Annotated in this window: 59 protein-coding genes, 5 tRNA genes, 2 rRNA genes and 1 pseudogene (1 of these 67 cut by a window edge); 59 read left to right on the forward strand and 8 right to left on the reverse strand. The window is 52.5% G+C overall.

All coding sequences use genetic code 11. The annotated features are described in order from the left end of the window. Window positions 1-1,533: ribosomal RNA gene (locus QT397_05785) — 23S ribosomal RNA — on the forward strand; it begins 1,349 nt to the left of the window's first position. Between the two features lie 203 nt (window positions 1,534-1,736). Further along, window positions 1,737-1,852, forward strand: a 5S ribosomal RNA gene (gene rrf, locus QT397_05790). Window positions 1,853-2,624: 772 nt separating this feature from the next. On the opposite strand, the gene QT397_05795 is transcribed toward rrf, so the two are convergent. Further along, window positions 2,625-3,584, reverse strand: a complete 960-nt coding sequence (locus tag QT397_05795) for a hypothetical protein (protein ID WNZ56864.1) — start codon at window positions 3,582-3,584, stop codon at window positions 2,625-2,627. A gap of 154 nt (window positions 3,585-3,738) precedes the next feature. Between QT397_05795 and QT397_05800 the strand changes: the two genes are divergently transcribed. The 25 genes from QT397_05800 to tuf (QT397_05920) all read left to right on the forward strand — a co-directional run bounded on the left by QT397_05800 (window position 3,739) and on the right by tuf (QT397_05920) (window position 29,857). Next, window positions 3,739-5,187, forward strand: a complete 1,449-nt coding sequence (locus QT397_05800) for an alpha/beta hydrolase (protein ID WNZ56865.1) — start codon at window positions 3,739-3,741, stop codon at window positions 5,185-5,187. Further along, window positions 5,184-5,921 (forward strand): ATP-binding cassette domain-containing protein, encoded by a 738-nt coding sequence (locus QT397_05805; GenBank protein ID WNZ56866.1) that lies wholly within the window; start codon window positions 5,184-5,186, stop codon window positions 5,919-5,921. Before QT397_05800 ends, QT397_05805 begins: the two co-directional genes overlap by 4 nt. Then, window positions 5,918-7,108: an ABC transporter permease gene (locus tag QT397_05810; GenBank protein WNZ56867.1), complete on the forward strand. Its 1,191-nt coding sequence runs from the start codon at window positions 5,918-5,920 to the stop codon at window positions 7,106-7,108. Before QT397_05805 ends, QT397_05810 begins: the two co-directional genes overlap by 4 nt. A 27-nt stretch (window positions 7,109-7,135) precedes the next feature. After that, on the forward strand, window positions 7,136-8,248 hold the full coding sequence (gene alr, locus QT397_05815; GenBank protein WNZ56868.1) for an alanine racemase: 1,113 nt from the start codon (window positions 7,136-7,138) through the stop codon (window positions 8,246-8,248). 5 nt (window positions 8,249-8,253) lie between these two features. Next, entirely contained in the window at window positions 8,254-9,288 is a 1,035-nt protein-coding gene (gene birA, locus QT397_05820) for a bifunctional biotin--[acetyl-CoA-carboxylase] ligase/biotin operon repressor BirA (GenBank protein ID WNZ56869.1), read from the forward strand. Next, window positions 9,251-9,988, forward strand: coding sequence for a type III pantothenate kinase (locus QT397_05825; protein ID WNZ56870.1), 738 nt, complete (start codon window positions 9,251-9,253; stop codon window positions 9,986-9,988). Before birA ends, QT397_05825 begins: the two co-directional genes overlap by 38 nt. Window positions 9,989-10,002: 14 nt before the next feature. Next, window positions 10,003-10,578, forward strand: coding sequence for an SPOR domain-containing protein (locus QT397_05830; GenBank protein ID WNZ56871.1), 576 nt, complete (start codon window positions 10,003-10,005; stop codon window positions 10,576-10,578). Window positions 10,579-10,883: 305 nt separating this feature from the next. Beyond that, window positions 10,884-10,959 (forward strand) — tRNA-Thr (locus QT397_05835). Window positions 10,960-11,067: 108 nt separating this feature from the next. Then, window positions 11,068-11,150 (forward strand) — tRNA-Tyr (locus tag QT397_05840). 56 nt (window positions 11,151-11,206) lie between these two features. Then, window positions 11,207-11,280, forward strand: a tRNA-Gly gene (locus QT397_05845). A 69-nt stretch (window positions 11,281-11,349) separates the two neighbouring features. Further along, window positions 11,350-11,424 (forward strand) — tRNA-Thr (locus QT397_05850). Window positions 11,425-11,553: 129 nt separating this feature from the next. Then, window positions 11,554-12,747, forward strand: coding sequence for an elongation factor Tu (gene tuf, locus QT397_05855; protein WNZ56872.1), 1,194 nt, complete (start codon window positions 11,554-11,556; stop codon window positions 12,745-12,747). Window positions 12,748-12,844: 97 nt separating this feature from the next. Further along, window positions 12,845-12,920: transfer RNA gene (locus tag QT397_05860), tRNA-Trp, on the forward strand. A 116-nt stretch (window positions 12,921-13,036) separates the two neighbouring features. Further along, window positions 13,037-13,405: a preprotein translocase subunit SecE gene (gene secE, locus QT397_05865; protein WNZ56873.1), complete on the forward strand. Its 369-nt coding sequence runs from the start codon at window positions 13,037-13,039 to the stop codon at window positions 13,403-13,405. A gap of 10 nt (window positions 13,406-13,415) precedes the next feature. After that, entirely contained in the window at window positions 13,416-13,949 is a 534-nt protein-coding gene (gene nusG / locus QT397_05870; GenBank protein WNZ56874.1) for a transcription termination/antitermination protein NusG, read from the forward strand. A gap of 154 nt (window positions 13,950-14,103) precedes the next feature. Further along, a complete protein-coding gene (gene rplK / locus QT397_05875; GenBank protein ID WNZ56875.1) occupies window positions 14,104-14,535 on the forward strand; it encodes a 50S ribosomal protein L11 in 432 nt (143 codons plus the stop codon). Then, window positions 14,536-15,231: a 50S ribosomal protein L1 gene (gene rplA / locus QT397_05880; protein ID WNZ56876.1), complete on the forward strand. Its 696-nt coding sequence runs from the start codon at window positions 14,536-14,538 to the stop codon at window positions 15,229-15,231. A 277-nt stretch (window positions 15,232-15,508) separates the two neighbouring features. Continuing rightward, window positions 15,509-16,003, forward strand: coding sequence for a 50S ribosomal protein L10 (rplJ, locus tag QT397_05885; protein ID WNZ56877.1), 495 nt, complete (start codon window positions 15,509-15,511; stop codon window positions 16,001-16,003). Between the two features lie 77 nt (window positions 16,004-16,080). Then, window positions 16,081-16,449: a 50S ribosomal protein L7/L12 gene (gene rplL / locus QT397_05890; GenBank protein ID WNZ56878.1), complete on the forward strand. Its 369-nt coding sequence runs from the start codon at window positions 16,081-16,083 to the stop codon at window positions 16,447-16,449. A gap of 298 nt (window positions 16,450-16,747) precedes the next feature. Further along, window positions 16,748-20,821: a DNA-directed RNA polymerase subunit beta gene (rpoB, locus tag QT397_05895; GenBank protein ID WNZ56879.1), complete on the forward strand. Its 4,074-nt coding sequence runs from the start codon at window positions 16,748-16,750 to the stop codon at window positions 20,819-20,821. A gap of 134 nt (window positions 20,822-20,955) precedes the next feature. Next, window positions 20,956-25,185, forward strand: coding sequence for a DNA-directed RNA polymerase subunit beta' (rpoC, locus tag QT397_05900; GenBank protein ID WNZ58508.1), 4,230 nt, complete (start codon window positions 20,956-20,958; stop codon window positions 25,183-25,185). A 250-nt stretch (window positions 25,186-25,435) separates the two neighbouring features. Further along, window positions 25,436-25,810 carry a 30S ribosomal protein S12 gene (gene rpsL, locus QT397_05905; GenBank protein WNZ56880.1) on the forward strand — a complete coding sequence of 125 codons (375 nt, stop codon included), beginning with the start codon at window positions 25,436-25,438 and terminating at the stop codon, window positions 25,808-25,810. 110 nt (window positions 25,811-25,920) lie between these two features. Further along, window positions 25,921-26,391 (forward strand): 30S ribosomal protein S7, encoded by a 471-nt coding sequence (gene rpsG / locus QT397_05910; protein WNZ56881.1) that lies wholly within the window; start codon window positions 25,921-25,923, stop codon window positions 26,389-26,391. Window positions 26,392-26,481: 90 nt separating this feature from the next. Then, window positions 26,482-28,587 (forward strand): elongation factor G, encoded by a 2,106-nt coding sequence (gene fusA / locus QT397_05915; GenBank protein ID WNZ56882.1) that lies wholly within the window; start codon window positions 26,482-26,484, stop codon window positions 28,585-28,587. Window positions 28,588-28,663: 76 nt separating this feature from the next. Beyond that, window positions 28,664-29,857, forward strand: coding sequence for an elongation factor Tu (gene tuf, locus QT397_05920; GenBank protein ID WNZ56883.1), 1,194 nt, complete (start codon window positions 28,664-28,666; stop codon window positions 29,855-29,857). A gap of 189 nt (window positions 29,858-30,046) precedes the next feature. Here the strand turns inward: tuf (QT397_05920) and QT397_05925 are convergent, their stop codons facing one another. Then, window positions 30,047-30,523: a YbaK/EbsC family protein gene (locus QT397_05925; GenBank protein ID WNZ56884.1), complete on the reverse strand. Its 477-nt coding sequence runs from the start codon at window positions 30,521-30,523 to the stop codon at window positions 30,047-30,049. A gap of 174 nt (window positions 30,524-30,697) precedes the next feature. On the opposite strand from QT397_05925, the gene rpsJ reads away from it, so the two are divergent. The 30 genes and pseudogenes from rpsJ (at window position 30,698) to QT397_06075 (ending at window position 45,905) form a co-directional block, all read left to right on the forward strand. Then, a complete protein-coding gene (gene rpsJ / locus QT397_05930) occupies window positions 30,698-31,009 on the forward strand; it encodes a 30S ribosomal protein S10 (GenBank protein WNZ56885.1) in 312 nt (103 codons plus the stop codon). 110 nt (window positions 31,010-31,119) lie between these two features. Further along, window positions 31,120-31,755 carry a 50S ribosomal protein L3 gene (gene rplC / locus QT397_05935; protein WNZ56886.1) on the forward strand — a complete coding sequence of 212 codons (636 nt, stop codon included), beginning with the start codon at window positions 31,120-31,122 and terminating at the stop codon, window positions 31,753-31,755. A gap of 18 nt (window positions 31,756-31,773) precedes the next feature. Continuing rightward, window positions 31,774-32,388: a 50S ribosomal protein L4 gene (gene rplD / locus QT397_05940; GenBank protein WNZ56887.1), complete on the forward strand. Its 615-nt coding sequence runs from the start codon at window positions 31,774-31,776 to the stop codon at window positions 32,386-32,388. Beyond that, a pseudogene (rplW, locus tag QT397_05945) lies at window positions 32,385-32,680 on the forward strand (50S ribosomal protein L23). Before rplD ends, rplW begins: the two are co-directional and overlap by 4 nt. Before the next feature lie 14 nt (window positions 32,681-32,694). Continuing rightward, a complete protein-coding gene (gene rplB, locus QT397_05950) occupies window positions 32,695-33,519 on the forward strand; it encodes a 50S ribosomal protein L2 (protein ID WNZ56888.1) in 825 nt (274 codons plus the stop codon). A 37-nt stretch (window positions 33,520-33,556) separates the two neighbouring features. Further along, window positions 33,557-33,835 (forward strand): 30S ribosomal protein S19, encoded by a 279-nt coding sequence (gene rpsS, locus QT397_05955; GenBank protein ID WNZ56889.1) that lies wholly within the window; start codon window positions 33,557-33,559, stop codon window positions 33,833-33,835. Between the two features lie 15 nt (window positions 33,836-33,850). After that, entirely contained in the window at window positions 33,851-34,183 is a 333-nt protein-coding gene (rplV, locus tag QT397_05960; GenBank protein ID WNZ56890.1) for a 50S ribosomal protein L22, read from the forward strand. Between the two features lie 19 nt (window positions 34,184-34,202). Then, complete coding sequence (rpsC, locus tag QT397_05965; GenBank protein ID WNZ56891.1) at window positions 34,203-34,883, forward strand: 30S ribosomal protein S3; 681 nt, start codon at window positions 34,203-34,205, stop codon at window positions 34,881-34,883. A gap of 11 nt (window positions 34,884-34,894) precedes the next feature. Further along, window positions 34,895-35,308: a 50S ribosomal protein L16 gene (gene rplP / locus QT397_05970; protein ID WNZ56892.1), complete on the forward strand. Its 414-nt coding sequence runs from the start codon at window positions 34,895-34,897 to the stop codon at window positions 35,306-35,308. Further along, a complete protein-coding gene (gene rpmC, locus QT397_05975; protein WNZ56893.1) occupies window positions 35,308-35,499 on the forward strand; it encodes a 50S ribosomal protein L29 in 192 nt (63 codons plus the stop codon). Before rplP ends, rpmC begins: the two co-directional genes overlap by 1 nt. A gap of 2 nt (window positions 35,500-35,501) precedes the next feature. Continuing rightward, window positions 35,502-35,765 (forward strand): 30S ribosomal protein S17, encoded by a 264-nt coding sequence (rpsQ, locus tag QT397_05980; GenBank protein WNZ56894.1) that lies wholly within the window; start codon window positions 35,502-35,504, stop codon window positions 35,763-35,765. Window positions 35,766-35,811: 46 nt separating this feature from the next. After that, a complete protein-coding gene (gene rplN / locus QT397_05985) occupies window positions 35,812-36,180 on the forward strand; it encodes a 50S ribosomal protein L14 (GenBank protein WNZ56895.1) in 369 nt (122 codons plus the stop codon). A gap of 20 nt (window positions 36,181-36,200) precedes the next feature. Continuing rightward, window positions 36,201-36,512, forward strand: coding sequence for a 50S ribosomal protein L24 (gene rplX, locus QT397_05990; protein WNZ56896.1), 312 nt, complete (start codon window positions 36,201-36,203; stop codon window positions 36,510-36,512). A 31-nt stretch (window positions 36,513-36,543) separates the two neighbouring features. Continuing rightward, entirely contained in the window at window positions 36,544-37,083 is a 540-nt protein-coding gene (gene rplE, locus QT397_05995; GenBank protein ID WNZ56897.1) for a 50S ribosomal protein L5, read from the forward strand. A 9-nt stretch (window positions 37,084-37,092) separates the two neighbouring features. Continuing rightward, window positions 37,093-37,398, forward strand: a complete 306-nt coding sequence (gene rpsN, locus QT397_06000) for a 30S ribosomal protein S14 (protein WNZ56898.1) — start codon at window positions 37,093-37,095, stop codon at window positions 37,396-37,398. A gap of 40 nt (window positions 37,399-37,438) precedes the next feature. Beyond that, window positions 37,439-37,831: a 30S ribosomal protein S8 gene (gene rpsH / locus QT397_06005; protein ID WNZ56899.1), complete on the forward strand. Its 393-nt coding sequence runs from the start codon at window positions 37,439-37,441 to the stop codon at window positions 37,829-37,831. Window positions 37,832-37,843: 12 nt separating this feature from the next. Then, entirely contained in the window at window positions 37,844-38,377 is a 534-nt protein-coding gene (gene rplF / locus QT397_06010) for a 50S ribosomal protein L6 (GenBank protein WNZ56900.1), read from the forward strand. A gap of 13 nt (window positions 38,378-38,390) precedes the next feature. Then, entirely contained in the window at window positions 38,391-38,741 is a 351-nt protein-coding gene (rplR, locus tag QT397_06015; GenBank protein WNZ56901.1) for a 50S ribosomal protein L18, read from the forward strand. 10 nt (window positions 38,742-38,751) lie between these two features. Then, window positions 38,752-39,258, forward strand: coding sequence for a 30S ribosomal protein S5 (gene rpsE, locus QT397_06020; GenBank protein WNZ56902.1), 507 nt, complete (start codon window positions 38,752-38,754; stop codon window positions 39,256-39,258). A gap of 38 nt (window positions 39,259-39,296) precedes the next feature. Further along, complete coding sequence (rpmD, locus tag QT397_06025) at window positions 39,297-39,482, forward strand: 50S ribosomal protein L30 (GenBank protein WNZ56903.1); 186 nt, start codon at window positions 39,297-39,299, stop codon at window positions 39,480-39,482. Between the two features lies 1 nt (window position 39,483). Next, window positions 39,484-39,918 (forward strand): 50S ribosomal protein L15, encoded by a 435-nt coding sequence (rplO, locus tag QT397_06030; GenBank protein WNZ56904.1) that lies wholly within the window; start codon window positions 39,484-39,486, stop codon window positions 39,916-39,918. Between the two features lie 58 nt (window positions 39,919-39,976). Next, window positions 39,977-41,275 (forward strand): preprotein translocase subunit SecY, encoded by a 1,299-nt coding sequence (gene secY / locus QT397_06035; protein ID WNZ56905.1) that lies wholly within the window; start codon window positions 39,977-39,979, stop codon window positions 41,273-41,275. 41 nt (window positions 41,276-41,316) lie between these two features. Beyond that, window positions 41,317-41,433 (forward strand): 50S ribosomal protein L36, encoded by a 117-nt coding sequence (gene rpmJ / locus QT397_06040; protein WNZ56906.1) that lies wholly within the window; start codon window positions 41,317-41,319, stop codon window positions 41,431-41,433. A 344-nt stretch (window positions 41,434-41,777) separates the two neighbouring features. Continuing rightward, a complete protein-coding gene (rpsM, locus tag QT397_06045; GenBank protein WNZ56907.1) occupies window positions 41,778-42,134 on the forward strand; it encodes a 30S ribosomal protein S13 in 357 nt (118 codons plus the stop codon). Between the two features lie 89 nt (window positions 42,135-42,223). Next, window positions 42,224-42,613, forward strand: a complete 390-nt coding sequence (gene rpsK, locus QT397_06050) for a 30S ribosomal protein S11 (protein WNZ56908.1) — start codon at window positions 42,224-42,226, stop codon at window positions 42,611-42,613. Between the two features lie 15 nt (window positions 42,614-42,628). Then, window positions 42,629-43,249 (forward strand): 30S ribosomal protein S4, encoded by a 621-nt coding sequence (gene rpsD / locus QT397_06055; protein ID WNZ56909.1) that lies wholly within the window; start codon window positions 42,629-42,631, stop codon window positions 43,247-43,249. A 44-nt stretch (window positions 43,250-43,293) separates the two neighbouring features. After that, entirely contained in the window at window positions 43,294-44,325 is a 1,032-nt protein-coding gene (rpoA, locus tag QT397_06060) for a DNA-directed RNA polymerase subunit alpha (protein WNZ56910.1), read from the forward strand. A 95-nt stretch (window positions 44,326-44,420) separates the two neighbouring features. Further along, window positions 44,421-44,807, forward strand: coding sequence for a 50S ribosomal protein L17 (gene rplQ / locus QT397_06065; protein WNZ56911.1), 387 nt, complete (start codon window positions 44,421-44,423; stop codon window positions 44,805-44,807). A 71-nt stretch (window positions 44,808-44,878) separates the two neighbouring features. Next, window positions 44,879-45,136, forward strand: coding sequence for a DUF1315 family protein (locus tag QT397_06070; protein ID WNZ56912.1), 258 nt, complete (start codon window positions 44,879-44,881; stop codon window positions 45,134-45,136). Window positions 45,137-45,269: 133 nt separating this feature from the next. Further along, window positions 45,270-45,905 carry a hypothetical protein gene (locus QT397_06075; protein ID WNZ56913.1) on the forward strand — a complete coding sequence of 212 codons (636 nt, stop codon included), beginning with the start codon at window positions 45,270-45,272 and terminating at the stop codon, window positions 45,903-45,905. A gap of 56 nt (window positions 45,906-45,961) precedes the next feature. On the opposite strand, the gene QT397_06080 is transcribed toward QT397_06075, so the two are convergent. The 6 genes from QT397_06080 to uvrA all read right to left on the reverse strand — a co-directional run bounded on the left by QT397_06080 (window position 45,962) and on the right by uvrA (window position 53,821). Next, the gene (locus QT397_06080; protein ID WNZ56914.1) at window positions 45,962-47,416 is read right to left on the reverse strand and encodes a pectin acetylesterase-family hydrolase; all 1,455 of its coding nucleotides are present in this window, start codon (window positions 47,414-47,416) and stop codon (window positions 45,962-45,964) included. 360 nt (window positions 47,417-47,776) lie between these two features. Continuing rightward, a complete protein-coding gene (locus tag QT397_06085) occupies window positions 47,777-48,754 on the reverse strand; it encodes a biotin-dependent carboxyltransferase family protein (GenBank protein ID WNZ56915.1) in 978 nt (325 codons plus the stop codon). A gap of 12 nt (window positions 48,755-48,766) precedes the next feature. Continuing rightward, entirely contained in the window at window positions 48,767-49,495 is a 729-nt protein-coding gene (gene pxpB, locus QT397_06090; protein WNZ56916.1) for a 5-oxoprolinase subunit PxpB, read from the reverse strand. Continuing rightward, window positions 49,492-50,241, reverse strand: coding sequence for a 5-oxoprolinase subunit PxpA (pxpA, locus tag QT397_06095; GenBank protein ID WNZ56917.1), 750 nt, complete (start codon window positions 50,239-50,241; stop codon window positions 49,492-49,494). Before pxpA ends, pxpB begins: the two co-directional genes overlap by 4 nt. Before the next feature lie 66 nt (window positions 50,242-50,307). After that, window positions 50,308-50,907 carry a hypothetical protein gene (locus tag QT397_06100; GenBank protein ID WNZ56918.1) on the reverse strand — a complete coding sequence of 200 codons (600 nt, stop codon included), beginning with the start codon at window positions 50,905-50,907 and terminating at the stop codon, window positions 50,308-50,310. Window positions 50,908-50,995: 88 nt separating this feature from the next. Further along, window positions 50,996-53,821, reverse strand: coding sequence for an excinuclease ABC subunit UvrA (uvrA, locus tag QT397_06105; protein WNZ56919.1), 2,826 nt, complete (start codon window positions 53,819-53,821; stop codon window positions 50,996-50,998). Between the two features lie 159 nt (window positions 53,822-53,980). On the opposite strand from uvrA, the gene QT397_06110 reads away from it, so the two are divergent. Beyond that, window positions 53,981-55,387: a mannose-1-phosphate guanylyltransferase/mannose-6-phosphate isomerase gene (locus QT397_06110; protein ID WNZ56920.1), complete on the forward strand. Its 1,407-nt coding sequence runs from the start codon at window positions 53,981-53,983 to the stop codon at window positions 55,385-55,387. A gap of 90 nt (window positions 55,388-55,477) precedes the next feature. Further along, window positions 55,478-56,629 (forward strand): MFS transporter, encoded by a 1,152-nt coding sequence (locus QT397_06115; GenBank protein WNZ56921.1) that lies wholly within the window; start codon window positions 55,478-55,480, stop codon window positions 56,627-56,629. Window positions 56,630-56,785 lie beyond the last annotated feature (156 nt).

The following is a 56,785-nucleotide window of genomic DNA, read 5'->3' on the forward strand; positions in this document are numbered from 1 at the left end:
AGTCGATGGGAAACAGGTTAATATTCCTGTACTCGCTATTACTGCGACGGAGTGACGGAGAAGGCTAGGCCGGCATGGCGATTGGTTGTCCATGTTTAAGGTTGTAGGCTGGGGACTTAGGCAAATCCGGGTCCCTAAGGCTGAGAACTGATGACGAAGCCCACTTAGTGGGTGAAGTGGTTGATGCCCTGCTTCCAGGAAAAACTTCTAAGCTTCAGGTAATAGTGAATCGTACTCTAAACCGACACAGGTGGTCAGGTAGAGAATACCAAGGCGCTTGAGAGAACTCTGGTGAAGGAACTAGGCAAAATGGTACCGTAACTTCGGGAGAAGGTACGCCGGTTTTGGTGATGGGACTTGCTCCCTAAGCTGAGGCCGGTCGAAGTGACCAGGTGGCTGCGACTGTTTATTAAAAACATAGCACTCTGCAAACTCGTAAGAGGACGTATAGGGTGTGACGCCTGCCCGGTGCCGGAAGGTTAATTGATGGGGTTAGCTTCGGCGAAGCTCTTGATCGAAGCCCCGGTAAACGGCGGCCGTAACTATAACGGTCCTAAGGTAGCGAAATTCCTTGTCGGGTAAGTTCCGACCTGCACGAATGGCGTAACGATGGCCACGCTGTCTCCACCAGAGACTCAGTGAAATTGAAATCGCTGTTAAGATGCAGTGTACCCGCGGCTAGACGGAAAGACCCCGTGAACCTTTACTACAGCTTTGCACTGAACTTTGAGCCTATTTGTGTAGGATAGGTGGGAGGCTTTGAAGCAGCGACGCTAGTTGTTGTGGAGCCGTCCTTGAAATACCACCCTGGTATGTTTGAGGTTCTAACTCTGGTCCGTTATCCGGATCGAGGACAGTGTATGGTGGGTAGTTTGACTGGGGCGGTCTCCTCCCAAAGAGTAACGGAGGAGTACGAAGGTGCACTCAGCATGGTCGGAAATCATGCAATGAGCATAATGGTATAAGTGCGCTTGACTGCGAGACAGACATGTCGAGCAGGTACGAAAGTAGGTCATAGTGATCCGGTGGTTCTGTATGGAAGGGCCATCGCTCAACGGATAAAAGGTACTCCGGGGATAACAGGCTGATACCGCCCAAGAGTTCACATCGACGGCGGTGTTTGGCACCTCGATGTCGGCTCATCACATCCTGGGGCTGAAGCCGGTCCCAAGGGTATGGCTGTTCGCCATTTAAAGTGGTACGCGAGCTGGGTTTAGAACGTCGTGAGACAGTTCGGTCCCTATCTGCCGTGGGCGTTGGAGATTTGAGAAGAGTTGCTCCTAGTACGAGAGGACCGGAGTGAACGAACCTCTGGTGTTCCGGTTGTCACGCCAGTGGCATTGCCGGGTAGCTATGTTCGGACGGGATAACCGCTGAAAGCATCTAAGCGGGAAGCCTCCTTCAAGATAAGATCTCCCTGAGGCCTTGAGCCTCCTGAAGGGCCGTGGAAGACTACCACGTTGATAGGCTGGGTGTGGAAGCGTTGTGAGGCGTTGAGCTAACCAGTACTAATTGCCCGTGCGGCTTGACCATACAACAGAGATGGTTACTAACGACTAGCTAAGCTAGCGGATTGTGAGTTAGAGACATACGATCGCTTGCGGTGTATTACTACAGATTGTTTTACCGACTTATTTGGGGTTATCGCCGGTCAATAACATGACCGAGGCAAACAGCGATAACGCGGCAGGCCAAGCACATTGCTTATAAGACCAACGCCAACCCAAGCCAGTTTGCCTGACGACAATAGAGTTGTGGAACCACCTGATCCCTTGCCGAACTCAGAAGTGAAACGCAACATCGCCGATGGTAGTGTGGGGCTTCCCCATGTGAGAGTAGGTCATCGTCAGGCTTCTAATCCGAAAGGGCCACCCAACAGGGTGGCCCTTTTTTTATGGCTAAAAATATTTTAAAGAAGCAAAAAACAAAAATAAAAAAACTAAGAAAGGGAAAGCAGGAATTACTAAGTCGAAATTAAATAGAAAAAATAAAATAGTTCTGAAGAACTTTAATACTCAACTTTCTATTTAAAAAATCAGTCAGTAATTAAAAAAAGAAAAACCTAAAACTACCTGAGCACCTTAAACAGACGCTCTCCTAAAAAGCCTATAAAAATAGGTCTTTACCGATCTTCTCTCCAAATGCCTTTACACTCACTCAAAAAATAATCAAACAAAAATAACTCGCGTAAAACTCAGAAAAGTACCCATACCACTCCCGCCAAAAATTAAATTTAGCCGGTAAAAATATCGGTGATTTTTTAGTCTCTGCAGTAATCCCTTGTAACACGGGGCCTGCAGCCTGTTTATTAAAGTTATACACAACTCTATCCAGACTTTCTGTTAGTAACACCTGGCTGTGGAAATCCGCGCAAAAAGTGCTGCTTTTTTACCCGCCTTCAATAGAGCCAAGCAACCACGGGGCTGGCCGGGGATATCCCGGAGTTATACACAACTCTATCCATGGTTTCTGTTGGTAACAAAGGCGCCATAAAACGGACATCAGTTATTAACAGTGTTATGAGCGATAAATCTGTGGATTACTGCGGCTGATTGGTACGCCAGTATTCGAGAGAAGAAAAATTTGGGGATAAAAAAAGCCCCACCAGGTGGGGCTTGGGTGGGCTAGTAAGCAAAGGCGTTATCTGGAACGAGGTCAAAGTTCATATCATTCAAACTGAGGTCTTCCAGTGGAACCAGCTCGGCAGGGAGAGCAAAGCGTCGTGCGGCATTGTTCTGGTGCCAATCCAATACTTCAATGTCTGCTGACTCTTCTTGCTGTAGGTCTTGTAAAAAGGTCTTCAGCTCAGTGGTGCTCGCAGTAATTAGCGACTGGTAGTCGTAGGTTCCCAGTAGTTTAACGAAGCGGTATTCATCTGTGGCATCTTCAATACGCAGCCAGGCCTGCCCATTGGAATTACCATCCTCGCCGAGAATAACCGGGCCGTGATCATCGTCGAACACTGGAACGAGCTGATAATCGGGAACAGGTAGTATTGTCCCAACCCAAACCCAACCAGAGAGGCTGGTGCGGCTTAATTGCCATTCACAGAGCCATACCGTCTGATCATCGTCTATGCGAAATTCCCGGTACTCCCTTTGGCTTAAATAGTTGTCAAAGCTCACTTCGGCATTGGGGTTATCTTTACGAAAACTATGAAGCTGTTGTGTCATTTCATAGTTTACTTCCCAATGCTTTTTCAAGCGCCACTGCATTGGGTATTGGCCCCACTCAACGATATATTCTTCGTGCTCGCGAACAGTTTCGACTACGCGCCAAAAGGCGCCGTCAATAAGAATGCAGGTATCCCCGAGCTTACAGCCCGGTGCAATGATGCTGCATTCAGGTGAGGCTTCGGATGCACTCACTAAGTGTTCGCTACGCCCTTCAATAACGTCATACCAGGGAAATCCGTGACGCAATGGTGGCGGGAATGCCAATGGCGGCCGACCGCCAAGTAATCGTCGGAAGAGAACCGATTTTTCAATTTCAAGATCAGAAAGTGTATAGCCTTCCTGTTGTGTGATTTGGCCCCAGGCAAAGGCGGCTCGGATTAGGTGTTTTTCTCGGTCTGAAAAGCTCATGGGTGCAATCATGGGCAAGTAAATAAGAAACCATACCACTGTGCAGGGGTGGGCGCTAATGCAAATGCAATTATCTGCCTTTTGTTGGATGACGACACCTTAGGAGCAGTTCGATACACTGGTTGGGATAAATTCGTTGGATAGGGGGTTTGCAGTGGTTTGGATACAGAGGTTTGCGATCTTCGCGATCAGCTTGTTTATAGGGCTATCTCCAGCAGTTGCAGAAGAGAGAGAAGAGAATAACTTCGAGTCCTGCTACCTGGACGGCTGGAGCCATGCTCTGCACTGTACAAAGATACCGGTTGGTGGGGGAGAAGCTGCAGTAGATCTAGCGGTAATGATAGCCCCAGCAGTTAATGACATTGGACTGGAGCCACTTTATTTACTGGCCGGTGGCCCCGGTCAGGCAGCCAGTTATCTGACCCCGATTCTAAATGCCTTATATAAAGTCAATCAGAGTAGGGCGATCGTTCTTGTCGATAGGCGCGGCTCGGGTTACTCGGCTGCATTTGACTGTGGGATCGACGGAGAAGTCCATATGGATCTGGAGGCGGTCACCGATCAATTCTCAACTTGCTACCTTGAAAACTCCTCCTTTGCGAAAGCGCTGCATAGCCGTCAAGCGGTTGATGATCTGGAGGAAGTGCGCCTCCAGTTGAGACATAAAAAAATTGCTTTGTGGGGAGGTTCTTGGGGAACTCGTACCGCGCTTCTTTACCAGCAATGGTATCCCGAAAGTTTAAGTGTCCTGATCCTGGATGCCGTAGCCCCGATTGATTCAAAAGTTTTTCTTACTGCGCAAGCTGCTGAAAAGGCGCTGCTAAAATTGGAGAAAGACTGCAGTCAGGATCCGGTGTGCTCCGAATTTGGCGATTGGAGATCTGACCTGGATAGCTTGCTTAGGGACTGGGATGGAAGAGCATCGAACTTCCCGGACCCCCACTCTGGTCGCACAATGGAAACAAGTGTTCCCCGTAGCTTCATACAAAACCTGATAAGGACCGCGCTCTACGCACCTGAAACGGCAGCGCAGTTACCATACGCTATTAACCAGGCTGAGGAGGGTAATTATTTACCGCTATCGGGGTTGGTTGGACTTTTATCTGATGATGGAAGTATGTCTATGGGGCTCACCTTATCAGTTGCTTGCGCTGAAGAATTAAATCGCACTACAGAGGAAGAGCTGGCTGCAGATATTCGCGATAGCTTTTTAGGTGATGCTTTTTTTGAGATTTTTGCTGAGGGTTGCAAGGTGTGGCCCGTATCTCCTATCACTTACGAAGTCCCGGAAGAAAGAAATCATCCTGTGTTAATTATTTCCGGGGAGGCTGACCCTATTACCCCACATTATTATGCGGAACAAAGCTTGGGGTACCTTTCAGAATTAAAACAGGTAGTGGTTCCAGGTGGTGGACATATCAATAGTATGCGCGGTTGTATACCAAAGTTAATAGATGATTTTCTAAAATCTCCACTTGCTTCTTTAGATAGTGACTGTATTGCGGATATTCAAAGACCACCTTTTATGGCGGGTGCTTTTGGACCTGAAATTGATAAAGCGGTATCCAGTGAGTTGCTATCGAGCCAAGGGGATAACAAATGATTGCTGTTAAATCTATTCACAAGCAATTCTCTGGAAAGAAAGTACTCAAAGACCTGAGTTTCAATATACCTGATGGCCAAATAACTGCTTTGCTGGGGGCCAATGGAGCCGGTAAAACTACTTGCCTGAGAATTATAACGGGGTTGGTAAAACCGGATGAAGGTACAGTATTTGTTAGTGGGCTTAATGTGGCCGAAAATCCATTAGAAATAAAGCGGCAATTGGGCGTTGTCGGCGATCGTGAAGGCTTGTATGAACGACTTACTGTAGCGGAGTACTTATCATTTTTTGCCAGTGCGCAGGGATTATTTGGGGCAGAGCTTAAGCGCGCATTGAATTCTGTTCGAGAAGAGCTGGAATTAGAAGATTTGTGGCAACGTCGGACAAAAGGCTTTTCCCAGGGGGAGAGAATGAAAGTGTCGCTGGCGCGGGCACTAGTCCACCGGCCTACGCATTTGATACTTGATGAACCGACGCGCGGGCTTGATGTCCTTGCAGCGAGACTGCTGCGGAAAACACTTCTGCGGTTGCGCTCTGAGGGCGTAGCCATTTTATTTTCCAGCCATATTATGGCTGAAGTTACTGAGTTGTCAGATAGAGTATTGGTGATGGCTAACGGTGCTATTGTCGATAGTGGTACCCCCGATGAGCTTGTAGAACGCACAGGCTGTAAAAACCTGGAAGATAGTTTCGTCACTCTGGCTTACGGGGTTAAAGGGGAGGTGATGGCATGAAATTTTTAAACCTATTATTTACTCCCGCCATGTCTGCTCTTCTGAAGAAGGAGTCTTTAGAGGTTTGGCGTGACCGGCGAGCACTGTATTTATCTTTGCTGTTTGCCATTTCATTTCCCGGAATGATCGCATCGATGACTCTGTTTATGTTTAAGTCCCAAGGGGAGAGGACATTTCAGCTAGCGTTGTTAGGCGGGCAGGATTTACCAGTATTAGAGCAGCAGCTGAGTAAAGGGCGGGTGGAACTGGATAGCCTGTCAGAAGGGGACCCGATAGCTTTACTTGATGAAGGTTACGATGCAGTTGTGAAAATTGATGAAGGTTTTTCTACCGATTATCGCAATTTCCGCAGCCCCAAGGTTTATTTGTATGTTGATAGCTCCGATCGTTTCAGCGGGCAAGGCGCGAGTCATGTTCAACAAAAGCTGGGTGAGCTACAACAGCTCATTGTTCAACAAAGAATGGTCGCTAGGGGAGTCCCACTAAAAACAATAGCACCCTGGCAAGTCCAGGTTAGGGATGTCAGTACCCCGTCTACCCGCAGTGCCTGGATTGTTGGTTCAATACCGACACTCTTGATAATGACGCTGTTTATAGGTTGCCTGTCCTCGTCCATTGATGCCTCTGCCGGTGAGCGGGAGAGAATGAGTTTTGAGGTATTACTGCAACAACCTCTGGCCGCCTGGCAGGTGGTCCTGGCCAAGGTTCTCGCTGTAGCCAGTATCAGTTGGTTATCTTCAATTCTCGCGTTAGTTTCGCTAATGGCTGTTTTTCCATTTTTGCCCTTGGCTGAAATGGGGATACAACATGCAACTACGCTGAGTGGCATGGTTGCTATGGCGCTAGCCCTGCTCCCACTGGCTCTATTGGTTGCCGTACTGCAAATATTGTTAGCGTTGCGTTCCCAGTCATTTAAAGATGCCCAAACTCAATTGAGTATATTGCAGATTTTACCTGTCACTATGTTGTTAATATTGGATATGTCATCCATAGAGCTAGAGGAGCCTGCCTGGCAGTTGGTCCCGCTGGTCGCGCAACAGCAGTGGTTTAAGGCTCTACTGGTTGGGGAAACGGTCTCCATATCTCTGATGATCGCTGGCTCACTAGTCAGCCTTTTGTTGGTTGTTGGGTGTATATTAGGCGGTGCCCGAGCGCTGCAGCGAGAGAGTCTGCTCGGAGCTACCTAGCTTACTGATTTAGAGAGTTGTACTGGTATGAGTGACTTTCGTGAAGGGTTATTAAGTATCAACCTGAGGTCTGTAGCAGATAACTATCAGGATCTGGCTAATCGCTTGAAAGCCGGCACCCGGTGCGGTGCGGTGGTTAAAGCGGATGCTTACGGCTTGGGAATGGCTCATGTTGCACCGGCGCTATACGCTCAGGGATGCCGCGATTTCTTTGTGGCCACCCAAGTCGAGGGGGAGCGCTTGCGCAGTGACCTCGGCAACGATGTGAATATAGTCATTTTTACCGGTGTCAGGCCTGGTGCTGAACTAGAGTGCGCTCGCGCGGGTTTGATCCCCACATTGTTTACTCTGGATCAATTGAAGAGCTGGGTTGAAATCTGCGAGAAAGCTCAGTTGGAGGCCCCTTGCGCCGTAAAAATTGATACCGGCATGACTCGGCTGGGATTGACCCCAGATGAGTTCGAATTGCTGCTCAAGGACCGCCCTCTCTTGGAGTCCGCCGATGTTCGGATGTTCTTCAGTCATCTTGCCTGTGCAGACCAGCCCCAGCATCCGCATAATAAGCTTCAGTTGAACGAGTTTAAGACCGCGGGCGATCGCTTGCGGGAACTGTGCCCGGATATTCAGCTCAGCCTTGCGAACTCATCCGGCATCTTTTTGGGTGAGGACTATCACTTTGATATTGCCCGACCGGGCTCCGCACTATACGGCCTTAACCCTGTCCCTGAGGCTGAAAACCCGATGCGTCCAACGGTGACTTTGGGCTTGCCAATTGTCCAAAAGCGCTATGTCAGTCAGTCCCGGTCTGTGGGGTATGGTGCGACCCAGGAAGTTCCCGGAGATAGTTGGCTTGCGGTAGCTCGGGGTGGATATGCCGATGGCATTATACGAGCTCAAGGGGGGCGGGGGCGCGGATGGGGGCACGGCCGCCCGCTGCCAATTGTCGGGCGTATATCAATGGACTCCACCACTTTCGATATTTCGGGTCTCAGCGAAGAGGAGCGGGACTCCCTTCAGTCGATCGAGATTCTCAATGACCAGCTTACGGTGGATGAGGTCGCTGGGTATGCCGGGACTATCGGTTATGAAGTCCTGACGAGCCTCGGGCATCGCTATGGCCGCCATTATGTAAAAGGTTGAACAAATTGCAGGACGTCGCCGCAAAAACACCATTAGAACAGCTTCGCCCGGTGCTGGAGCTTCTGGCGGATGGGGAAATACACTCGGGAGAATCCCTCGGGAATGCGCTTGGTGTCAGCCGAGCCGCTGTTTGGAAACAACTACAAAAGCTCGAGAGCTACGGCCTGACGCTTGAGTCTGCTAAGGGGCGAGGTTATCGCTTGCCGGGAGGTCTCGACCTGCTATCTGAGCAGACTGTTACCGCTCAGCTGGATGGTTCAGCCCGAGCGCTACTGCGCGAGTTGAAGGTTTTTGATGAGTTGAGTTCAACGAACTCGCTGTTATTGGAGCGTTTTGAAGAAGGTAAGGGACACGCTGTAGCGATTCTCGCCGAGCGGCAAAGTGCCGGTCGGGGCCGCCGTGGTCGCAACTGGGTCAGCCCCTATGCCACAAGTATCAGCCTCTCAGTGGGCTGGGAGTTTAATGGCGGTGTACAAAGCCTGGAGGGGTTGAGTCTTGCCGTCGGTGTTGCTGTGGCAAAAGCGCTCGAGCGTTTTTCTGTACCGGGCGTGCGCCTGAAGTGGCCAAATGATGTGTGGTGCCAGGGCCGTAAATTGGCCGGTGTATTACTTGAGCTAAAAGGGGATTTAACCGACCGCTGTTCAGTGGTTATCGGTATCGGGTTGAATAATGGTCTCAACGCAAAGACAGCAGAGGAGATTGATCAACCATGGGCAGATCTCCAGCAAGTCCGTCCTGGTATTGGCCGCAGTGAATTAACTGCGGCGATACTCAGCGAGCTGTTACCGATGCTGGAAACTTACCCGGAAGGGGGGTTCGCCACTTACCGGGAATCGTGGTCAACCCTAGACCAGTTTGCCGGGCAGCCAGTTCAGTTGCGGTCAGGTAATTTGAGCTGGGAAGGTGTTGCGGCCGGTGTCGATGAAAAAGGAGCCTTGTTACTCGACACTGATAAAGGGCAAAAGTCATTTCATGGGGGGAAATCTCGTTGCGGGGGCAGGTGTGATTCTAGAGCTGGATGTCGGCAATACACGGGGTAAGTGGCGCTACCTGGTCGAAGGCGAGGTGATAGCCCGTGGTGATATCGAAACTGGGCAGTTGCGCCAGCAGGTTTTGCCTGAGGGTTGGGCAGACTTAACCCCCTACCGTTTTCGGGTAGTGAATGTCGCCGGTCCCGTTGTTGCTGAATTCTTGAGTCAGGTGGCCCGAGACCTGTTCACACTGGAGGCTGAATTCTCTGCAGTGGCACCTCAATGTGCCGGCGTTATCTGTGGGTATGAAGACCACTCCGCCCTGGGGGTGGATCGGTGGCTGGCAATGTTGGCGGCCTACCAGCAATCTCCCCGAGCATCATTAATTGTGGATTGCGGCAGTGCGGTCACCTTAGATTTACTGGACAATAGCGGGCGCCACATTGGGGGATATATCGTTCCCGGTTTCGGATTGATGAATCGCGTTCTCAGTGTCGATACCCATGCAGCAAAGAGTCGTGAGGCACTGGCCCTGACAAAAACATTGGGCGCGGGACGCAATACCAATGAGGCGATAAACCGTGGCCTCTTGCTGATGGTGTTGGGTGCGGTTGATCGAGCAATGGAAGAATTGCAGGTCCACTCCGGTTCCCTCCCTTTATTGTGGTTAACCGGTGGGGATGCGCAGTTGCTCTCCGCAGTTTACCAGCACGAACATCGCCTGGTTCCTGATTTGGTGATGGATGGGTTGGCCCTTAGTAATCCATAAAAATTTACTCTGTTATGCGCTGGATAGCCCTTTCTTTAGTTGCCCTGAACGCTGTGCTTTTTGCCTGGTATATGTTGGTAGCGCCATCTCCGCAGTTAAGTAGCGGCAAGAGCCCGATCCCTCACGAGTCGGAGGGAAAGAAAATTACCCTCGTTAGCGAAATATCCCCTGAAGAGCTGCCTGCTCCAGAGAAGGCTGGGGCACTGAGTAAGGAGTCCTTTGAGGTTGAGCAGCTTTGTACGCTGTTGGGGCCTTTCGCGGAGGAGTACCAGGGCGAGGATCTCTTGCAGCGAATCCGGTCCCTTCAGGTTAAAGCCGAACTGCGTGATATAGAAATGCAGGGGCAGATGCGCTACTGGGTATATCTGCCGCCACTGAGTTCGAGGCGGGAGGCCTATAACCGCTTGCGTGAACTACAGTCTCAGGGGATCGACAGCTATGTCATTCCCAAAGGCGCATTGGAAAATGGCATTTCATTTGGGATTTTCAGTGAGCGAGCCCGAGCTGAGTCCCATACCGCCGTTTTGAAGGAGAGGGGGTTGCCGCGCAGTTCAAGGAGGAGCCGCAAACCTATATGGAGCGGTGGATAGTTATGCCCCCTGGCAGCACAGAAAGTCTTGCAGAAGAATTTTGGCGACAACTGCAAAGTGAATACCCGGATCTGGATCGGCGCCCAAATCTTTGTTCTGAAGTACTTGGCTAACAAAAAAGCAGATTTATCAGAAAATCATCAGGTGGCGTCTCGAATCGCTGTTTTTTTCAACAAGTTGGAATAGGCGACATAAAAAATATGATTTATCTGCAAAAAGGGTGTTGCGTGTCGAGATAAGTTCCCATAGAATCCCGCCTCCATTGACGAGGGTGACTTAACAACTTCGGCAATGAACGGGATAGGGCTGGCGTAGCTCAGTTGGTAGAGCAGCTGACTTGTAATCAGCCGGTCGGGGGTTCGACTCCTCTCGCCAGCTCCATTTTCATCCCGTTGCTGTCAAAATTAGGTTTCGCTGCTAAGTATGTGAAATTTAAAGAAAAATTGTTGACAGTGCAGCGAGATGTGTAGACAATGCACACCGCTTTGAGCAGGGGTTCCCGAGTGGCCAAAGGGATCAGACTGTAAATCTGACGCGAAAGCTTCGGTGGTTCGAATCCACCCCCTGCACCATATTACACCTTAGGGTGTTGCGCGAAATCGAATGGTTTCGCATGGAGGTCCCGAAAGCGGGCATAGTTCAATGGTAGAACCTCAGCCTTCCAAGCTGATGATGCGGGTTCGATCCCCGCTGCCCGCTCCAAGTTTTGGGGTTGGTTGGAATGCTCTCCAGGGTGCAACATTTTAAGATGCCGTTATCGGCAAGGTTTTAGCTCATGTAGCTCAGGGGTAGAGCACACCCTTGGTAAGGGTGAGGTCGGCGGTTCAAATCCGCCCATGAGCTCCATTTTATATGACCGCAAGGGTGAAAGCTCTTGCGGTTGTTTGTGTCCGGGGTCGGATTTTCCGGGTCGGATGTGCATGTTCTGGACGTGGGTGGTGCCGTTATCGGCTCGCCTATATATAGGAGGCTGCAATGGCAAAAGAAAAGTTTGAACGTTCCAAGCCCCACGTGAACGTGGGCACCATCGGTCACGTTGACCACGGTAAAACCACCCTGACTGCTGCTCTGACCCGCGTATGTGCGGAAGTTTGGGGTGGTGACGCTGTTGCTTTCGACGGTATCGACAATGCACCGGAAGAGCGTGAGCGCGGTATTACCATCGCTACTTCTCACGTTGAGTACGAGTCCCCGACTCGCCACTATGCTCACGTAGATTGCCCGGGACACGCCGACTACGTTAAGAATATGATCACCGGTGCTGCTCAGATGGACGGCGCTATCCTGGTATGTTCCGCAGCTGACGGCCCCATGCCGCAGACTCGTGAGCACATCCTGCTTTCCCGTCAGGTAGGTGTACCTTACATCGTTGTATTCCTGAACAAAGCGGACATGGTAGACGACGAAGAGCTGCTCGAGCTGGTAGAAATGGAAGTTCGCGAACTTCTGGACCAGTACGAGTTCCCAGGTGACGACACTCCGATCATCGTTGGTTCCGCTCTGATGGCCCTGAACGGCGAAGACGACAGCGAAATGGGTACTACCGCTGTTAAGAAGCTGGTAGAGACTCTGGACGAGTACATCCCTGAGCCAGAGCGTGCTGTAGATCAGCCGTTCCTGATGCCGATCGAAGACGTATTCTCTATCTCTGGCCGTGGTACTGTTGTGACTGGTCGTGTAGAGCGCGGTGTGATCAACACTGGCGACGAGATCGAAATCGTTGGTATCAAAGAAACCACCACTACTACCTGTACTGGTGTTGAAATGTTCCGCAAGCTGCTCGACGAAGGTCGTGCTGGTGAGAACATCGGCGCACTGCTGCGCGGCACCAAGCGTGACGAAGTAGAGCGTGGTCAGGTACTGGCTAAGCCGGGCTCCATCACTCCGCACACCAAGTTCGAAGCGGAAGTGTATGTGCTTTCCAAGGACGAAGGTGGTCGTCACACCCCGTTCTTTAAAGGCTACCGTCCTCAGTTCTACTTCCGTACTACCGATGTAACTGGTGCGGTAGAGCTGCCGGAAGGTACTGAAATGGTAATGCCGGGCGACAACATTCAAATGGTTGTTACCCTGATCGCTCCGATCGCCATGGAAGACGGCCTGCGCTTCGCTATCCGCGAAGGTGGTCGTACCGTAGGTGCGGGCGTTGTTGCTAAGATCATTGAGTAATCTTTGATTTCTGCATCACAATATCCTATGTGGTGCACCAGGTGGGAGAGTTCCTGTAGCTCTCTCATCTTTGAGTGCGAAAGTGCTCACACTGTACAGGCCAGTAGTTCAATTGGTAGAGCACCGGTCTCCAAAACCGGGTGTTGGGGGTTCGAGTCCCTCCTGGCCTGCCATTTTTAATCACTCCGCTTAGATAAGCTTAGGGGTGTCGCAAAACCCTACTTGTCAGTGGGGCTTTTGTGTTTATGAGCGCTAAAAGATTATCTATAGTGCGCTAAGGGCTTCTTATATGAATGCTAAAACAGAAGCGAAAACCTTTCGTCTTGACGGTCTGAAGTGGTTGTTAATAGTGCTGCTGGTGGGCGGTGCTGTTGCAGGCAATTCATATTACGCCGAATTCCCTTTGTTTTACCGAGTGTTGGCAGTAACTGCCATCTGTCTGGTAGCTCTGGTTGTGGCTGTAAATACCGCCAAAGGCAATGCGTTGTGGCAACTGTTGCGCGAAGCGCAAACTGAAGTCAGGCGTGTGGTTTGGCCGACCCGCCAAGAAGCAACCCAGACCACAGCGATTGTGGTTGTTTTCGTGTTGATTATGGCGCTTATCTTGTGGGCGCTTGATTCGGCTCTGGGTTGGGCGGCTTCCAAATTTATCGGCTAAAGGTTGATACATGTCAAAGAATTGGTATGTGGTCCAGGCTTACTCGGGCTATGAGAAGCGTGTCGCCAGCTCCCTGAAAGAGCGCATTGAGCTGAACGAAATGGACCACCTGTTTGGTGAAGTCCTGGTTCCCACGGAAGAAGTGGTTGAGATGCGCGCAGGGCAAAAGCGCAAGAGTGAACGCAAGTTTTTCCCGGGCTATGTCCTGGTAGAAATGGAATTGAATGACGATACCTGGCACTTGGTGAAAGAAACTCCCCGAGTACTGGGTTTTATCGGCGGTAAGGCGGATAAGCCAGCCCCGATTACTGACCGCGAAGCGCAGGCTATCCTGAATCGCATTGACGATTCCGCCGATAAGCCCAAGCCCAAGACTCTGTTTGAGCCCGGTGAAATGGTTCGAGTTATCGACGGTCCGTTTAATGATTTCAACGGTGTGGTTGAAGAGGTTAACTACGAGAAGAGTCGCTTGCGAGTGGCTGTGTTGATCTTCGGGCGTTCCACCCCGGTTGAACTGGAGTTCAGTCAGGTAGAGAAGACCTGATTCCAGTATAAATTTTTTGCCCCCTTTCGCCGCGAGGTGGAAGGGGGTTTTCGCGTCCCCGAAAAATGAGTTTTCATTTCGGGGTTCGGGGAGCTTGCCCTTAAACCTTATGGCTGAGTGGCGGGCGTTAATACCCAACTAGAGGAGAGCTGTAATGGCTAAGAAAGTAGAAGCTTATATCAAGCTGCAAGTTAAGGCCGGTCAGGCCAACCCGAGTCCGCCCGTTGGTCCCGCACTGGGTCAGCACGGTGTGAACATCATGGAATTCTGTAAGGCGTTCAACGCCCAGACCCAGAGCCTCGAGCCAGGTCTGCCAGTTCCAGTTGTAATCTCTGTATACAACGACCGCTCCTTCACCTTCATCATGAAGTCGCCGCCCGCCGCTGTACTGCTGCGCAAGGCTGCCAAGATCAAGAGCGGTTCCGGTCGTCCGAACACTGAGAAAGTGGGTAAAGTAACCCGCGCTCAGCTGGAAGAGATCGTAGAAATGAAGAAAGCAGACCTGACTGCATCCGACTTGGACGCGGCCGTGCGCACTATCGCTGGTTCCGCTCGCAGCGCCGGTATCGAAGTGGAGGGTCTCTAAGTGGCTAAATTGAGCAAGCGTCAGCGCGTAATCGCTGAGAAGGTTGAAGCTGGTAAGGCTTACGGTATCGAAGAAGCCGTAGCTCTGCTGAAAGAGCTGTCCAACGTTAAGTTTGCAGAAACTGTAGACGCTTCTGTAAACCTGGGCATCGACCCACGTAAATCCGACCAGGCTGTTCGCGGTGCAACTACTCTGCCGCACGGTACTGGTAAAGAAGTTCGCGTAGCTGTTTTCACCCAGGGTGCTAACGCTGACGCCGCTAAAGAAGCGGGCGCTGACTTGATCGGTATGGACGAGCTGGCTGCCGACGTTAAAGCAGGCAAGATGGACTTCGACGTAGTAATCGCTTCCCCCGATGCGATGCGCGTTGTAGGTCAGCTGGGTCAAATCCTCGGCCCGCGCGGCCTGATGCCGAACCCGAAGACTGGCACCGTAACTCCAGACGTTGCTACTGCGGTTAAAAATGCCAAAGCGGGTCAGGTGCGTTTCCGCGCTGACAAAGGCGGCATTATCCACGGTGGTATCGGTAAAGTTGCTTTCGATGCGAACTCTCTGAAAGAGAACCTGGAAGCTCTGGTTGCCGACCTGAAGAAAGCCAAGCCGGCTTCTGCAAAAGGTGTATATCTGAAGAAGATCACCCTGAGCACCACTATGGGCCCGGGTCTGGTTATCGATCAGTCTTCCCTGAACATCTAAATATCACTGCGGGGTGTGATCACCTCTCAGTAAATCGAACTTTGGGGTCCACCTGAATGCTTCGGCACAAGGTGGGCCGTCAAAGACCGTAGGTGTCAGGTGCGTTGAGGTTTAACGTGCCTGGCTTAATCCGAACTTCGGCCAGGTTGGCCATTGCGAGGTTCGAGCCTACGCAGACGGTGTCGCCCAAACCAGTATTTTTACTGGATTTGAGCTTTATGCACCGGAACGGATCGGACGTTTAAGTCCGGTTTTTTTCAAATCCAGGAGTGACACTATGGCTATTGGACTCGAAGACAAGAAAGCGATTGTCGCAGATGTCCAGCAAGCTGCTGAAGGTGCTCTGTCTGCGGTTGTTGCGGATTCCCGCGGCGTAACCGTGAATGACATGACCACTCTGCGCAAAGAGGCTCGCGAGAACGGCGTTTGGTTGAAAGTCGTCCGCAACACTCTGGCGCGTCGCGCTCTGGCAGGTACCGAATACGAATGTCTGACTGACAAATTCGTAGGTCCTAGCATCATTGCATTCTCTAACGAACACCCAGGTGCCGGCGCGCGCATCCTGAGCCAGTTCGCTAAAGGCAATGACAAGCTGGAACTGAAAGGTGCTGCCTTCGAAGGCGCGATCACCGACGTCGCATTGTTGGCAAGCCTGCCGACTTACGACGAGGCGATCGCCAAGCTGATGAGCGTGTTGAAAGAAGCATCTGCTGGCAAGCTGGTTCGCACTATTGCGGCCGTTCGCGACCAAAAAGAGCAGGAAGCTGCGTAATTTTTTCGCTAGAGCGAATCGCAGTTTCAAAACGAAATACGAGCAGCTACTGCTCAAACCAATTCAGGTACTGAATCATGTCTCTGACTAAAGAAGATATCATCAATGCTGTTGCCGAAATGTCCGTTAAGGATGTTGTTGAGCTGATCGAAGCAATGGAAGAGAAATTCGGCGTAACTGCTGCTGCAGCAGTTGTAGCTGGCCCAGCTGGTGGCGAAGCTGCCGCTGAAGAGAAAGACTCTTTCGACGTAATCCTGACTTCCCCAGGCGACAAGAAAGTGAACGTGATCAAAGTTGTTCGCGGCATCACTGGCCTGGGCTTGAAAGAAGCTAAAGGTCTGGTAGACGGCGCTCCGAGCCCGCTGAAAGAAGGCGTAAGCAAAGACGAAGCTGAAGCAGCTAAGAAAGAGCTGGAAGAAGCTGGCGCAGTTGTAGAACTGAAGTAATTCGGTTCTTGCGTCTCCCGCTAGCTGTCGCGTAAAGCGGCGGGTAGCGGTAAGGCTGGTGGACTTTTGTCCGCCGGCCTTTTTGCCGTTTGCGGTACTGAGGTTTTTACCGGTGCCGGCGGGATTTAAAAACCGTGGCAAACCTCATTTAACCATAGCGCAGTAGCGCTACCCAAAAGCAAGCGGAGAGGTTTCTGGCCAGTGCAGGCAAGTTGCATTGACCAGAGGCTTCTCGCCCGGAGGGGCTCTGGACTGGAGTCCCACGAAGTCTTGTCACTGATCAAGCTGGGGAATTTGAATGGCTTACTCATATACTGAGAAAAAACGTATCCGCAAGGATTTTGGCAAACTGCCTAAGGTCATGGATGTGCCCTTTCTGCTTGCGATACAGCTCGATTCTTATCGCAACTTTACACAGGCCGACAAGCGCCCCGACGACCGTATGGACGTTGGCCTGCAAGCGGCGTTTAAATCTGTATTTCCGATTGTCAGCTATTCCGGCAATGCCGCCCTGGAGTACGTAAGTTATACGCTGGGTAAGCCCGCTTTTGACGTTAAGGAATGTACCCTGCGCGGCGTTACCTATGCATGTCCGCTGCGCGTGCGCGTGCGTCTGATTATTTACGATAAAGAATCTGCGAATAAGTCCATTAAGGACATTAAAGAGCAGGAAGTTTACATGGGCGAGATTCCGCTCATGACCGACAACGGTACCTTCGTAATCAATGGTACCGAGCGCGTTATCGTATCCCAGCTGCACCGTTCCCCGGGTGTATTCTTCGATCACGACAAAGGCAAGACTCACTCTTCCGGTAAGCTGTTGTACGCCGCGCGTGTCATCCCCTACCGTGGCTCATGGCTGGACTTCGAGTTCGATCCGAAAGACCTGGTGTTTGTGCGTATCGATCGTCGCCGTAAATTGCCAGCGACTATTCTGCTGCGTGCCTTGGGTTACACCTCCCAGGAAATGCTGGAAATGTTCTTCGAGACCAGCACCTTTGAGCTGTTGGAAGACCGTGTCAGCCTGGAGCTGATTCCGTCTCGCCTGCGCGGTGATGTTGCTTCTTTTGACATCAAAGACGGCCAGGGCAAGGTGATTGTCGAAGAGGGTCGCCGTATTACCCCGCGTCATATCCGTCAGTTGGAAAAGGCCGGCGTAGAAAAGCTGGAAGCACCGCTCGAGTACCTGTTTGGCCGTGTACTGGCGAACGACATCATCGATGAGTCCACCGGTGAGATCGCGATCGACTGTAACACCGAGATTACTGATGAAGTAATCGCCAAGCTGCGTGTACTGAACGTTAAGAGTTTCCAAACCCTGTACACCAACGACCTGGATCGCGGTCCGTTTATCTCCGACACCCTGCGTGCAGAGCCTTCTCGCACTGTGTTGGAAGCGCTGGTAGAGATCTACCGTATGATGCGCCCGGGCGAACCGCCCACCAAGGAGTCCGCAGAAGCGCTGTTCGAGAACTTGTTCTTTACCGACGAGCGTTACGACCTGTCCGCTGTTGGCCGCATGAAGTTCAACCGACGCCTGGGTCGCGAAGACGAGACTGGCCCCGGCACTCTGAGCAAAGAAGATATCGTCGAAGTTCTGAAGACTCTGATCGATATCCGCAACGGTCAGGGCATGGTCGACGATATCGATCACCTGGGTAACCGTCGCGTGCGTTCCGTAGGCGAAATGGCTGAAAACCAGTTCCGCGTTGGCCTGGTACGTGTAGAGCGCGCTGTTAAAGAGCGCCTGTCCATGGCGGAGTCCGAAGGCCTGATGCCTCAGGACCTGATCAATGCCAAGCCGGTTGCCGCTGCTGTGAAGGAATTCTTCGGTTCCTCGCAGCTGTCCCAGTTTATGGACCAGAACAACCCGCTGTCGGAAGTGACTCACAAGCGTCGTGTTTCCGCCCTCGGCCCGGGTGGTTTGACCCGTGAGCGCGCTGGCTTTGAGGTGCGCGATGTACACCCGACTCACTACGGCCGCGTATGTCCGATTGAGACGCCGGAAGGACCGAACATCGGTCTGATTAACTCCCTGGCTACTTACGCCCGCGCCAACCATTACGGTTTCCTCGAGAGCGCCTACCGCAAAGTGGTCGATGGCAAGGTAACTGATGAAATTGCGTACCTGTCCGCGATCAATGAAGCCAACTTCATTATTGCCCAGGCGTCTGCGGAAGTAGATGACAACGGTAACTTTGTTGATGACCTGATCAGCGTGCGTCACCAGGGCGAATTTACCCTGAAAGCACCGAGCGAAATCCAGTATATGGATGTTTCCGCCAAGCAGGTGGTTTCCGTAGCTGCGGCGATGATTCCATTCCTCGAGCACGATGACGCCAACCGTGCATTGATGGGATCGAACATGCAACGTCAGGCGGTACCGACCCTGCGCGCTGAAAAGCCGCTGGTGGGCACCGGTATGGAGCGCACTGTAGCGCGCGACTCCGGCGTGTGTGTGGTTGCTAAGCGCGGCGGCATTATTGAGCGCGTTGATTCCAGCCGTGTGGTTGTTCGCGTGGCCGATGCTGAGGTGGAAGCCGGTGATGCAGGTGTGGATATCTACAACCTGACCAAATACATCCGCTCCAACCAGAATACCTGTATCAACCAGCGCCCGATCGTTAATACTGGCGATCGTGTAGTCCGTGGCGATATTCTCGCCGATGGTCCCTCTGTAGACCTGGGTGAGCTGGCTCTGGGCCAGAATATGCGCATCGCATTTATGCCCTGGAATGGTTACAACTTTGAGGACTCCATCCTCATCAGTGAGCGCGTTGTACAGGAAGACCGCTTCACCACCATCCACATTCAGGAGCTGACCTGTATTGCCCGCGATACCAAGCTGGGCAGTGAGGAAATTACTGCGGATATCCCCAATGTTGGCGAATCTGCCCTGAATAAGCTGGACGAGTCCGGCATCGTATACATCGGCGCAGAAGTAGGCGCTGGCGATATCCTGGTCGGTAAGGTCACTCCGAAGGGCGAAGCCCAGCTGACTCCGGAAGAAAAACTGCTGCGCGCAATCTTCGGAGAGAAAGCTTCCGACGTTAAGGACACCTCCCTGCGCGCGCCCAGTGGCACCCGCGGTACGGTGATCGACGTTCAGGTATTTACCCGCGACGGCCTGCAGAAAGACCAGCGCTCCCTCGATATCGAGAAGTCACAGCTGGACGAGGTCCGCAAGGATCTGAACGAGGAATATCGCATTGTAGAAGGTGCGACCTTCGAGCGTCTGCAACAAGCTCTGCTGGGCCAAAAGGCCGCCGGTGGTAAGGGCGTTAAGAAGGGCGATGAGATGACCGCTGAAGTCCTCGCCGCCCTGCCGCGCGAAGACTGGTTCAAGCTGCGTATGGAAGACGACAGCCTGAACGATCAGCTGGAAAAAGCGGAAGCTCAGCTGAAAGAGCGTCGCAAGCTGCTCGACGAAGCCTTCGAAGACAAGAAGAAGAAACTGGAGTCCGGCGATGACCTGGCTCCGGGCGTGCTGAAAATCGTCAAGGTTTACCTGGCGATCAAACGCCGCATCCAGCCGGGCGACAAGATGGCCGGTCGTCACGGTAACAAAGGTGTTATCTCCGTAATCAAGCCCGTTGAGGACATGCCTTATGACCAAAACGGTGAGCCGGTAGATATCGTCCTGAACCCGCTGGGCGTTCCCTCGCGGATGAACGTTGGCCAGGTTCTGGAAATGCACTTGGGCATGGCCGCTAAAGGCCTCGGCGTTAAAGTCGACAAGATGATCAAGGAGCAGCAGGAAATCGCCAAGGTGCGCGGATTCCTGGAAGAGGTCTACAACTCCACTGGCGGACGCAAGGAAGAACTCGACGAGTTCTCCGATGAGGAAGTCATGACCATGGCGCAAAACCTGCGTCGCGGTGTACCTATGGCGACCCCGGTATTTGACGGTGCCGATGAAAGTGAGATCAAGCAGCTGCTGCGTCTTGCCGATATCCCGGATTCCGGTCAGATCACCCTGCACGACGGCCGCACCGGCGATGCTTTCGAGCGTCCGGTAACTGTGGGCTACATGTACATGCTGAAGCTGAACCACTTGGTAGACGACAAGATGCACGCGCGTTCTACCGGTTCCTACAGCCTGGTTACCCAGCAGCCGCTGGGTGGTAAAGCCCAGTTCGGTGGTCAGCGTTTCGGGGAGATGGAAGTGTGGGCGCTGGAAGCTTACGGCGCTGCATACACCCTGCAGGAAATGCTCACGGTTAAATCCGATGACGTGGAAGGCCGTACCAAGATGTACAAGAACATCGTGGACTCCGACCACCGCATGGAGCCGGGCATGCCGGAATCCTTCAACGTACTGGTTAAGGAAATCCGCTCTCTCGGTATGAACTTCGAGCTTGAGCACGAGTAAATCCGAACCCGTACCGAAGCCTGTTGGCAGGTGAAATGAGACAAGTGCCAGCGCCCCTCGAAGCAGTGGGGCAGCTGGCTAGCCCGGCGGCTAGTGCGAGTGCCGGGTTGACTACCCCTAGTGGAGGAAAGGCCTTGAAAGATTTATTAAATCTGGTGAAGTCCCAGGAGCAGCTGGAAGAGTTTGATGCGATTCGTATCGGTCTGGCATCACCGGACATGATTCGCTCCTGGTCCTACGGCGAAGTGAAAAAGCCGGAGACCATCAACTACCGTACCTTTAAGCCTGAGCGTGAAGGCTTGTTCTGTGCCAAGATCTTTGGCCCGGTAAAAGACTACGAGTGCCTGTGCGGTAAGTACAAGCGCATGAAGCACCGCGGCATTATCTGTGAGAAGTGTGGCGTTGAAGTGACCAAGGCCAAGGTTCGCCGTGAGCGCATGGGTCACATCGAGCTGGCCAGCCCGGTTGCACACATCTGGTTCCTGAAGTCCCTGCCGTCCCGTATCGGCCTGCTGCTGGACATGACCCTGCGCGATATCGAGCGCGTGCTGTACTTCGAATCTTACGTGGTTACCGAGCCGGGTATGACTACCCTGGAGCGCGGTCAGCTGCTGAATGACGAGCAGTACTTTGAGGCGATGGAAGAGTTCGCCGACGAGTTTGAAGCGAAGATGGGTGCCGAGGCGATCCAGGAGCTGATGGCGGATATCGAGCTGCCCGCAGAAATCCAGCGCCTGCGTGAAGAGATCCCGGCGACCAACTCCGAAACCAAGATCAAGAAACTGTCCAAGCGCCTGAAGCTGCTGGAAGCCTTCTACAAGTCCGGCAACAACCCGGAGTGGATGGTGATGAAGGCTCTGCCGGTTCTGCCGCCGGATCTGCGTCCGCTGGTACCGCTGGATGGCGGTCGTTTCGCGACCTCGGATCTGAACGACCTCTACCGTCGTGTGATCAACCGTAACAACCGTCTGAAGCGTCTGCTTGAGCTGAACGCGCCGGACATTATCGTGCGCAACGAAAAGCGCATGCTGCAGGAATCTGTTGACGCACTGCTGGATAACGGCCGTCGCGGTCGCGCCATCACCGGCTCCAACAAGCGCCCGCTGAAGTCCCTGGCTGACATGATTAAAGGTAAGCAGGGTCGTTTCCGTCAGAACCTGCTGGGTAAGCGTGTTGACTACTCCGGTCGTTCCGTGATCGTGGTAGGTCCGACCCTGCGTCTGCACCAGTGTGGTCTGCCCAAGAAGATGGCACTGGAACTGTTTAAGCCGTTTATCTTTGGCAAGCTGGAATCCCGTGGCCTGGCCACTACGATCAAAGCTGCCAAGAAGATGGTTGAGCGCGAGGAAGCTGTCGTTTGGGATATCCTCGACGAAGTGATCCGCGAGCACCCGGTACTGCTTAACCGTGCACCGACCCTTCACCGTCTGGGTATCCAGGCGTTTGAACCGGTACTGATTGAAGGTAAGGCAATCCAGCTGCACCCGCTGGTTTGTGCGGCCTATAACGCCGACTTCGACGGTGACCAGATGGCGGTACACGTACCGTTGACGATCGAAGCGCAGCTGGAATCCCGCGCGCTGATGATGTCCACCAACAACATCCTGTCGCCTGCCAACGGTGAGCCGATTATCGTACCGTCCCAGGACGTGGTACTGGGTCTGTATTGGATGACCCGTGAGCGCGTTAATGATAAAGGCGAAGGCATGTTCTTCTCCGATATCAAAGAAGTGAGCCGCGCTTTCTACGCCAAGCAGGTTGGTCTGCAAGCGAAGATCAAAGTACGTATCCGCGAAAATATCGTCGGCGAAGACGGTGAGAAGCACGAGACTATCTCCATTCAGGACACCACTGTAGGCCGCGCGCTGCTGTGGAACATCGTGCCGGAAGGCCTGCCGTTTGCGCACGTCAACCAGCCGATGAAGAAAAAGGCAATCTCCCGCGCCCTGAACGAGTGCTACCGTAAGGTAGGCCTGAAGGCGACGGTTATTTTTGCCGACCAGCTGATGTACACCGGTTTCGATTTCTCTACCAAGTCCGGTTCCTCCATTGGTGTGAACGACTTTGAGATTCCGGCTGAGAAAGCTGAACTGATCGATGCCGCTGAAGCGGAAGTGAAAGAGATTGAAAGCCAGTTTGCTTCCGGCCTGGTAACCCAGGGTGAGAAGTACAACAAGGTTATCGATGTTTGGTCCCGCACCAACGACAAGGTAACCCAGGCGATGATGGCCGGTATCAAGAAAGAGAAGGTGATCGATCGCGAGGGCAACGAGACCAAGCAGGACTCCTTCAACTCTGTATATATGTACGCAGACTCCGGTGCTCGTGGTTCTGAAGCTCAGATCCGTCAGCTCGCTGGTATGCGTGGTCTGATGGCCCGTCCGGATGGCTCCATTATCGAGAACGCCATTACGGCAAACTTCCGTGAAGGTCTGACTGTACAGCAGTACTTCATCTCGACCCACGGTGCTCGTAAAGGTCTTGCGGATACCGCACTGAAAACCGCTAACTCCGGTTACCTGACCCGTCGTCTGGTTGACGTGGCCCAGGACGTGGTAATTACCGAGCTGGATTGTGGCACCGACGACGGTCTGACCATGGCGCCGGTAATCGAGGGCGGTGATGTTATCGAATCTCTCGGTGACCGTATCCTCGGTCGTGTAGTGGCCCGCGATGTACTGAAGCCTGGCAGTGACGAAATCGCCGTTTCTGCCGGCACTATGATCGACGAGAAGTGGGTAGAGCGCATCGAAGCCATGGGCATCGATGAGGTTCTGGTTCGCTCCCCGATCACCTGTGAGACTGCACACGGTATCTGTGCCCAGTGTTACGGCCGCGACCTGGCCCGTGGCCACCGCGCCAACCCGGGTGAGTCTGTGGGCGTTGTTGCCGCACAGTCCATCGGTGAGCCGGGCACCCAGCTGACCATGCGTACCTTCCACATCGGTGGTGCTGCAAGCCGTGCCTCCGCTGCGGACAGCATCCAGGTGAAGCAGGGCGGTACCGTACGTCTGCATAATGTTAAGACGGTTAAGACCGAAGTTGGCACTCTGGTAGCCGTGTCCCGTTCCGGTGAGCTGGCGATTGCCGACAGCGCCGGTCGCGAGCGCGAGCGCTACAAGCTGCCTTACGGTGCTGTGATCAGCGTCTACGAAGGTGCCGAGGTAGACGGTGGCCAGATCGTGGCCAAGTGGGACCCGCACACCCACCCGATCATCACCGAGGTAGCCGGTTGGGTGAAACTGTCCGGTATGGAAGAAGGGCTCTCCATCCGCAAGCAGACCGACGATATCACCGGCCTGTCCTCTATCGAGATTATCGATCCGGCCGAGCGCCCGGCAGCGGGTAAAGATCTGCGCCCAGCGGTAACCCTGCTGGATGAGAACGGCGAAGAGCTGACTCTGGCTAACAGTAATGCGCCTGCGCACTACGCCTTGCCGCCGCGTGCAATCCTCAGCCTGGCTGAAGGTAAGCAGGTGAACGTGGGTGACGTAATTGCACGTATTCCGCAGGAATCCGGCGGTACCAAGGATATCACCGGTGGTCTGCCCCGCGTTGCCGACCTGTTTGAAGCGCGTAAGCCGAAAGAGCCGTCCATTCTGGCGGAAATCTCCGGTACCGTTTCCTTCGGTAAGGAGACCAAAGGTAAGGTTCGTCTGCAGATTACTCCGCGCGACGGCAAGCCGCTGGCCAATGGTAAGGACCACTACGAGGTTCTGATTCCAAAGCACCGCCAGCTGACCGTGTTCGAAGGTGAAACCGTAGAGAAGGGTGAGGTTATCTCCGATGGCCCGTCCAACCCGCACGATATTCTGCGCCTGAAAGGTGTTGAAGAGCTGGCTCGCTACATCACCAACGAGATCCAGGAGGTTTACCGCCTCCAGGGTGTAGGCATTAACGATAAGCACATCGAAACCATCGTGCGTCAGATGCTGCGTAAAGTTGAAGTCACCGAGATGGGTGATTCCAGCTTGATTAAGGGCGACCAGGTTGAATACCAGCGCGTGATCGAAGAAAACGAACAGCTGCGTGCCGAGAACAAGCAGCCCGCTCAGTTCGAACGCCTGCTGCTGGGTATTACCAAAGCGTCTCTGGCAACTGAGTCCTTCCTGTCAGCGGCTTCGTTCCAGGAAACCACTCGCGTTCTGACCGAAGCGGCGGTAACTGGTAAGGAAGACAACCTGCGCGGCTTGAAAGAGAACGTGGTTGTGGGTCGCTTGATCCCGGCTGGTACCGGTCTGGCTTACCACAGCGAGCGCAAGCGCAAGCGCAGCCTGCAGTTGGAAGAGGCCTTCGGTGAAGGACCTTCCGCAGCTGAGGTTGAAGCAGCTCTGACTGAGGCACTGAAGTCCTCAGGCGAATAAGGCGTATCCCACTCTATCTGTCGGTGGAGTGGGGTAGGTTGGGGCACTTAGGTGCCCGATCTGATATTGGCGACTGTCTGTGATGTAAGCACTTACTTCCGTCGCCGATTGACTAGGCGGGTTGTCGCTTATAGAATGCGGCCCCCGCTTATGTGGGGTGTTCCGTTTGATCCCAGGATCGGACGATACACACAGACGATAGGCCCTCACTGTTAGAGCTGGGGGCATTTTATTTTTGGAGTGATTTTTAATGGCAACGATCAACCAGTTGGTTCGTAAGCCGAGAAAACGCAAAGTTGAAAAAAGCGACGTTCCTGCTCTGCAGGCTAGCCCGCAGCGTCGCGGAGTTTGCACTCGTGTGTACACCACTACACCGAAGAAGCCGAACTCTGCACTGCGTAAGGTTTGCCGTGTGCGTCTGACCAGCGGTTACGAAGTAACTTCGTACATCGGTGGTGAAGGCCACAACCTGCAAGAGCACAGCGTGGTACTGATTCGCGGCGGTCGTGTAAAAGACCTGCCGGGTGTGCGCTACCACACTGTACGCGGTGCACTTGACTGTGCCGGCGTAAACGATCGCAAGCAGGGCCGTTCTAAGTACGGCGCCAAGCGTCCTAAAGGTTAATCACCTTTAACGATTTGCGTTTCGGTTTCCAACCGGAGTAAGGCTGAGCTCGCCGGATTGTAATGTTTTACGGCGGCGTCTCAGAATAACCCTGAAGAGAGGCAATACCCATGCCGAGAAGACGAGTAGTCGCCAAGCGCGAAGTGCTACCGGACCCCAAGTTCGGGAACGTCACCCTGGCCAAGTTCATGAACCACGTCATGATCAGCGGCAAGAAGTCAGTTGCAGAGCGTATCGTATACGGTGCACTTGAAACTATTTCTGAAAAATTGAACAAAGATCCGATCGAAGTATTCGAGGAGTCTTTGGAAAATATCGCGCCTATGGTGGAAGTAAAGTCCCGCCGTGTTGGTGGTGCGACGTATCAGGTGCCTGTAGAAGTGCGCCCCTCGCGTCGTACGGCTCTGGCAATGCGTTGGTTGGTGGAGTTCTCCCGTAAGCGCGGTGAGAAATCTATGGCTCAGCGTCTGGCCAACGAAATGATCGACGCAGCCCAAAACAAGGGTGGCGCGGTCAAGAAGCGTGAAGATGTACACCGCATGGCAGAAGCCAACAAGGCATTCTCTCACTACCGCTTCTAAGTCTGATGAATACCAACATCGGAAATTAATACCGAAAGGCAGCACGGAAATTTCCAGGCTGCCTTTTGCCGTTATATCGAGGATACAACTGTGGCACGTAAAACGCCCATCGCACGTTACCGTAACATCGGTATCTGTGCCCACGTAGACGCCGGTAAAACCACTACTACCGAGCGCGTACTTTTCTACACTGGTCTATCCCACAAAATTGGTGAAGTACACGAAGGTGCTGCCACCATGGACTGGATGGAGCAGGAGCAGGAGCGTGGTATCACCATTACTTCTGCTGCAACTACCTGTTTCTGGTCTGGCATGCAGCAGCAGTTCGACCAGCACCGCGTAAACATCATCGATACCCCAGGACACGTTGACTTCACTATTGAAGTTGAGCGCTCCCTGCGCGTACTCGACGGTGCTGTTGTTGTACTGTGTGGCTCCTCTGGTGTTCAGCCTCAGACTGAAACCGTATGGCGCCAGGCGAACAAATACGAAGTACCGCGCATGGTATTCGTAAACAAAATGGACCGCGCCGGTGCGAACTACCGCAACGTTGTGAGCCAGCTGAAAGATCGCTTGAACGCGAATGCTGTACCTCTGCAGATGACCATCGGCTCTGAGGACGAGTTCAAGGGTGTTGTTGACCTGGTGAAGATGAAGGCCATTCTGTGGAATGAAGCCGACCAGGGCATGACTTTCGACTACGCTGACATCCCCGCTGAGCTGCAGGACGAGTGCGACGAAATGCGCGAGTACCTGGTAGAAGCGGCCGCTGAAGCCAGCGAAGAGTTGATGGAAAAATACCTGGAAGAAGGTGAGCTGTCCGAAGAAGAAATCAAGGCAGCTATCCGTCAGCGTACCCTGGCCAACGAAATCGTACCGGTTCTGGGCGGTTCTGCGTTCAAGAACAAGGGTGTACAGGCTGTACTGGACGCAGTTATCGAATACCTGCCGGCGCCGACTGAAGTTAAGGCGATCGAAGGTACTCTGGAAGATGGCGAAACTGTTGAGAGCCGCGAAGCTGACGACAACGCGCCGTTCGCTGCACTGGCGTTCAAAATTGCTACCGATCCCTTCGTTGGTACCCTGACTTTCTTCCGTGTTTACTCCGGTAAGCTGGAGAGCGGTACTGCGGTATACAATTCCGTAAAAATGAAGAAAGAGCGTGTCGGTCGTATGGTGCAGATGCACTCCAACGATCGTCAGGAAATTAAAGAAGTACTGGCTGGTGACATCGCTGCTGCGATTGGTCTGAAAGACGTAACCACTGGTGACACCCTGTGTGCCGAAGACAACAAGATTGTTCTGGAGCGTATGGAGTTTCCCGAGCCGGTAATTTCTGTTGCGGTTGAGCCCAAGTCCAAGCCGGACCAGGAAAAAATGGGTATTGCCCTCGGCAAGCTGGCCCAGGAAGATCCGTCCTTCCGCGTGAAGACTGACGAGGAAACCGGTCAGACCATTATCTCCGGTATGGGTGAATTGCACCTGGATATCATCGTTGACCGCATGAAGCGTGAGTTCAACGTTGAAGCGAACATCGGTAAGCCTCAGGTTGCCTATCGTGAAACTATCCGCAACACCTCTGAGATCGAAGGTAAGTTCGTTCGTCAGTCCGGTGGTCGCGGTCAGTACGGTCATGTATGGGTGAAGTTTGAGCCCGCCGAAGACGAGTCTCAGGAAGGTCTGGAATTCGTTAACGAAATCGTGGGCGGTGCGGTACCGAAGGAATACATTCCTGCGGTACAGAAAGGTATCGAAGAGCAGATGAAGAACGGTGTTCTGGCCGGCTACCCGCTGCTGGGCCTGAAGGCGACTCTGTACGACGGTTCCTTCCACGATGTGGACTCCAATGAAATGGCGTTTAAGATCGCCGGTTCTATGGCGACCAAGAAGCTGTCCAGTCAGGGCGGTGCGGTACTGCTCGAGCCGATGATGAAGGTGGAAGTGGTAACTCCGGAAGAGAACATGGGTGATGTGGTTGGTGACCTCAACCGTCGCCGTGGCCTCATCCAGGGTATGGAAGACAACCCCTCCGGTAAGGTTGTCAATGCGGAAGTACCTCTGGCAGAAATGTTCGGTTACGCAACCGACCTGCGTTCTGCTACTCAGGGCCGTGCTACCTACACCATGGAATTTCTGAAGTACGCCGAAGCGCCGAAAAATGTTGCCGATGAGATCATCGCCAAGACTAAGGCCTAATTAACTTCTGCTTAAAGGGGGCCGGGCCAACAGCTGGGGCCCCTTTGGCAAACTTTTAGCTAGAGGACATCTAAAGATGGCAAAAGAAAAGTTTGAACGTTCCAAGCCCCACGTGAACGTGGGCACCATCGGTCACGTTGACCACGGTAAAACCACCCTGACCGCTGCTCTGACCCGCGTATGTGCGGAAGTTTGGGGCGGTGACGCTGTTGCTTTCGACGGTATCGACAATGCACCGGAAGAGCGTGAGCGCGGTATCACCATCGCTACTTCTCACGTTGAGTACGAGTCCCCGACTCGCCACTACGCTCACGTAGATTGCCCGGGACACGCCGACTACGTTAAGAACATGATCACCGGTGCTGCTCAGATGGACGGCGCTATCCTGGTATGTTCCGCAGCTGACGGCCCCATGCCGCAGACTCGTGAGCACATCCTGCTTTCCCGTCAGGTAGGTGTACCTTACATCGTTGTATTCCTGAACAAAGCGGACATGGTAGACGACGAAGAGCTGCTCGAGCTGGTAGAAATGGAAGTTCGCGAACTTCTGGACCAGTACGAGTTCCCAGGTGACGACACTCCGATCATCGTTGGTTCCGCTCTGATGGCCCTGAACGGCGAAGACGACAACGAAATGGGTACTACCGCTGTTAAGAAGCTGGTAGAGACTCTGGACGAGTACATCCCTGAGCCAGAGCGCGCTGTAGATCAGCCGTTCCTGATGCCGATCGAAGACGTATTCTCTATCTCTGGCCGTGGTACTGTTGTAACTGGTCGTGTAGAGCGCGGTGTGATCAACACTGGCGACGAGATCGAAATCGTTGGTATCAAAGAAACCACCACTACTACCTGTACTGGTGTTGAAATGTTCCGCAAGCTGCTCGACGAAGGTCGTGCTGGTGAGAACATCGGCGCACTGCTGCGCGGCACCAAGCGTGACGAAGTAGAGCGTGGTCAGGTACTGGCTAAGCCGGGCTCCATCACTCCGCACACCAAGTTCGAAGCGGAAGTGTATGTACTGTCCAAGGACGAAGGTGGTCGTCACACCCCGTTCTTCAAAGGCTACCGTCCTCAGTTCTACTTCCGTACTACCGACGTAACTGGTGCGGTAGAGCTGCCGGAAGGTACTGAAATGGTAATGCCGGGCGACAACATTCAAATGGTTGTTACCCTGATCGCTCCGATCGCCATGGAAGACGGCCTGCGCTTCGCTATCCGTGAAGGTGGTCGTACCGTAGGTGCGGGCGTTGTTGCCAAGATCATCGAGTAATAGTTACTCCTGATCTAAATAAAAAGCCGCAGCGGACGCGCTGCGGCTTTTTTTGTGCCCGATAATTGCCTGCTTACACCAACTGGTGTTGTTTGGTGCTGCGAGCATCACCCCTCTTTGTAACGGCTCAATATTGAATCCTTTCCGGCATATCTGCGGCCGCTAATATTTACTTTTAATCTAGCGAGCTTATGGCCAATCCCGGCTTAAATCACAGCTTCTGCTGCCCGCAAACAGCTTGGTGAATTGAGGGCCGCTCATCTCGACTAGCTCTTCGTGGTCACCGGCCTCAAAGTAAATGGTTTCACGGTGTCCAAGGCTAGTGTCTAGCAGGGTGGTAATTCCGTAAGCCTGGCCTAGGGCGGGCAGGGCGCCCAGTTCACAGTCAGGGAATATGGCGCCGAGTTCGGTTTCCGAGACCATTTGCAGTGAGTTTCGCCCGGTCTCATTGTGAAGCGAGCGCATATCGAGGCTGCTGCTGGCAGGGATCACAGCCATTACGTAACCCTCTATATCCTGAAGCAAAATCGCTTTTGCCACCTGATCCTCACGCACATGGGCGGCGCGGGCGCTTTCCCGGCTGGTGCGAGTGTGTGGATGCTGAATCAGATGATAATCGACCGATTGGTCATTTAAATATTGACTCAGTGTTGCGGCGATAGTCATTGTGGATACCTCGTTCCGCTTGGGGTACTCAATTGTAGTTTCAGCAGATTGAAATTTGATCAGCCTGTACAGTTGACAGCCTGCTGCGCTCCCCGTAGAATTCGCGCTCCTTTTCGCCCGCCCTCGGGGCTGCGTAAGAGGACGTTCTTTAGTTAATAATTGGAGTTTGATTCCATGCAGGGTCAACGTATCCGTATTCGCCTGAAGGCCTTCGATCACAAGCTGATCGATGCGTCCACTCAGGAGATCGTAGAGACGGCTAAGCGCACTGGCGCACAAGTTCGCGGTCCTATCCCGCTGCCGACTCGCAAAGAGAAGTACACCGTACTGATTTCCCCGCACGTTAATAAAGACGCTCGCGATCAGTATGAGATCCGTACTCACAAGCGTTTGCTGGACATCGTTGAGCCTACCGAGAAAACCGTCGACGCGCTGATGAAGCTCGATCTGGCGGCCGGTGTTGAGGTCCAAATTAGTCTCGGCTAACACTTTTACTAACTACCGAATCCCGGGCGAAAACGGTCCGGGTAGTGTAACGCTCTGAAATTGGGCGGCCGCAGTGGGTTAAAGCCCCGTGCACTGAGAGGTTAAAAAAGATGACTATAGGTATTGTCGGCCGCAAGAGCGGCATGACTCGCATCTTCACTGAAGATGGCGTATCCATTCCGGTAACCGTTGTTGAGGTTGCTCCGAATCGCGTCACCCAAGTGAAAACTCAGGAAACTGACGGTTACAGCGCTGTTCAAGTAGCAGTAGGCAGCCGCAAAGCTTCCCGTGTCTCCAAGCCCGCAGCGGGCCACTTCGCCAAAGCCAATGTAGAGGCTGGCACAAATCTTTTCGAACTGCGCACTGACGGTTCCGAAGAGACTTTCGAAATCGGTTCTGAAATTACTGTTTCCAGCTTCGAAGCTGGCCAGATGATCGACGTAACCGGCACTTCCAAAGGTAAAGGCTTCCAGGGCGGCGTTAAGCGTTGGAATTTCCGCACCCAGGACGCAACCCACGGTAACTCCCTGTCTCACCGCGCACCCGGTTCTATCGGTCAATGTCAGACTCCTGGCCGCGTATGGAAAGGCAAGAAGATGGCCGGACATATGGGTGCTGAGCGCGTAACCGTGCAAAACCTGGAAGTGGTTCGTGTCGATGCCGAACGCAACCTGCTGTTGGTTAAAGGCGCTGTACCCGGTGCACCCGGTGGCAACGTTATCGTTCGTCCGGCAGTTAAAGCCTAAGTCTGAGGGGAAATAGATATGGAACTGAATATCGCTACTCCCGAAGGCGCTAAAGGCACAGTAGCTGTCTCTGAAGTGACTTTCGGACGTGAGTTCAACCAAGATCTGGTACACCAGGCAGTTGTGGCCTACATGGCCGGCGCTCGCCAGGGTACCAAGGCGCAGAAAAATCGTTCCGATGTTTCTGGTGGTGGTAAGAAGCCATGGCGCCAAAAAGGTACTGGCCGCGCACGTGCCGGTACTATCCGCAGCCCGCTGTGGCGTTCCGGTGGCGTAACTTTCGCCGCTGATCCACGCGATCATAGCGTTAAGCTGAACAAAAAAATGTACCGCGCTGCACTGCGTTGCATTCTGTCTGAGCTGGCTCGTCAGGAGCGCCTGGTAGTGGTTGAGTCCTTTGATGTGGACGCACCCAAGACCAAGCAGCTGGTAAGCAAACTGGCTCAGTTTGACCTGTCCGATGCGCTGATCGTGACTGAAGAGGTTAGCGAAAACCTCTACCTGGCCGCACGCAACTTGCACAAGATCGACGTCCGCGATGTACAGGCGATCGATCCAGTAAGCCTGATTCGCTTTGATAAGGTCGTGGTTACCGTTTCTGCGCTCAAGAAAATTGAAGAGGTGCTGGGATGAACCAAGAGCGACTCTACAAAGTACTGCTGGGCCCGGTAATTTCCGAAAAAGCTGCTGGACTGGCGGATAGCGCCAATCAGGTAGTTTTCAAGGTTACCACCGACGCCGAAAAAGCTGAGATCAAGGCTGCGGTTGAGAAGCTGTTTAACGTTTCCGTTGAGCAGGTTCGCACCGTGAACGTAAAGGGCAAAACCAAGCGCACTCGCAATGGCATGGGCCAGCGCAGCGATTGGAAAAAGCCTACGTTCGCCTGGCTGAGGGCAGCGACATTAATTTTGAAGCTGCTGAGTAAAGGGGACCGTTACAATGGCAATTGTAAAAACAAAACCGACCTCCGCCGGCCGTCGTCACCTGGTTAAGGTTGTTAACACCGACCTGCACAAGGGTGCTCCTTACGCTCCTCTGTTGGAGAGCAAGAGCAAAAGTGGTGGCCGTAACAACAATGGTCGTATCACTACCCGTCACATCGGTGGTGGCCACAAGCAGCACTACCGTGTAATCGACTTCAAGCGCAACAAAGACGGTATTCCGGCTAAAGTTGAGCGTCTGGAGTACGATCCCAACCGCAGCGCACACATCGCTCTGGTGTGTTACGCCGACGGTGAGCGTCGTTACATTATCGCACCGAAAGGCCTGAAAGCAGGTGCCACCATTCAGTCCGGCGATGCCGCACCGATTGTTGTGGGTAACACTCTGCCTCTGCGCAACGTTCCGGTAGGTTCTGTAATCCACGCGATCGAGCTGAAGCCAGGCAAAGGCGCTCAGCTGGCCCGTTCTGCTGGTGCCTCTGTGCAGCTGGTAGCTCGTGAAGGTCAGTATGCGACCATTCGTCTGCGTTCCGGCGAAATGCGCAAGGTTCTCGCTGAGTGCCGCGCAACCCTGGGTGAAGTGAGCAACTCCGAGCACAGCCTGCGCAAGCTGGGTAAAGCTGGTGCTGCACGCTGGCGTGGTGTTCGTCCTACCGTTCGCGGTGTGGCGATGAACCCGGTAGATCACCCGCACGGTGGTGGTGAAGGCCGTACCTCTGGTGGTCGTCATCCGGTTACTCCGTGGGGCGTTCCGACCAAGGGTAAGAAAACGCGCAAGAACAAGCGCACCGATAAGATGATAGTACGTCGTCGCGGCAAGTAAGCCGCGCGATGTCTGAGCAGCTAGAGAGGAATCGACAGTGCCACGCTCATTAAAGAAAGGTCCCTTTATTGATCTGCATTTGATCAAGAAGGTGGAGGCAGCGATTGCAGCAAACGATCGTCGGCCGATTAAAACCTGGTCCCGCCGTTCCATGATTATGCCGGAAATGGTTGGACTGACGATTGCCGTGCACAACGGTCGTCAACACGTGCCCGTTTTGGTTAACGAAGAAATGGTTGGCCATAAACTGGGCGAGTTCGCTGCTACCCGCACTTACCGCGGTCATGCTGCGGACAAGAAAGCGAAGAAGCGCTAAGCCGAGGTTATAAAGATGGAAGTAGCAGCAAAATTACGCGGCGCACGTCTATCGGCGCAAAAGGCGCGACTGGTAGCTGATCAGGTTCGCGGCAAAGGCGTTGAAGAGGCCCTGGATATACTGGCTTTCAGTACTAAAAAGGGTGCGGCGATCATTAAGAAAGTACTGGAGTCGGCCATTGCCAACGCTGAGCACAACGAAGGTGCTGACGTTGACGAGCTGAAGGTTTCCACAATTTTTGTGGACGAAGGTATGACCATGAAGCGCATTAAGCCGCGTGCTAAAGGTCGTGCTGATCGCATTCTTAAGCGTACTTGTCACATCACTGTGAAAGTGGCCGAGAAATAAGAGAGCAGGCGAGAAAACCATGGGACAAAAAGTACATCCTACCGGCATTCGTCTGGGTATCGTTAAAAAGCATACCTCTGTTTGGTATGCCGGCAGCGACGAGTACGCAGACAAGCTGTACACGGATCTGAAAGTTCGCGAATACATTCGCAAAAAACTGGCCCACGCTTCTGTGAGCCGTATCGAGATCGAACGTCCGGCAAACACTGCACGTGTGAAGATTCACACCGCACGTCCGGGCATCGTGATCGGTAAAAAAGGTGAAGACGTAGAACGTCTGCGCAAAGAAGTAAGCGCGCAGATGGGCGTACCTGTGCACATCGACATCGAAGAAGTGCGCAAGCCTGATATGGACGCGGCTCTGGTTGGCCAGAACGTTGCCCAGCAGCTGGAACGCCGTGTTATGTTCCGTCGCGCTATGAAGCGTGCCGTACAGAACGCTATGCGTCAGGGTGCCGAAGGTATCAAGATTCAAGTAAGTGGCCGTCTTGGCGGTGCAGAAATCGCGCGTACCGAATGGTATCGCGAAGGCCGTGTGCCCCTGCACACCCTGCGCGCCAACATCGACTACGCCAATGTTGAAGCGAAGACTACTTACGGCATCATCGGTATCAAGGTGTGGATCTTTAAAGGCGAGGTAATCGGTGACGAAGTGCCCGATGAGAAGCCGGTAAAGAGCCGCAAAAAAGCTGCTAAATAAGGGGTACGCAAATGCTACAACCAAAGCGTACAAAATTCCGCAAGGTACAGAAGGGTCGCAACCGCGGTCTTGCTCAGCGCGGCTCTAAAGTGAGCTTTGGCGAGTTTGGCCTTAAGGCTACCGGTCGTGGACGCATTACTGCGCGCCAGATCGAAGCGGCTCGTCGCGCAATGACTCGTCACATTAAACGTGGCGGTAAAATCTGGATTCGTGTGTTTCCAGACAAGCCAATTACCAATAAGCCCCTCGAAGTTCGAATGGGTAAAGGTAAAGGTGGCGTTGAATACTGGGTAGCTCAGATCCAGCCGGGCAAGGTCCTCTATGAGATGGAGGGTGTGTCCGAGGAGCTGGCTCGTGAGGCTTTCGCACTAGCTGCGGCCAAGCTGCCTGTAAAAACAACTTTCGTTAAGCGTTCGGTGATGTAATGAAGACTGCAGATCTACGCGAAAAGTCAGTTGAAGAGCTGAACCAGGAACTGCTGAACCAGCTCGAAGCTCAATTTAAGCTTCGTATGCAAAAATCCACCGGTCAACTGGCTCAGACTCATCTGCTGAAGCAGACTCGTCGCGACATTGCTCGCATAAAGACTGTGTTGACCGAGAAGGCAGGTAATTAATCATGGCTGAAGCAAAACTGAAGCGTACTCTGACCGGCAAGGTTGTGAGTGACAAGATGGATAAAACCATCACCGTTTTGATCGAGCGCCGTGTTAAGCACCCGATCTACGGCAAAATTGTAAACAAGTCCACAAAGCTCAAGGCACATGATGAGAACAATGATTGCAGCATCGGTGATGTTGTAACCATTGAGGAATCTCGTCCTCTGTCCAAGAGCAAATCTTGGGCTTTGCAGAAAATTGTAGAGCGTGCGGCGAAGGTATAACCCCTAGCGCATTGACTGCCGAATTGAAAGGTTTCGGAGAGAGACAATGATTCAAGCGGAATCCTACTTAGAAGTAGCTGACAACAGTGGGGCTCGCCGCGTCATGTGCATCAAGGTGCTGGGCGGCTCCCATCGTCGTTATGCCGGCGTGGGCGACATTATCAAGGTAACCGTTAAGGAAGCCATCCCCCGCGGTAAAGTGAAGAAAGGTCAGGTAATGAACGCCGTTGTAGTTCGCACCAAAAAAGGTGTGCGTCGCGCGGACGGTTCCCTGATTAAATTTGACGATAACGCAGCGGTGCTGCTGAACCAGCAACTGGCGCCGGTTGGCACCCGTATTTTTGGTCCGGTAACTCGCGAATTGCGCGGTGAGAAGTTCATGAAGATCATCTCCCTCGCTCCCGAAGTTATCTAGGCCTCGAGCGGAGAAGAGTTATGCGCAAGATCAAGCGTGACGACGAAGTGATCGTTATCGCCGGTCGTGACAAGGGCAAACGTGGTTCAGTACGTAGAGTACTGAACGACGGTCGTCTGATTGTCTCCGGCATACAGATGATCAAAAAGCACCAAAAGCCAAACCCACAGATGGGTATTGCAGGTGGCATCGTTGAGAAAGAAGCTGCTATCCAAGCTTCCAACGTAGCCATCTTCAACCCTAACACCCAGAAGGCTGACCGGGTGGGCTTTAAAGTACTGGAAGACGGCACTAAGATTCGCGTCTTCAAATCCAGCGGCGAAGCCATCTAAGGCTCTTGACGCAAAAGCAGGTTGGTAGATCATGGCAAAGCTTAAAGAGCTCTACACTAAGGACCTCGTGGCCAAGCTAAAAGAAGAGCTTGGTCTCGAGAATGTGATGGCAGTGCCGCGCATCACCAAGATCACCATCAACATGGGTGTTGGTGAAGCGATTGGTGATAAGAAGGTGCTGGAGCACGCTGTCAACGATATGACAGCAATTACTGGTCAAAAGCCCATCGTTACTAAAGCGCGCAAGTCTATTGCGGGCTTTAAGATTCGTGACGGTTGGCCGATCGGCTGCAAGGTAACTCTGCGCGGTGAGCGCATGTATGAGTTCCTGGAGCGTTTGGTTGACATCGCGATTCCGCGTATCCGCGACTTCCGTGGCATTAGCCCGAAGCAGTTCGACGGCCGCGGTAACTTCTCTATGGGCGTGACTGAGCAAATCATCTTCCCGGAAATTGACTACGACAAAGTAGACAAGCTCCGCGGTCTGGATATTTGTATTACCACTACAGCTGCAAACGACGATCAAGGTCGTGCGCTGCTGAAAGCGTTCAACTTCCCTTTCAAGGGTTAAGAGGATTCCATGGCGAAGAAATCCATGATTGCGCGCGAAAACAAGCGCGCTCGAACCGCAGCTAAGTACGCCGAGAAGCGTCAAGAGCTGAAGGCGATCATCGCCAGTTCCACTGCTTCCGAAGAGGAGCAGTGGGAGGCTCAACTCAAGCTGCAGAAAATGCCGCGCGATGCAAGCCCGGTACGTCAGCAACGCCGCTGTCGTATTACTGGTCGCCCCCACGCTGTATACCGCAAGTTCGGCCTGTGCCGTAACAAGCTTCGTGAAGCTGCGATGCGTGGTGATGTTCCTGGCCTCGTGAAGTCCAGCTGGTAATTACCAGCTGGTTTAAGGCAGATTTGAGGAGTCTCATAAGATGAGTATGCAAGATCCGTTGGCAGATATGCTGACTCGCATCCGCAACGCCCTGGCGCGCGGAAAGGCGGAAGTCACCCTGCCATCATCCAAACTGAAAGTAGCAGTGGCCAAAGTCCTGAAAGACGAAGGTTACGTTACTGATTTAAACGTAAGCGAAGGCGCTAAGCCGGAACTGACCATTGCTCTGAAATACTTCCAGGGCAAGCCGGTTATTGCCGAGCTCAATCGCGTTTCCCGTCCGGGCCTGCGCGCTTACACTGGTAAAAAAGCTCTGCCTACCGTACGTGGTGGCCTGGGTGTCGCGATCGTTTCCACCTCTAATGGTGTGATGACTGACCGCGCTGCACGTCAGGCTGGTATCGGTGGCGAAGTGCTTTGCACCGTATTCTAAGCGGGGGTTGCAATGTCTCGAGTAGCAAATAGTCCGGTAGTTATCCCCGCAGGTGTAACCGTAGACCTGAAAGGTCAAAATATCGCTGTTAAAGGCGGTAGCGGTAACCTGGATATGGTTATTCACGGTGATGTAGAAGTGAGCGAGGCTGAAAGCCAGCTGACTTTTGCCGCGCGCAATAACTCCAAGCAGGCCAGAGCCTTGGCGGGTACCACCCGTGCTTTGGTCAATAACATGGTGATAGGCGTAAGCAAGGGCTTCGAGAAGAAGCTGCAGTTGCTGGGTGTTGGTTATCGTGCGAAAGCAGCCGGTAAAGCGGTTAACCTGACCCTGGGCTTCTCCCATCCGATCGATTATCAGTTGCCGGAAGGTGTGACTGCGGAAACTCCATCCCAGACTGAAATCGTACTGAAGAGCAGCAATAAACAGCTGCTGGGCCAAGTGGCCGCTGAGATCCGCTCGTTCCGTCCGCCGGAGCCCTACAAAGGTAAGGGTGTCCGTTATGCCGACGAGCGCGTGTATCGCAAAGAGGCCAAGAAGAAGTAAGTAGGGCATAGATATGAACGTTAAGAAAGCATCTCGCTTGCGTCGTGCACGTCGTGCCCGCGCCAAGATCCGTGAGCTGGGCGCCGTTCGCCTCACCGTGAACCGCACCCCGCGCCACATTTACGCACAGATCCTGTCTGCCGAAGGCAGCGCGGTATTGGCTTCCGCCTCTACCCTGGACAAGGACCTGCGCTCTGGTAAAACTGGCAACGCTGACGCTGCTGCCGCAGTTGGCAAACTGATCGCTGAGCGCGCGAAAGCCGCTGGCGTTGAACAAGTTGCCTTCGATCGTAGCGGCTTCAGATACCATGGCCGTGTTAAGGCTCTGGCTGACGCTGCCCGCGAAGCCGGTCTGAAATTCTAAGGGTTGAGTTATGGCTAGAGAGAAAGACAAAAGCAACGACGAAGGCCTGCAGGAGAAGCTGGTCCAGGTCAACCGCGTTGCCAAGACTGTTAAAGGTGGTCGTATCTTCGCCTTTACCGCACTGACCGTAGTTGGTGATGGCAATGGCCGTGTTGGCTTTGGTCGTGGCAAGGCACGTGAAGTGCCTGTAGCGATTCAAAAGGCGATGGAATCTGCACGCCGCAACATGATCCAGGTAGACCTGAATGGTGACACCATCCAGTACGCTACCAATGGTCGCCACGGCGGTTCCAAGATTTACATGCAGCCCGCTTCCCAGGGTACCGGTGTAATTGCCGGCGGTGCTATGCGCTCCGTTCTGGAAATGGCTGGTGTACACAACGTATTGGCTAAGTGTTACGGCTCCACCAACCCGGTGAACGTAGTACGTGCAACTTTCAAAGCTCTGGAGCAAATGCAGAGCCCGGAAGATGTAGCTGCCAAGCGCGGTAAATCTGTCGAAGAGATTCTGGGCTAATTACAGCTCGGATTTAAGGTTATTGGTGGGTTAAGACCATGGCTAAGAAGACCATAAAAGTGACCCAGACCAAAAGCATCAACGGACGCCTGAAAAGTCATCAGGCGTGCGTTGCGGGTCTGGGCCTGCGCCGCATCGGCCACACAGTGGAAGTGGAGGATACTCCCTCCGTGCGCGGTATGATCAACAAAGTAAACTACCTGGTTAAGGTTGAGGGGGAATAACATGCGTTTGAACGACTTGTCTCCAGCACCAGGCCACAAGCACAGCGCCAAGCGCGTTGGTCGCGGTATTGGTAGCGGAATTGGTAAGACCGGTGGCCGCGGCCACAAAGGTCAGAAAGCGCGTTCCGGCGGCAGTGTTCGTCCGGGCTTCGAAGGCGGTCAGATGCCTTTGCAGAAGCGTCTTCCTAAGTACGGTTTCACCGCTCGTGTTTCTCGCTTTACCGCAGAAGTACGTCTGGCTGAGCTGGCGAAGGTAGAAAATGACGTAATCGATTTGGCAGCGCTTAAGAATGCCGATATTATCGGCAGCCATATTAAACGCGCCAAAGTGTTCCTCTCAGGTGAGCTGACCAAAGCTGTTACCGTTAAGGGTCTGGGAGTTACCAAAGGTGCAAAGGCAGCGATTGAAGCTGCTGGCGGTAAAATAGAAGACTAATCGAGGCGCCAATGGCACGACCAGGATCCGGTGGAAATCCCTGGGCAACAGCAAGGGATTGGGCGAGCTTTGGGCTCGCCTTCGTTTTCTGTTTCTAGCGATTCTTGTTTATCGACTGGGGACACATATTCCGGTGCCCGGCATTGATCCGGAAAAGCTGTCAAACCTGTTTAACCAGAACCAGGGAACCATCCTTGGCCTGTTTAACATGTTTTCAGGCGGCGCCCTGGAAAGGATGAGTATTCTGGCGCTGGGCATCATGCCCTACATCTCCGCGTCCATCATCATGCAGTTGATGAGCGCGGTGACTCCCTCTCTGGAAGCGTTGAAGAAGGAAGGGGAGGCCGGAAGACGTAAGATCAACCAGTACACCCGCTATCTGACGGTAATACTGGCCCTGATTCAGGGGATCGGTATGACTTTCGGCCTGGCAGGGCAGAACCTGGCTTACTCATCTGAGCCCGCGTTTGGTTTTTACTTTGTGGCGGTAACGTCACTGGTGACTGGTGCTGTATTTATGATGTGGCTCGGTGAGCAGATCACTGAGCGCGGTGTTGGCAACGGCATTTCCATGCTGATTTTTGCCGGTATCGTCGCCGGTTTACCCGGTGCCATCGGCCAGGCATTTGAACAGGCGAGACAGGGTGAACTGCACATACTCATGCTGTTGATGATTGGCGTCATCGCTCTTGCTGTAGTGTTCTTTGTGGTTGTTATGGAACGCGGCCAGCGTCGTATTACGATCAACCACGCCAGGCGTCAAGCGGGACGTTACTCTGCAGCTCCAGCTGCACAGGCGAGCCACTTGCCGCTGAAGGTAAACATGGCCGGTGTAATTCCGGTAATCTTTGCCAGCAGTATCCTGTTGTTCCCGGCCACACTGGCACAGTGGTTTGGTCAGGGCGGGGAAGGTCTCGGTGCAGAGATCCTGCAGTGGATGGCGTTGCAGCTTGGGCCAGGGCAACCGCTGAACATTATTCTGTTCGCACTGTTGATTGGTTTCTTCTGTTTCTTCTACACGGCGTTGATGTTCAACCCGAATGAAGTTGCGGATAACCTGAAAAAGTCCGGTGCTTATGTGCCAGGTATTCGCCCTGGAGAGCAGACGGCCCGCTATATCGATAGCGTGCTGACTCGCCTCACTCTGGTGGGTGCTGTATACATCGCACTGGTATCCCTGCTGCCGCAGTTCCTGGTGGTTGGGTTTAACGTTCCCTTCTATCTGGGGGGTACCTCACTGCTGATCGTTGTAGTCGTAGTGATGGACTTTATGGCACAGGTACAATCGCATCTGCTGTCGCACCAGTACGAGGGTTTGATGAAAAAATCTAACCTGCAAAGCTACGGTCGTCGCTAGGGCGTCGCCTGCTCGCAGTTTGATTGAATTGAGGTAAGGTCATGAAAGTACGCGCTTCTGTAAAAAAGATCTGCCGTAACTGCAAAATCGTGCGTCGCAAGGGTGTTCTGCGGGTAATCTGCAGCGCTGAGCCACGTCACAAGCAGCGTCAAGGCTAAGAAGGGGCCAGCCCCTTGCGGAGAGCGCCCTCAGGGCGCCTCTGTAAAAGCTGGAAAAATTCGCTACTCGATACAGCCCCGTATCGTATGGCAACACCCCGGGAAGTTTTTTGGGGTGGGAAGTTAGCAACAGCAAACTTCCAACTGGGGGCGTTGACTGTCGTCTTCATCCGCTTCGGGGGACCGATGCGGACGTTGGCTATTGCAAATTAGTGTCTGAAAAGCTATTCTTGCGCGCCTTTTTGGTGGCGCCGCCGGTTTTTTAGTCGCTGTCAGCGCCGAAATCAAAGTAGAGTCACATACTTAATATAAAGCAGTGACTCCAATACGTGGAGTACGCCTCTATGGCACGTATTGCTGGTGTCAATGTACCAGACCACAAGCACGCCGTAATCTCCCTGACCCACATTTATGGGGTTGGTCGCACTACGGCTAAGTCTATTTTGGCAGCGGTTGGTATCGCTGAATCCACCAAAATCCGCGAACTGTCTGAAGAGCAGATCGAAACCATCCGTGGTGAAGTTGCAAAACTGACCGTGGAAGGCGACCTGCGCCGTGAAATATCCATGAACATCAAGCGTTTGATGGACCTGGGTTGTTATCGCGGTCTGCGTCACCGTCGCAGCTTGCCGCTGCGTGGTCAGCGCACCAAGACCAATGCTCGCACCCGTAAGGGTCCGCGCAAGCCGATTCGCAAGTAAGCCTTAACTAAAAGGCGCGAAATCGCGGTTCAAGATGCCCCGTCCGGCTAATCGCCGAGGGGATTTGATACAGGATTTAGGATACTGGTATGGCTAAGCCAAAAACTACTGTTCGCAAAAAGGTCAAAAAGACCGTTGTCGACGGTATTGCCCACATCCACGCATCGTTCAACAACACGATCGTGACGATCACTGATCGCCAGGGTAATACCCTCAGCTGGGCCACCGCAGGTGGATCTGGCTTCCGTGGCTCGCGTAAGAGCACCCCGTTTGCAGCCCAGGTTGCCGCTGAGCGCGCAGGTACTGCAGCTCAGGAATACGGCCTGAAAAACCTCGACGTAGAAGTTAAGGGCCCTGGCCCCGGTCGCGAATCTGCCGTTCGTGCACTGAACAACTGCGGCTACAAGATCACCAACATCACCGACGTGACGCCTATCCCGCATAACGGATGTCGTCCACCTAAAAAGCGTCGCGTGTAAGAGGGGGCTGACAAAATGGCACGTTATATTGGACCAAAATGTAAACTGTCCCGTCGTGAAGGGACTGACCTGCAGCTGAAGAGTGGTGTTCGTCCGCACGACTCCAAGTGTCGCGCAGAATCCAAACCCGGTCAGCACGGCGCCGGTCGCGGTCGTCTGTCCGACTACGGTATTCAGCTGCGTGAAAAGCAAAAAGTTCGTCGTATCTACGGCGTACTGGAAAAGCAGTTCCGTAACTACTATAAGGAAGCAGCACGTCTGAAGGGCGCTACAGGTGAAAACCTGCTGCAACTTCTCGAGCAGCGTCTGGACAACGTGGTTTACCGCATGGGCTTCGGCTCAACTCGCTCTGAAGCGCGTCAGCTGGTTTCCCACAAAGCGATTCTTGTAAACGGCACTACCGTTAACATCCCTTCTTTCCAGGTTAAAGAAGGCGACGTTATCGCTGTACGTGAGAAAGCCAAGAAGCAGCTGCGTATCCAGAATTCCGTTTCCCTCGCTGCCCAGCGTGGCGATGTCGAGTGGGTAGACGTAAACGCGAGCAAACTGGAAGGCACTTTCAAGCGCACTCCGGATCGTGTCGATCTGCCGGCAGAGATCAACGAAAACCTTATCGTGGAACTGTACTCCAAGTAACAATAAGTCCACTTTAAGGAATGCAACTGTAAACAGGTATGGCTATGCAGACTGCTGTCAACGAGTTTTTGACACCGCGTCGTATTGACGTCACCGAGTACAATCCGAATCACGCCAAAGTGATTTTGGAGCCCCTGGAGCGTGGCTTTGGCCACACTCTTGGCAATGCGCTGCGTCGCATCCTGCTGTCCTCCATGCCGGGCTGCGCCGTCACCGAGGTGGAAATCGAAGGTGTCGAGCACGAGTACAGCGCGATCGAAGGTGTGCAGGAAGATGTAATTGAAATCCTGCTCAACCTGAAAGAAATCGCCGTTGTTATGCACGGTAAGGATCAGGCGGTGTTGAGCCTGAGCAAAAAGGGCCCAGGTGCGGTGACTGCCGGAGATATCCAGGTAGATCACGACATCGAGATCGTAAATCCTGAGCACGTGATCGCCAATATTACTGGTGATGTCGAGCTCAACCTGCGTCTCACTGTAGCGCGCGGCCGTGGCTACCAGCCCGCCGATGCTCGTCGTGGCGAGGAAGAGGAAAGCCGTGCAATTGGCCGTCTGCAGCTGGATGCTTCATACAGCCCAGTGCGTCGTGTTTCCTACAGCGTGGAAAGCGCGCGTGTAGAGCAGCGCACTGACCTGGATAAGCTGGTTCTGGATCTGGAGACCAACGGTACCCTGGACCCGGAAGAGGCTATTCGTCGCGCCGCCACTATTCTGCAGCAACAGCTCGCAGTATTTGTGGACCTGGAAGGCGAGAAGGATGCACAGCCGAAGGCTGAAGAGCCTGAAGTTGATCCGGTACTACTGCGCCCGGTAGATGACCTGGAGTTGACTGTACGTTCGGCGAACTGTCTGAAGGCAGAGAACATTTACTACATCGGTGATCTGATTCAGCGCACTGAAGTAGAACTGCTGAAGACGCCGAATCTTGGTAAGAAGTCTCTGACTGAAATCAAGGACGTACTGGCTTCCCGTGGTTTGTCCCTGGGTATGCGCCTGGAAAACTGGCCGCCGGCCAGCCTGAAAGGCGACAGCAAGTTAAGCCCCTGTAAGCATTTGGTAGTCGCGACGGTGTCGTGATTAGTAGAAAGAACCCGAGCGGTGCTACAGCTTAGCGCGACACCGCTCCAGAACGACCTGCTGTGACAGCAACTTAGGTCGTAAGGAATTGAGTCATGCGTCATCGCTATAGTGGCCGTAAATTCAGCCGCACGAGCGCTCACCGCAAGGCCATGTTCAAGAACATGAGCGCCTCTCTGGTGGAGCACGAACTGATCAAAACCACACTGGCCAAAGCCAAAGAACTGCGCCGCGTTGCCGAGCCGCTGATCACTCTGGCTAAGAAAGACAGTGTTGCTAACCGCCGTCTGGCTTTCGCTCGTATCCGTGATAAGGATGCTGTGCGCAAGCTGTTCGACGAGCTGGGTCCTCGTTACGAAGCTCGTCCTGGTGGTTACATCCGTATCATGAAGTGTGGTTTCCGCGCTGGTGATAAGGCGCCGATGGCATACGTTGAGCTGGTAGACCGTCCTCAAGTAGAAGACGAAGCTGCTGAAGCTTAAGCGTTATTAGCCATAGCGCTACGGAAGGCCGGTCTTTGACCGGCCTTTTTTTGCCATAAGGAGATTTTTGTATGTCTTTTGAGCAACTGTTAAAGAGTTTGAATCCCGAGATTGTGGGCAGCTTAAAGCGGGCCATTGAACTTGGAAAATGGCCCAATGGTGTTGCGCTATCCCCTGAGCAGCGCAGCCTCTGCGCAGAAGCGGTTTCCAATTGGGAGTCCGCAAACCTTCCGCGGGAGCAGCAGGTAGGCTATGTGGCGCCGAAGACCAAGGATGAGCCCTGTGTAGGAAAAAAAGACGATGAGCAAGCTGTTAACTGGGTTGGCTAGCTAATCAGTCTGTAAGATATTGGCACTTTATTCATTGGTGAGGGCGTTATTTTCTTTCATGCTCTCCCAATTCTCTGCTTAGATAGTTACCGACAGACAAATACATAATTTCTAATTTGCTCGGTAACTAATTATGAAAAAGCTGATTTTGCTTGCCGGAGCAGTAACGCTCGCCGTTGTAGGGGTTGATCACTACGATATTGATGTGCGCTCAAGTGTGACCAAGGTGCGCCAGATGATAGAGCCGCTAAAAGATGATAGTGAATTAGTAAAGAATATTTCTGACAGCATACCCTGGTCCCAGCTGGAACATGCGGAGGTCGAAGAGTTGTTAAATCATCCTCGGGTTCAGGCTTATCTGGACCGTGAGAATGTTAAGCAGGCGCTCAAGGACTACTTTGCAGACCTGGGCAATCTCTCTGGTGAAGAGGCCTGGGATGCAATTGAAAAAATAGAGCGGGAATCGCGTATTACAGGCTATGAAGCGCTTTCAATGAAGTTGGCCTGGCTGGAAAAAAATAGCCTTAACCAGGCAGAGTTCACCCAAAGAGCTGAAGAGCTATTTAATATTTATCGGGATAAAGCGCAAACGGTGATCAGGGATTACGACCCTCATGTCGAGGTTCCGGGCTTTTCCACCTATAAGGATCTTGAGCGCTCGATCGTTGAGGAAGTTCAGCAGATGACGTCCTTTCCCGATGGTATGAGTAGACATGAATACTTACGTAAACGCCTTCAGGACGCCCGTGAGGCGGTATATGGCAGTTAGGCTTTCTATCATTCAGCGCTGCCAGCGAGTTACCGGCAGCGCTGGGGGCATTTTAATTACATAAACAAGCCGATCAGATCATAGAACCAGTTACTATTGTCCTCATAATCTGAAACCTCATCGGTTTCGTATGCCCGAATCATTCCTCCACCGTTATGATTGACGATGTTGTCGAGGAAATCTTTTAATTCAAGCCCGTGCTCGGCAATCTCACCATAGTTTAAATCGATAATGGTTGTGCAGTGGCTCTCGTTCAAGTTGCGGAACATCGGGAAGTAATAGCCCCAGTTACTAGTTTGATCCAGCAGTGGAATCAAATTTTCATGGGTATCTTTCTGCCAGCGCTGTCGCAATTTATTTAAACGGGAGTCTGCATCGGGATCATTATAAATATCCTCATAAAATCTCTCGTAGGAGTACGATGAAAAATTCCCGTCAGCAAGAAAGTGCGTAATACCCAATCGATCTGAGGGGAATTTATTGGAAAGCGCAGCATAAAGTGAGGCTAGCTGATTGGCTTCGAATCCCGGTGTTATGGCTTTTAACATAGTGATGGGGTTTTCCGAGCTTTCATCGCTATCGGCGGTATAGGTAGTCCAAGAGCGCAGCACTTCTTTATGTAGCGGTAATGAGGGATATTGGGTGCTGTCACTCCCGTCTAAAGGTGCCTGATAGAGAGGGCCTGAATCATCGAGGAGATAGCCATAATCGACATTCATATCCTCGCGCAACTTTGAATAATTAAACAGAGCACCAATACTGCCTGCACTACAACCCGCAGCGAGCATCTGCTTCGGTTTTTGCAAATTATTTTTCACCCAGGAAGTAACTGCCTGAACGTTGCGTAATCCATTGTGGTGCCAGATAAGGTCGGGGTTCTCGCCAGTAGTATCCTCGTATATTTCAGTTTTATCGCCTACGTAGATATCCCCTGTGCAATACGGTACATAAACCATATTCCACTCGCCAGTTTTATACTGGTCGTAGGGGTGATGTGTATAAATCAAAGGGGATACGCCAGCGGTAGTAAGATTTTCGAAATTTGTAAAATCTAACAAGTGCACATTGCTTAGGTAATCATCGGGAATGCCATTGGGGTTGCGAGCCCCGCGAATACCAGCTTGTCCTGAGCAGCTTTCATAGTCCCAGCATGCCCCACCACCCTCGAAATAGAAAATGGTGTTACTGGTATCTGGAACACGGTGAACAAAGAACTTATAGGGTGATCCATTCCCACACATGGCACCTGTACTGGTAGGTACATCAATTTTTTGCCAGGTGTTGTAGTCGCCAGGATCAAAATCATCATTAAAACTGGGATCATCCATAGTTAATGGATACATCCCCTCAGCTTGCTGTGAGGTGACTGGCGCATCGGCATTGGGTGGATCAAACAAATGCTTTAGGGTAGTCCAGAAGTTGTAATCACCCGGTTCTGCATTTGCATACGCTGTGATAAGTAGAGAACTCGCTAAGAGTATTGAAATAAAACCACGGAGAATTTTTATCATTATTAATCCCCTTAAGGTATTGTGTGTTTTCTCTTTGGAATGTGCTTTGTTGATCCTGCAATAATTGTTTGGAGGTTATTTGCTCCCTATAGATAATCAACTTGCACGTTAGTCCAAATCGCTGTTTGGGTAAAACCCAATGAGGTTAGTTAATAATGATGTTTTGGTCTAGAAAGATATGAGGGGAAACTTGTTGGTCACAGGGTTTCTATTATATTTCTTCTGTTTTTGCTCAAAAATATTCCATTTAAACTTTTATTAAAATTATTTTGTATATTTTGGCGTAATTTTTATTCCATACTTTATGGTGTTGTTTTTTAGCGCTAAATAGTTCTGTATCTGATAGTGTTTATGCTTGTATTAAAGGGATAGTGCCTCCCTGTGATTAAGATTCAGGCTCTGTTGGAGTTTTTTAATTAGGTCTTGTTTCTTTTTGAAAATTTCGCGCGATTCTTCAATGCTTATTTCTTGAAATGTGATTTTGTTTTTTGGGGCTAGCTGGCCCAGGCGATGAAGTTCCGATTTTATAATATGGCCTATTCGGGGGTACCCGCCAATAGTCTGTCCCTCAATAAAGGAAATAATAGGGTTGGCATCGGGTGGTACTTGAATGCTGCCGGGATAGAGTCCTGCTGATGATAGTTGTGTCTTTCCGTTTGTAATTTTATGAATTGTAGAATTGTTTTTAGTGGATAGACGAATGCCCATACGATTGCTTTGGGTAGAAACCAGATAGGTTGAGCCGTAAAAGTGTTCAATAAATTTCTTGGAAAATAAATTGCTCTCTGGTCCAGCCACTAGCCGTAGCTTTGAATTGTGTGAGTAGTGAAGGTGAAACCTTTTATTTAGTACAGATTCTTTTGCGGTGTGGACTTCTTTAAAGTGGATGACTTCGTTAGATGTGATCGGTTTGCCACTATTTGCGCCAAATTTACTAATAATGTGAGTTGCAGAGCTACCTAAGATATTGGGTGCGTCTATCTTGGCAGAAAGCGCAAGGTAGGTTCTTGCACCGGAAATAGCTTGAGCTATATCCAAAATATCACCAGGCTTAACCCTATAGGTTCGGAAATTATCAATTGACTCGTTATTTAAGGAGCCTCTGAATTGGCCTCCGGCTATAGCGATAGTGAGATTGCAGAGGAATTCGATTCTAGGGCCGAGCAGGGTGATCTCAAAGGTTGGGTGCCCTAACGGGTTTCCTAATAACAGGTTGGCTATTTTCATCGATAGTGGGTCGGCAGCACCTCCCCATGGAATTCCACAGTGCATCATGCCTGGACGACCCAGGTCCTGAATACTTGTCTGTAGCCCTGCTCGAAGAAAGTGAATACCCATAGACCCTCCTTTTTAGGGTGAACTACTTTTAGTACTCTGCGAGAGTATATGAAATTGCTGAGAATCTATTGCATAAAACTCAATTTCATCTAAAGGTGCAGCGATAAATGGGGAGGGTTCCGCAGGTTGAAAAAGACTAAGGGGTGTCTGGCCAATAATTTGCCATCCCCCCGGTGTAGCTTGTGGGTAGATGCCTGTTTGTTCTCCACCTATCCCGACAGCGCCTGCGGGAATTCTGGTTCGGGGAGTTTCTTTTCTGGGGCAATATAGCTTTGGGTCAAGTCCGCCAAGGTATAAGAAGCCTGGAGTAAAGCCCAACATATGCACTAAGTAACGTTGTGCGGTATGTCGTTTGATGATTTCCTGTGACGATAATTTGGTATGTTCTGATAATGCCTCAAGGTCTGGAGAAAAGCCTTCTTCGTAGCATACGGGAATGCGCACTATACGTGGTCTACTGGTGAAGGGGGCAGGGTTGTTTAGAAACTCCTCGGTAGTTTTAGTGAGTAATTGGTATAAGGTTTTGTGATCCCATAGGGAAGGATTGAAAATAACAGTTAAGCACTGGTATGCAGGAATGATATCAATGATACCTGGATGCACTTCATTTAATAGAGCCGCTCTCAAACCGATAATTGTCCGGCTAAGAGCTTTGCATGGTTTACCGGAAAAGCGGATATCTACTGCACAATCTCCGTTAATGGTTATAGCTAGTGGTATATGGGGGGCAGGGTGTGTCACCGAGCTATGCTCACGCCGTTTGCATTGAGATGTTGATTAAGTTGTCTGGCGATAATGGGCGCTTGGGGATTATCGCCGTGGAGGCAGATGGTATCCACAGAGAATTGTAATTTTTCACCATGATAATCGTTAAATTCTAAGCCCTTTGCCAAGCAGATAGCCTGCTCTAAGCACTGTTCTGTCTCAGCAATAACAGCGCCCGCCATTGAGCGTGGAGCTAGTTGGTTATTGCTGAGGTACTGCCTGTCCATAAATCCTTCGCGAATAAATGTTTTATTTTGTTTGGCAGCAGCGAACTGCATGGCAGCGTTGGCTAACCCAATAATTTTCAGTGAAGGATATTCTTTGTCGAGTAGGGTAATAATACTTTTAGCGAGTTCTCTGTTTGACTCTGTATCATTGTAGAGAGCGCCGTGTAGTTTAATATGGTCTAAAGTTGCTCCTAGGCTGCGCGCGATATTTTCTAGTTGGTTTACTTGTGTGCAAAGAGAGTCGAGCAATTTATTTTGAGGAATAACTAGAGATTTGCGGCCAAAATTTTCCCTGTCGGGGTAGCTGGGGTGCGCGCCGATTTTTAAGCTATTTTTTAGGGCGTTTTCGATTGATCTACCCATGATCTCGGGAGTGCCAGCGTGACCGCCGCAAGCTATATTGCAACGGGAAATAAACGGCATGATTTGGGCGTCCCTGTCACAGCTGTGTAAATCAGCACCTTCACCCAGATCGCAGTTGATATCAATGTTCACTGTGGCATCCTGCCTGTAATATATTTTGAATGGGTTTTAACGCTAAGAATCTGCCTATTAAAGTGGTTAATTGTCAGGGCACTGATTTACTTCCATAGAGATTTTCTTTGAATTTGATTCATAGCAATTTCCCAGTGGGGAGCAGAAGCAGGCGGAAATTGAAAGGTTCCATCTTTCTTGATTAATTTTTTCCCATAGTTCAGAAGTTGCAGTGCCACGACTTAAAGAATAGAAAGGGTACTCCGATTGTGCGGGAATGATAACTTCATTTATTTCTGAAGAGCTTTGAAAGCCTTCGTCAAGGGGTGGGTGGTGATTTTTATAGTTTCTATTAAATTTATTTTTCATCATTTTATGCTCTTCCTGACAGCAGGCGCGCAAAAAATCATGGGTGCTTGAGTATTCTACATTTTTATATTTAAAGCTAACGGATTTTAGGATGGCAGGGCCGGCCCCAGCATTGCGAAAGCCAAATGTAATTTTGCTTTGATTGCTCTCCTCGTCATAGTTGCCATGGCTGAACTGAATAACAGGCATTGTCATTATTTTGACTTGTTGATTGGCAGCTCTGGCTTGTAAATAGGTGGCATAGAAGGATGCCAGAGAAATCATAATTGCACTTACTGCGATCACTGAGTTTAAGCGGTCGCGATTGAATAACTTCATATCTTGTCGCACCTACCTACTAGTTATTTTTAAGTGAATTGAGCAAGAAAGGATGCCGATCTATAGATTGGCATCCTTTCCTATTCAATTAGTTCAGCATGGTTTTTAGAAAGCGCCCGGTATGGGAAATGTCCATTTCTGCAACATCCTCAGGTGTCCCCGTGGCAATAATTTGCCCGCCGCCAGAGCCACCCTCCGGGCCAAGGTCTATAATCCAGTCTGCAGTTTTGATCACGTCCAGATTGTGTTCGATCACTACGATGGTATTGCCGTGATCGCGCAGGCGATGCAGAACATCCAGCAGTAATTGGATATCGGCAAAGTGCAGGCCGGTAGTCGGTTCGTCGAGGATGTACAGGGTTTGCCCAGTGTCTCGTTTGGATAGCTCGCGGGAGAGTTTTACCCGTTGGGCTTCACCACCTGAGAGAGTGGTGGCAGCCTGGCCCAGCTTGATATATGAGAGGCCGACATCCATTAGGGTTTGCAACTTCTTCGCGATTGCGGGCACAGGGTCAAAGAATTCCCGTGCATCTTCCACGGTCATTTCCAATACTTCGTGGATATTTTTGCCCTTGTAGTGTACCTCCAGGGTCTCGCGGTTGTAGCGCTTGCCGTGGCAGGTATCACAGGGTACATAGACATCCGGCAAAAAGTGCATTTCTACCTTAATCACCCCGTCGCCCTGGCAGGCTTCACAACGCCCACCCTTGACGTTAAAGCTGAAGCGCCCGGGTTTATAGCCCCGTGAGCGGGCTTCCTGGGTGCCGGCAAACAAGTCGCGAATTGGGGTAAAAATACCGGTATAAGTTGCCGGATTTGAGCGAGGAGTGCGCCCGATAGGACTCTGATCAATATCCACGCATTTGTCGAAGTGCTCCAGGCCGTGCACCTCTTTATAGGGGGAGGCCTTAAGGGTTGTTGCTTTGTTAAGTGCAGTGGCGGCAAGTGGATAGAGGGTTGTATTGATCAGGGTGGACTTACCAGAGCCCGATACACCGGTTACACAGGTAAATAATCCTACTGGGATTTTCAGATCGACGTCCTGTAAATTATTTCCACTGGCGCCTTCGAGACGCAACAAATAGTCCGGGTCGGGTACGTAGCGCTCTTCCGGTACGGCAATTTTCTTTTTGCCGGAGAGGTACTGACCGGTTAGGGACTTCTTACATTTGGTAATTTTATCGGCGGTGCCCGCTGCCACGACCTCTCCGCCATGGACACCGGCACCGGGGCCAATATCGACAATAAAGTCAGCACTGCGAATGGCATCCTCATCGTGCTCCACCACAATAACCGTATTGCCGATATCGCGCAGGTGGGTAAGGGTGTTGAGCAGGCGCTCGTTGTCCCGCTGGTGTAGGCCGATAGAGGGCTCGTCGAGAATATACATTACGCCCACGAGGCCGGCGCCGATCTGGCTGGCGAGGCGAATGCGCTGCGCTTCGCCGCCGGAGAGGGTTTCTGCACTGCGGTTTAGGGTCAGGTAATTCAGGCCGACATCGACGAGGAAGCGGAATCGATCGCGCAGCTCTTTGAGAATCTTATCGGCAATCTCTTTCTGGGCGCCTTTAAAAGCCAGCTCATGGTCGAAATACTCGAACGCATCGCCTACAGGCAGCTCAGTAATTTGCGCCAGGGTGCGGTTATCCACAAAGACATGACGGGCCTCGCGGCGCAGGCGGGTACCGTGGCACTCTGGGCATTTTTGTGTACTCAGATACTTGGCTAACTCCTCCCGTACCGATTGGGACTCGGTATCCCGATAGCGGCGTTGGAAGTTGGGGATAATGCCCTCGAAGGTGTGCTGGCGCACGGTGACATCGCCGCGATCATTGACGTAGCTGAAGTCTATCTCTTCGTCGCCACTGCCCTGCAGGATAACCTTGCGGTGGGCTTTGCGTAATTTTTTCCAGGGCTTATCCAGATCGAAACCGTAGTGCTCGGCGAGGGAGTCGAGCATGTGGTAATAGTAAATGTTGCGTCTGTCCCAACCGCGAATGGCGCCTTCGGAAATACTGCTTTCCGAATCGATAATTACCTTGTCTTCATCGAAGAACTGCTTGACGCCCAGGCCGTCACAGCTGGGGCAGGCGCCCGCAGGGTTGTTGAAGGAGAATAGGCGGGGTTCCAGCTCATCCAGTGAGTAGTCACAGACGGGGCAGGCGTGGCGGGCAGAGAAGAGGCGATCTTCCTGGTCTCCATCCATAAAACTGATGGAGGCGATACCGTCGGTGAGATTCAGGGCAGTTTCGAAGGATTCCGCCAAACGCAGTTGCAGGTCCTCACGCACCTTAAAGCGGTCTACCACCACCTCAATGGTGTGCTTGCGGCGCTTATCCAGCTTGGGGGTGTCGTCCAGGTCACAGATAACTCCGTCGATCCGTGCCCGCACAAATCCGTCCCGGCGCAATTGTTCAAATACGTGCTGGTGCTCACCCTTTCGATCGCGAACTACCGGCGCCAGCAACATAATCTTGCTGCCTTCCGGTAAAGCCAGTACCTGATCCACCATCTGGCTGATCGTCTGGGCTTGCAGGGGTTCGTCGTGCTCGGGGCAGCGGGGTTCTCCAACCCGGGCAAACAGCAGCCGCAGGTAGTCATAGATCTCTGTGATGGTGCCGACAGTGGAGCGGGGGTTGTGAGAGGTGGACTTCTGCTCGATTGAAATAGCCGGTGATAGCCCCTCGACGGTATCCACATCCGGCTTTTCCATCATCGACAGGAATTGACGGGCGTAGGTGGAGAGTGATTCCACGTAGCGGCGCTGCCCCTCTGCGTAGAGGGTGTCAAAGGCCAGGGAAGATTTGCCGGAACCGGACAGGCCGGTGATAACGATCAGTTTATCGCGGGGAATGTCCAGATCGATATTCTTCAGGTTGTGGGTGCGAGCACCCCTTACATAAATCGTGTCCACGCTCTACCTATATGCTGCTAATACTGGGCCGGGCCTCGGACTTGCTCCGCGCGGGGCGATCACAACTGCGGTGCCGGAAAAACAGTCAAGTATAAACTCGCCACCTGATGTGCGAAAATTGTCTTTCGCAATACCCGACATTCAGGCAGATAGCATTCGATGATTCCTGTGATTCTCTGTGGTGGCACCGGCTCGCGCCTGTGGCCACTCTCTCGCGAGGCCTACCCCAAACAGTTCCTACCCCTTATCGGTGGTGAAACGATGTTACAGGCAACCGTAAGGCGCCTGGAGGGCATTGAGCCATTACAGACGCCGATCCTGGTATGCAACGAAGAGCATCGTTTTGCCGCCGCCGAGCAATTGCAGGAAATCGGCCACGGAGCCCAGTCCATTTTACTGGAGCCCTGCGCGCGCAATACTGCACCGGCTATTGCCCTGGCTGCCCTGGCAGCACTGGAGTCAGGAGCTGACCCTTTACTGCTGGTATTACCGGCAGACCACGCCGTTTCCGACGAGGTAAATTTTCAGGAGTCTGTAGAGTCGGCCCGAGCCCTGGCTGAGCAGGGGCATCTGGTCACCTTTGGTATTGTGCCGACCCGGGCGGAGACCGGCTACGGCTACATTCGGCGCGGGGATAAATTGGCGGAAACTGCTTGGAAAGTGGCGGAGTTCGTCGAAAAGCCGGACACTGAAACCGCTGAAGCTTACCTGGCCTCCGGGGATTACTCCTGGAACAGTGGCATGTTCCTGTTCCGCGCTTCCCGCTATCTGGAGGAGTTGGAGCGCTACCGTGCAGATATTCTCACAGCCTGCCGCAGTGCCTATAAGAGTGCCGCGAGGGATCTGGATTTTACCCGGGTGGATAGAGAGGCTTTTGCAGCCTGCGCAGACGAGTCTGTGGATTATGCAGTAATGGAGCCGACGGAATCCGCGGCAGTTGTACCTATGGATGCGGGTTGGAGCGATGTGGGCTCCTGGCAGGGGCTGTGGGAGTTGGCAAAACGCGATGCCAATGACAATTTGCTCCAGGGTGATGTATTGCAAGAAGACTCCCAGCGCTGCCTGGTGCGTGGTGAGAGCCGCTTGGTCAGCCTTCTCGGTGTATCCGACCTGGTGGTTGTCGATACTGATGACGCGCTTCTGATCGCTGACCGGCAACGGGTCCAGGAAGTCAAAAAACTGGTCAATAACCTCAAGAGCACTGGCCGCAGTGAGGCCCAAAGGCACCGCAAAGTATATAGGCCCTGGGGCTACTACGACTCGATTGATGCGGGTCCACGCTTTCAGGTGAAGCGTATTGTGGTGAAGCCGGGCCAGCAGCTATCCCTGCAGATGCATCACCATCGCGCTGAACACTGGGTTGTGGTGCAGGGAACTGCGAAGGTTACCCGGGGTGAAGAAGAGGTCCTGATCACCGAGAACCAATCGACTTATATCCCCCTGGGGGTGGTCCACCGTTTGGAGAACCCCGGTACGATTCCCTTGGAGCTGATCGAGGTGCAATCCGGCAGTTATCTCGGGGAGGATGACATTGTCCGCCTCGATGATGAGTACGGTCGTAACTAGTTGTGGATAAAAGTTGTGCTGTTTCCCCTACAGCCGGGAGGCGGCTCACTGTACAATGCGCGCCCTATTTGATGCTGTTCCGGGATTTGCATGAATTCCATTGAGCGCCGCGCCCTGGGTGGGCTGGCTTCCCTGTATGTCTTTCGTATGCTGGGCCTGTTTATGGTCTTGCCGGTTCTCACTGTGTACGGCGAGGGCTATCGCGATAGCACGCCGATGCTGCTGGGGCTGGCAATGGGTGCCTATGGCTTGAGTCAGGCGGTACTCCAAATTCCTCTGGGGCTCCTGTCCGATCGCTGGGGGCGCAAGCCGGTTATTTATACCGGCCTTGCACTGTTTGCCCTGGGCAGTGTCATCGCTGCACTGACGGATTCGGTTTACGGCCTTATTGTGGGGCGGGTACTGCAGGGTTGTGGTGCCATTGCCGCGGCTGTGATGGCGCTGGTCGCCGACTTAACCCGCGATGAAAAGCGCGGTATTGCGATGGCGATTATCGGAGCGTCTATTGGTGTCGCATTTATGCTGGCGGTGATCCTGGGGCCGGCGCTGGCCGGTGTGGGCGGCTTGCCGGCAATTTTCTGGGTCACTGCTGGATTAGCACTGCTGGGTGGATTATTGGTTTGGCGCTTGGTGCCAACTCCGGGGGCGGCTAAGCGGCCGGCAGTTTATGGTAGTGGTTTTCGTACGGTAGTTAAAAGCGGTCTTGTTTGGCGCTTGGTTTCTGGGGCCTTTTTCTCCCACTTGTTGCTCACTGCATTGTTCGTCGCCCTGCCATTGGTGCTAGTCGATAGATTGGATTGGCCGGCGAGCGAGCACTGGAAATTGTATGGACCACTCATGCTCGGCACCTTCCTGCTGATGTTGCCAATGATGAGGGCGGCAGAGAAAAGTGATCGGGTGCCTTTTGCGCTTAATTTTGCTTGTTTAGCTTTGATCGGTGGCAGTGCGGCCTTGTTGTCTGTAAGCACCTGGATGCTGGTAGTCTTGCTGGCAGTGTTCTTCACCGGTTTCAACCTGCTTGAAGCCCTGCTGCCGGCGCAGCTAACCAGGAAGGCTCCGGCGGAAGCGAGGGGCGCAGCTACGGGGCTCTACGCGACTTTACAGTTCTTTGGCACCTTTGTCGGCGGTAGCCTGGGTGGCCTGCTGTTCGGTCTGGGGGGCGCTTCCGCAGTTGCTGCTCTGGGTTTGGTGGTGCTGCTGCTATGGATGTTGCTGTGGTGGGGTTTGCGCGAGAGAGCGTGAAGGTAGCGCTTACTAACATTGAGCCGCTATTGTATCCTACTGGATAAAAATACAATATTTACCGATGTTGCAATGCAACACTGACGGTATTTCATAACACTTGATAGATTAATTGATTGTTTAAATAGTTTATTGCCCCGGGTGGAGCCCGGGTTG

This window comes from Microbulbifer sp. MKSA007, assembly GCA_032615215.1.
Classification (GTDB): domain Bacteria; phylum Pseudomonadota; class Gammaproteobacteria; order Pseudomonadales; family Cellvibrionaceae; genus Microbulbifer.

Excerpts from the sequence above, each read along its gene's own strand:
- QT397_05795 (WNZ56864.1), bottom strand. The coding sequence starts at position 3,584 with ATGAGCTTTTCAGACCGAGAAAAACACCTAATCCGAGCCGCCTTTGCC.
- QT397_05805 (WNZ56866.1), top strand. The coding sequence starts at position 5,184 with ATGATTGCTGTTAAATCTATTCACAAGCAATTCTCTGGAAAGAAAGTA.
- QT397_05810 (WNZ56867.1), top strand. The coding sequence starts at position 5,918 with ATGAAATTTTTAAACCTATTATTTACTCCCGCCATGTCTGCTCTTCTG.
- alr (WNZ56868.1), top strand. The coding sequence starts at position 7,136 with ATGAGTGACTTTCGTGAAGGGTTATTAAGTATCAACCTGAGGTCTGTA.
- QT397_05830 (WNZ56871.1), top strand. The coding sequence starts at position 10,003 with ATGCGCTGGATAGCCCTTTCTTTAGTTGCCCTGAACGCTGTGCTTTTT.
- tuf (WNZ56872.1), top strand. The coding sequence starts at position 11,554 with ATGGCAAAAGAAAAGTTTGAACGTTCCAAGCCCCACGTGAACGTGGGC.
- secE (WNZ56873.1), top strand. The coding sequence starts at position 13,037 with ATGAATGCTAAAACAGAAGCGAAAACCTTTCGTCTTGACGGTCTGAAG.
- nusG (WNZ56874.1), top strand. The coding sequence starts at position 13,416 with ATGTCAAAGAATTGGTATGTGGTCCAGGCTTACTCGGGCTATGAGAAG.
- rplK (WNZ56875.1), top strand. The coding sequence starts at position 14,104 with ATGGCTAAGAAAGTAGAAGCTTATATCAAGCTGCAAGTTAAGGCCGGT.
- rplJ (WNZ56877.1), top strand. The coding sequence starts at position 15,509 with ATGGCTATTGGACTCGAAGACAAGAAAGCGATTGTCGCAGATGTCCAG.
- rplL (WNZ56878.1), top strand. The coding sequence starts at position 16,081 with ATGTCTCTGACTAAAGAAGATATCATCAATGCTGTTGCCGAAATGTCC.
- rpoB (WNZ56879.1), top strand. The coding sequence starts at position 16,748 with ATGGCTTACTCATATACTGAGAAAAAACGTATCCGCAAGGATTTTGGC.
- rpsL (WNZ56880.1), top strand. The coding sequence starts at position 25,436 with ATGGCAACGATCAACCAGTTGGTTCGTAAGCCGAGAAAACGCAAAGTT.
- rpsG (WNZ56881.1), top strand. The coding sequence starts at position 25,921 with ATGCCGAGAAGACGAGTAGTCGCCAAGCGCGAAGTGCTACCGGACCCC.
- tuf (WNZ56883.1), top strand. The coding sequence starts at position 28,664 with ATGGCAAAAGAAAAGTTTGAACGTTCCAAGCCCCACGTGAACGTGGGC.
- QT397_05925 (WNZ56884.1), bottom strand. The coding sequence starts at position 30,523 with ATGACTATCGCCGCAACACTGAGTCAATATTTAAATGACCAATCGGTC.
- rpsJ (WNZ56885.1), top strand. The coding sequence starts at position 30,698 with ATGCAGGGTCAACGTATCCGTATTCGCCTGAAGGCCTTCGATCACAAG.
- rplC (WNZ56886.1), top strand. The coding sequence starts at position 31,120 with ATGACTATAGGTATTGTCGGCCGCAAGAGCGGCATGACTCGCATCTTC.
- rplD (WNZ56887.1), top strand. The coding sequence starts at position 31,774 with ATGGAACTGAATATCGCTACTCCCGAAGGCGCTAAAGGCACAGTAGCT.
- rplB (WNZ56888.1), top strand. The coding sequence starts at position 32,695 with ATGGCAATTGTAAAAACAAAACCGACCTCCGCCGGCCGTCGTCACCTG.
- rplV (WNZ56890.1), top strand. The coding sequence starts at position 33,851 with ATGGAAGTAGCAGCAAAATTACGCGGCGCACGTCTATCGGCGCAAAAG.
- rpsC (WNZ56891.1), top strand. The coding sequence starts at position 34,203 with ATGGGACAAAAAGTACATCCTACCGGCATTCGTCTGGGTATCGTTAAA.
- rplP (WNZ56892.1), top strand. The coding sequence starts at position 34,895 with ATGCTACAACCAAAGCGTACAAAATTCCGCAAGGTACAGAAGGGTCGC.
- rpmC (WNZ56893.1), top strand. The coding sequence starts at position 35,308 with ATGAAGACTGCAGATCTACGCGAAAAGTCAGTTGAAGAGCTGAACCAG.
- rpsQ (WNZ56894.1), top strand. The coding sequence starts at position 35,502 with ATGGCTGAAGCAAAACTGAAGCGTACTCTGACCGGCAAGGTTGTGAGT.
- rplN (WNZ56895.1), top strand. The coding sequence starts at position 35,812 with ATGATTCAAGCGGAATCCTACTTAGAAGTAGCTGACAACAGTGGGGCT.
- rplX (WNZ56896.1), top strand. The coding sequence starts at position 36,201 with ATGCGCAAGATCAAGCGTGACGACGAAGTGATCGTTATCGCCGGTCGT.
- rplE (WNZ56897.1), top strand. The coding sequence starts at position 36,544 with ATGGCAAAGCTTAAAGAGCTCTACACTAAGGACCTCGTGGCCAAGCTA.
- rpsN (WNZ56898.1), top strand. The coding sequence starts at position 37,093 with ATGGCGAAGAAATCCATGATTGCGCGCGAAAACAAGCGCGCTCGAACC.
- rpsH (WNZ56899.1), top strand. The coding sequence starts at position 37,439 with ATGAGTATGCAAGATCCGTTGGCAGATATGCTGACTCGCATCCGCAAC.
- rplF (WNZ56900.1), top strand. The coding sequence starts at position 37,844 with ATGTCTCGAGTAGCAAATAGTCCGGTAGTTATCCCCGCAGGTGTAACC.
- rplR (WNZ56901.1), top strand. The coding sequence starts at position 38,391 with ATGAACGTTAAGAAAGCATCTCGCTTGCGTCGTGCACGTCGTGCCCGC.
- rpsE (WNZ56902.1), top strand. The coding sequence starts at position 38,752 with ATGGCTAGAGAGAAAGACAAAAGCAACGACGAAGGCCTGCAGGAGAAG.
- rpmD (WNZ56903.1), top strand. The coding sequence starts at position 39,297 with ATGGCTAAGAAGACCATAAAAGTGACCCAGACCAAAAGCATCAACGGA.
- rplO (WNZ56904.1), top strand. The coding sequence starts at position 39,484 with ATGCGTTTGAACGACTTGTCTCCAGCACCAGGCCACAAGCACAGCGCC.
- rpmJ (WNZ56906.1), top strand. The coding sequence starts at position 41,317 with ATGAAAGTACGCGCTTCTGTAAAAAAGATCTGCCGTAACTGCAAAATC.
- rpsM (WNZ56907.1), top strand. The coding sequence starts at position 41,778 with ATGGCACGTATTGCTGGTGTCAATGTACCAGACCACAAGCACGCCGTA.
- rpsK (WNZ56908.1), top strand. The coding sequence starts at position 42,224 with ATGGCTAAGCCAAAAACTACTGTTCGCAAAAAGGTCAAAAAGACCGTT.
- rpsD (WNZ56909.1), top strand. The coding sequence starts at position 42,629 with ATGGCACGTTATATTGGACCAAAATGTAAACTGTCCCGTCGTGAAGGG.
- rpoA (WNZ56910.1), top strand. The coding sequence starts at position 43,294 with ATGCAGACTGCTGTCAACGAGTTTTTGACACCGCGTCGTATTGACGTC.
- rplQ (WNZ56911.1), top strand. The coding sequence starts at position 44,421 with ATGCGTCATCGCTATAGTGGCCGTAAATTCAGCCGCACGAGCGCTCAC.
- QT397_06070 (WNZ56912.1), top strand. The coding sequence starts at position 44,879 with ATGTCTTTTGAGCAACTGTTAAAGAGTTTGAATCCCGAGATTGTGGGC.
- QT397_06075 (WNZ56913.1), top strand. The coding sequence starts at position 45,270 with ATGAAAAAGCTGATTTTGCTTGCCGGAGCAGTAACGCTCGCCGTTGTA.
- QT397_06080 (WNZ56914.1), bottom strand. The coding sequence starts at position 47,416 with ATGATAAAAATTCTCCGTGGTTTTATTTCAATACTCTTAGCGAGTTCT.
- QT397_06085 (WNZ56915.1), bottom strand. The coding sequence starts at position 48,754 with ATGGGTATTCACTTTCTTCGAGCAGGGCTACAGACAAGTATTCAGGAC.
- QT397_06100 (WNZ56918.1), bottom strand. The coding sequence starts at position 50,907 with ATGAAGTTATTCAATCGCGACCGCTTAAACTCAGTGATCGCAGTAAGT.
- QT397_06110 (WNZ56920.1), top strand. The coding sequence starts at position 53,981 with ATGATTCCTGTGATTCTCTGTGGTGGCACCGGCTCGCGCCTGTGGCCA.
- QT397_06115 (WNZ56921.1), top strand. The coding sequence starts at position 55,478 with ATGAATTCCATTGAGCGCCGCGCCCTGGGTGGGCTGGCTTCCCTGTAT.